We start from the raw sequence: 57,671 nt of genomic DNA on the forward strand, positions 1-57,671 counted from the left end.
CATGCCAATGGCACTGCCCGGTAGCTAAATGCGGAAGAGATAAGTGCTGAAAGCATCTAAGCACGAAACTTGCCCCGAGATGAGTTCTCCCTGAGACTTAGAGTCTCCTGAAGGAACGTTGAAGACGACGACGTTGATAGGCCGGGTGTGTAAGCGCAGCGATGCGTTGAGCTAACCGGTACTAATGAACCGTGAGGCTTAACCTTACAACGCCGAAGATGTTTTGGCGGATGAGAGACGATTTTCAGCACTGATTCAGATTACATCAGAACGTAAAAACGGTCTGATAACAGAATTTGCCTGGCGGCACTAGCGCGGTGGTCCCACCTGACCCCATGCCGAACTCAGAAGTGAAACGCCGTAGCGCCGATGGTAGTGTGGGGTCTCCCCATGCGAGAGTAGGGAACTGCCAGGCATCAAATTTAGTGTGCTGATATGGCTCAGTTGGTAGAGCGCACCCTTGGTAAGGGTGAGGTCCCCAGTTCGACTCTGGGTATCAGCACCACTTAATACGGTTAAAGTTCGGCATTTGAAAAAGAATTTGTCTGGCGGCAGTAGCGCGGTGGTCCCACCTGACCCCATGCCGAACTCAGAAGTGAAACGCCGTAGCGCCGATGGTAGTGTGGGGTCTCCCCATGCGAGAGTAGGGAACTGCCAGACATCAAATAAAACAAAAGGCTCAGTCGAAAGACTGGGCCTTTTGTTTTTGTCTGTAGTCTGTCGGTGAGCGCTCTCCTGAGGAGGAGAAATCCGCCGGGAGCGGATTTGAACGTTGCGCAGCAACGGCACGGAGGGTGGCGGGCAGGACGCCCGCCATAAACTGCCAGACATCAAATAAAGCAAAGGGCCCAATCGAAAGACTGGGCCTTTTTGCATTTATCTCTCTATGGAAAAAGTTATCGGATAATGACGCCGACGCGTTTTAAACATCTTCGTAGAGTGGATAAAAACCGTTTTAGTCAACGTGATTTCCCGCCATATATCCGCCTGAACCATCGAATGTGAACCGTGCTGAAGTAGATGTACAAACGGCTTTTACTTACGCCTCTAATAAGCAATAGAGATATTCGCTGAGGACTAAGAATCTGGCCCATTAGGCTATTTTATTTGCCAGTTTGGCCCTGGGACAGTGCTCAAAATCCTCATGTATTACGTGTATGCTCCGGTTTATATCCAGACTGTCTGTAATAATTACGCCTAATGATCACGCTCTAAGTCTTACTGTATAAAGCCTGTTTGTAATGCGGCTTACGATGCTATCAAGCTACAATTTTGTCTGCATCGGACAAGGAATAGAATAAATACCATCGGGATGGGCGAGTAAGAAAAGAGAGCGTTTTATCGTGTTAACTTTCGGGGGATAGGCTGAATAGATTACGTCGCTGAGTATCCTTACGACCTTTATATTATTACTGAAAGCGCGGCATTGCCGCGCCTGCATGTATCATTTAGAAAGCGCAATGATACCCATCGTCAACCCTGCTACCGCCGCAGCGCCGCCAGCAATAGCGCCTGCTGTCTCCCAGTTATCCTGCGTAGTACCTTTCATACATGTATTGGTATGAACCAGTCGCCCTTGATCGTCATAAACCGGTACGCAGGGAGAATCATGTGCACAACCTGCCAATAAGGTGGTAAGCAATGCAACTGGAATTAGTCTTTTCATGGTGTTACCTCATTAATCAGCGTTTCGCGAAGTACAGCAACGTAAATGCTGGCTCTAACCGCTGCGAAAACGAGAGTTATTTTACCACCACAGAAAAAATGGCCGACATGAGGAATCATCTCAATTCATGTGAATTGTAAAAACTATGGAGAATGCAGAGGTAAGCGGAGAGGGGGAATAGCGGAGATAAAGAAGTACCGTTTAAAAAGGCGTCCGAAGACGCCTCTGTTTACCGGTTAATCATGATGGCGATTAAATCGGCGTTTTACAACAACGAAGAATACTGGCACGAAGAAGATAGCTAATAAGGTTGCGGTTAACATTCCCCCCATAACCCCTGTGCCTACTGCGTTCTGTGCCCCACTACCTGCGCCACGACTGATAACTAACGGCATTACCCCGAGAATAAAGGCCAGCGAGGTCATTAGAATAGGACGTAAACGCATACGGGATGCTTCCAGCGTCGCTTCAATCAATCCACGTCCTTCTTTTTCCATGAGATCTTTGGCGAACTCGACAATCAGGATGGCGTTTTTAGCAGAAAGGCCAATAGTGGTTAACAAGCCAACCTGGAAGTAAACGTCATTGTTCAGACCGCGCAATGACGCTGCAAGCAGAGCGCCAACCACGCCGAGCGGTACGACCAGCATTACCGAGAACGGAATTGACCAGCTTTCATACAGAGCGGCAAGGCAGAGGAAAACGACAATGAGTGAGATTGCGTACAGCGCCGGCGCCTGGTTACCTGACAACCGTTCCTGATACGACATACCTGTCCAGTCATAGCCAATACCGTTTGGCAGCTGTGAAGCCAGGTTTTCCATTAACGACATGGCTTCACCGGTACTTCGTCCGGGTGCTGCTTCGCCGAGCAGTTCCATTGACGGCATCCCGTTATAGCGTTCCAGGCGTGGCGAACCATAAATCCACCGTGCTGAGCTAAAGGTAGAGAAGGGCACCATCTCGCCATTAGCGCTGCGAACATAAAGATTGTTGATATCTCCCGGCAGCATACGGAACTGAGCGTCAGCCTGAACGTATACTTTTTTCACTCGTCCGCGATCGATAAAGTCGTTAACGTAATAGCCGCCCAACGCCGCGGAGATGGTTTCGTTGATATCAGACAGCGAAACACCGAGCGCCTGCGCTTTTTCTTGATCGACATCCAGCTTGAACTGTGGCGTGTCTTCCAGCCCGTTCGGGCGTACGCGCACTAATAGGTCTGGATGCTTCGCGACCATACCCAGCAGTTGATTACGCGCTTTTGTTAACGCATCGTGACCGAGTCCTCCCTGATCAATCAGTTCAAAGTCGAAACCTGTCGCGGTACCTAACTCGACAATTGCCGGCATGTTGAAGGGGAACACCAACCCGTCGCGAATCTGGCTAAAGGCGCGTGTCGCTCTGGCGATAACGGCTTCGACGCTATTTTCTTCACCGTTACGCTCTTCCCAGGGTTTAAGGCTGACAAATGCCATCCCTGAGTTTTGTCCCTGACCGCTAAAGCTAAAGCCGTTTACGGTAAACACGCTTTCGACGTTCGCTTTTTCATTATTCAGGTAGTAATGAGTGACTTGATCCAGCACTTTCTGCGTACGTTCTTGCGTAGCGCCAGAGGGGAGCTGAATCATGGTCAGGAATACCCCCTGATCTTCTTCCGGCAGGAAGGAGGTCGGGAGGCGTAAAAACAGAACCGCCATTCCGACTACAATAAGTAGATAGATAATGAGATAGCGACCCGTATTACGCACGATGCCGCTTACGCTGTTAGTATAGTGGTTAACGCTGTGGTCAAACCTGGTATTGAACCAGCCAAAGAAGCCGCTTTTTTTCTCGTGATGTTCAGCAGATACGGGTTTAAGCAGCGTAGCGCATAGCGCTGGCGTCAGAATCAACGCAACCAGAACGGATAGCGCCATTGCTGAAACAATAGTAATAGAGAACTGGCGATAAATTGCCCCGGTCGAACCGCCAAAAAAGGCCATCGGGATAAATACCGCAGACAGTACCATCGCGATACCAACCAGCGCTCCCTGAATCTGCGACATGGATTTTTCCGTCGCCTCTCGGGGAGAAAGGTTATCCTCCATCATTACACGTTCAACGTTTTCTACGACCACTATCGCATCGTCAACCAACAGTCCTATCGCCAGTACCATGCCGAACATCGTCAGGGTATTGATGGAATAGCCAAAGGCGGCGAGTACCGCAAAAGTGCCTAGCAACACGACAGGAACAGCGATGGTAGGAATCAGGGTTGCCCGGATATTCTGTAAGAACAGATACATTACCAGGAACACCAGAATAATCGCTTCAAACAGAGTTTTTACCACTTCGTGGATAGATATTTTTACGAAGGGCGTTGTGTCATAAGGATAAACCACCTTCATTCCCTGAGGGAAGAAAGGCTGCAGTTCCGCCAGTTTCGCTTTGATTGCGGTTGCGGTATCCAGCGCGTTAGCGCCGGTCGCCAGTTTAATACCGAGACCGGAGGCCGGTTTACCGTTAATGCGCGCTACAACATTATAGTTTTCACCGCCAAGCTCAATACGCGCGACATCTTTGAGATGAACGACAGAACCGTCGGTATTGACACGCAACGTAACTTTGCCGAACTCTTCCGGATCTTTCAGACGCGTTTGGGCGATGATTGAGGCGTTAAGCTGCTGGCCCGGTAATGCTGGCGTGCCGCCCAGTTGGCCTGCCGCAATCTGGTCGTTCTGTACTTTTAACTGGTTGATGACGTCAACTGGCGTGAGCTGGTATTTATTTAGCAGATTCGCATCCAGCCAGATACGCATGGCGTACTGTGCGCCAAATAGCTGAACGTCGCCCACACCATTAAGACGGCTGATAGAATCCTTAATGTTAGAGGCGACATAGTCAGAGATGTCGTCCTGGGTAGTGTTCGGATTATCCGAGACGAACCCGGCGACCATCAAAAAGCTGCTGCTGGACTTTTCAACGCTAATCCCCTGCTGCTGGACTTCTTGCGGCAGTAAAGGCGTGGCGAGCTGCAATTTATTTTGCACCTGAACCTGCGCGATATCCGGATCGGTTCCGGACTGGAAGGTCAGGGTGATGGTCACGCTACCAGCAGAGTCGCTGGTAGAGGACATATACATCAGGTTATCGATACCGTTCATATTTTGTTCGATAACCTGAGTAACCGTATCCTGTACCGTCTGCGCATCCGCGCCAGGATAGGTTGCAGAAATAGAAACCGCTGGCGGCGCAATGGTTGGATACTGCGCAACGGGAAGTTGCATTATTGCCAGTGCGCCAGCCATCATCAGGATAATGGCCAGAACCCAGGCGAAAATAGGACGTCTAATAAAAAAGTTTGCCATGTACGGTTACCTTATTGCGCCGTTTTCGCTGCAGGAGCATCGGTAGTGGCTTTCACCTGGACGTCCGGTCGCGCTTTTTGTAAGCCGCTGACGATGACCTTATCGCCCGGTTTTAACCCTTCGCTGATGAGCCATTTATCGCCAATAGCCTGCGCCGCCACGACATTGCGGGCTTCGACCTGGCTTTTATCGTTAACCACCATCACCATTGCGTCGCCGCGCGGCGTGCGGGTTACGCCCTGCTGGGGGACAAGGATGGCATTGGGCTGGACGCCTTCATCAATGCGAGCGCGAACAAACATACCGGGAAGCAGACTGTGTTGCGGGTTAGGGAAAACTGCCCTGAGCGTGATAGAGCCGGTGCTTTCATCTACGGTAACGTCGGAAAATTGCAGCGTGCCTTTAATCGGGTAGACCTGACCATTTTCCATTACCAGTTGAACCGTGCTACTGGCGCTGTCTTTATGCAGGTTACCTTGTTCGACGGATTGCTTGAGTCGCATAAAGTCGTTGCTTGATTGCGTCACGTCGACATAAATCGGGTCGAGTTGTTGCACGGTAGCCAGTTCAGTTGACTGACCATTAGTCACCAGCGCGCCTTCAGTCACATTAGATTTTCCTATACGCCCGCTGATGGGTGAGGTGACTTTGGTATACGCAAGGTTAATACGCGCGCTTTCAACAGCGGCTTTTGCCGCCACAACGGCGGCATCGGCCTGGCGGGCGTCGGCAATCGCCTGATCATATTCCTGTTGGCTGATATATTTTGTGCCGACCAGTGGAACATAGCGTTTGACCGTCAGGTGCGCGATAGCCGCAGCCGCTTCGCTTTTAGCAAGTTCGCCTTTAGCGCTGTCATAATCGGCCTGATAAGTGGCAGGATCGATCTGATAAAGCGACTGCCCGGCCTCTACATCGCTACCTTCGGTGAAGTTTCTTTTAAGCACGATCCCGCTCACCTGGGGGCGAACCTCCGCAATGCGAAATGCGGACGTACGTCCGGGAAGTTCGGTCGTTACGGCTAGCGGCGCTGTTTCGACCACGTGGACGGTGACTTGCGGCTCGCCGGCATGAGCCTGGGTATCTCCCTGGTCATTACAACCGGCCAGCAGCGCAGCAGAGAATATGATGAATGAGGGCAGGAGTGAAAACCTGGCATGTTTCGTCATTACTGTTCCTTAAAAAACCGAAAGCTCGTTATTCACCGGATAACGGTAAGGCGTTAACGCGCGAAAAATAGAATAGCAGTGGGGTATCCTACAAATTATTAGCTTGTGATGTAAGCAATACTTATTTTGGGATGGGGTTCACGGCACATAAAAGCAAAAAAAAAGAACTATTCCCTGTCGTTTCATAATGTCCCGATTAGTAAAATCATGATGTTGAATAACATAAATAGAAATATATATTTTATATGAATATGTTTTATTAATTTATTTGCTTTTATTATTGATTTGGCGATATTGTGCGAAATAAAAATAGCTGTCTCTCGTCTGACTAAAAAGGACATGGTAAAGTTGTTTTTTGTGCTGAGTATTTTATCAGCGTATTTATCGTTTTTATGGTCCAGGATATCTTAATTATGGCGAAGAAAACGAAGGCGGATGCGCTTAAAACGCGGCAACACTTGATTGAAACCGCTATTGCGCAGTTCGCTTTGCGCGGCGTTGCCAACACGACGCTGAATGATATCGCTGATGCCGCTGATGTCACGCGGGGCGCCATCTACTGGCACTTTGAGAATAAAACGCAGTTGTTTAATGAGGTTTGGTTACAGCAACCACCTTTACGCGAACTTATTCAGGATAGGCTTACGGGATGCTGGAATGATAATCCTTTACAGGATCTACGAGAGAAATTTATTGCAGCCTTACAATATATTGCGGCAGTGCCTCGTCAGCAGGCATTAATGCAGATTTTATATCATAAATGTGAATTCCATAATGGTATGATATCGGAACAGGCCATTCGGGAGAAGATGGGTTTCCATCATCAGTCTCTGCTTGAAGTATTACAGCGATGTATGGATAAAAAGCTGATCTCAGGCAGTCTTGATCTGGATGTCATATTAATTATTCTGCATGGTAGTTTTAGCGGAATAGTAAAGAACTGGTTAATGAATCCCACAAGTTATGATCTTTATAAGCAGGCGCCTGCATTAGTCGATAATGTATTAAAAATGCTAAGCCCGGATGGCAGTGTGAGGCAATTAATGCCAAATGAACAACAGGCGGAAGAAGCCTGAGATTATTTTGAGTTGATATTATATATTTACCTTGTGAATATATTGGCAGGGTCCCGAATATCGCGAGCAATTTCCTCTGCCGTACGCGGCTTGCCAAGCAGGAACCCCTGAAGCGTATGGCATCCTAACTGGGTCAAAAATTGTTGCTGCGTTTCATTTTCTACCCCTTCTGCCACAATTTGCAGATTTAACGCTTTCGCCAGCGCGACAATAGCCGCAACAATGGTCGCGCCGTCGCCTGCCTCGCTGAGTTCATGTACGAAAGCGCGATCAATTTTTAGTTCGCACGCCGGAAGACGTTTCAGATAGAGAAGGCTGGAATAGCCGGTGCCAAAGTCGTCAATAGAGGCCTTAACCCCCATTTCCGTTAATCTGGTGAGTATAGCGACGCTTTGCTCTGGCTTGTTCATCGCCGTGGTTTCGGTGATTTCCAGAATCAATAAATCGGGACGGATATTGTGTCGGGCCAGGCTCCGCGTAATGGTGTCCACAAGCCCGGGCTGCTCAAATTGTAAGGCGGACAGATTTACCGCCACTGACCATAAGGCGTATCCCTGTAAGTGCCACTCGCGGAGCTGTCGACACGCCTCGTCTATCACCCAGCTACCGATAGTGACGATAAGACCAGTTTTTTCCGCCAGCGGTAAAAACTGGTCAGGATTCAGTACGCCTTGTTTTGGATGATACCAGCGCAACAGGGCCTCAAATCCTACAATGGGGCCGGCAGGAGCCTGAAATTTAGGCTGATACACCAGCCTGAGCTCTTGTCTTTCCAGCGCCAGCCACAGGTCATTCATTAGCTGAAGTTGGGTTTGCGCCAGCATATTCATTGATGGCTGAAAGAAATGGTATCCGTTACGCCCCGTATGTTTCGTGTGGTACATTGCGGCATCGGCGTTGAACATCAGTTCCCGTTCGTTTTTTCCGTCCAGCGGATAGAGCGCTATTCCCACGCTAAGGGTGACGACCAGTTCGTACGGATCTATCGTAAAGGGCGCATCTATCGAATGTACCAGCGCGCTGGCAAGGGAAGCCGCTTCGTCAGGCGCGCTGACTTCTGCAAGCAGCACAAATTCGTCGCCGCCAATCCGCGCCAGGGTAAACTGCCCGCTCAGCGGTTGGTTCAGACGATGCGTGACCGCTACCAGTAGCTTATCGCCGATATCATGACCATAAGCGTCATTAACGGCTTTAAAGCCATCCAGATCCATAAACAGTAGCGCGAAAGACGAGCCTTCCCGATTCGCTTTGCTGATGGCCTGTTCCAGACGATCCTCAAGGAGTACCCGGTTTGGTAAACGGGTGAGCGTATCATGCAGCGCCAGCTGCGCCAGTTCCTGGTTCGCCTGCGCCAGCGAAGAGGCAAGTAGTGCGGTGCGGGCCTGAAGCCGGGCGTCAAATAAAGAAACCAGAAGAGTAATGCCCAGGATAGTCAGCGCGACCACGCTGACAAGAACAGCCAGCCAGTTGCTATCGACGCCACGATGCTCCATCGGCCAGTTTTGGGGAAAGTGTGCGGCCTTCATACCGGCGTAATGCATGCCGGCGATAGCTATCCCCATTAATACCGCGGCGCCTGCTCGCCTCAGGGCGACATCTGTTCCCTCATTACGCAGGCGGAACGTGAGCCACAGCGCGCCGCAGGACGCCAGTAGCGCGATAATGATAGAGAGGGCAACCCACGCGCTATTCCAGACGATAATGGAAGCAAATTGCAGCGCCGCCATCCCGGTATAATGCATTGCGCTGATGCCCAGTCCCATCACCAGCGCGCCCGGTAGTAAACGGCGCAGGCGCAGTTTTTCAGCGCTAACCAGCCATAGCGCAAACAGGGAGGAGCCGATCGCGATCAGCATGGAGAGGCCGGTGAGGAACGGATCGAAGCGCATGTTCATCGCGTGATCCATCGCCAGCATCCCGACAAAATGCATCGCCCAAATACCGACGCCCAGCGCGAAGCCGCCGCCCATTAGCCATATTCTGGCGTTTGATCGGGCGCTTCCGGCTACGCGTCCGGCCATATTTAATGCGGTATAGGACGCAAAAATAGCGACAGCAAATGAAACCGCCACAAGGATGTGGTTGTACTCACTAACCGGCATGTATCATTAGCTCATTGGTTATGCAGGAAAAGAACAGGACGAGACAGTATCACCCCTTCTTTTATCCTCAACGTGTTTTAATTCCCTGTTTTTATAAGGGATAAAAGAAATCCGGGTGATAAATAATCATAGGTTAAATCGCCCGATTCGCTACTCCAGATCGGTACAATTGATCAATTTAAGAGGGTTAACCGAATCCATGTTTCGGCACTTATCCTGTTCAGTCGCCATCAATTCGATCCATTGCATCAAAAGCGCATCAAAAAGAAAAACGGAGACGGCAAAAACAACCAGCCACCAATACTTACGTATCATCGTCAAATCCTGTGTATTCATGCCCATGCGTGCTGGGAATATACATGAAATTTTGACGCTGAAAAGCGGACTTACAATGCTTTTACTTCTCTGAAGATAGCGCGTTTATCCCGACATTTCGCTGCTTTTTGGACAGGTTTTGTGTTTTTCTCTTTTTGACTTTTGCAAGTTCATTTTCTGAATAATGCGAAGTGACGCTCAATCTTCTGAGCCCCATTTTTACGTACTCATTATTGAGTTCAATACCGATAAACTTACGACCTGACGCCGCTGCGACAGCGCCTGTGGTGAAACTGCCCGCGAAAGGGTCCAATACGGTATCGCTCGGGTTAGAAGAGGCCAGTATGATCCGTTTTAACAGCGCGCTGGGCTTTTGCGTAGGATGGTTTTCATATTCATCCATCAGATAACGTACGCGAGGAAATGACCAGACGTTGCCCGGCACTTTTTTCTGATTGTATGGTTGGGGCGGGTTTTTTCGATAATCGATTAGCGCGCGCTTAGCGCCCGTAGTGGTTTCGACCAGAATCGCGTCACGATTAAAGGTATAGCTTTTCGGGTTCTTTACCATCATCAGGATCGGTTCATACATAGAACCAAAGTATTTTTTCGCCTGCACCCCGGAACTATCATAGGACCAGACGATACGGCTTTTGATGGTAAAAAGCGTTCGGCATTTGAGATCGATATACGGCATATTTTCTGTGCTATTCATGATGTACATGGTGCCGTGTTTCTTCAGTACGCGGTGGCACTCATCAATGCATTCATACAGCCAGGCCAGAAAAGACGCTTCGTCCCAGGATTCCACCATACCGTCGAAATCTTTTCCGATATTGTAAGGCGGATCGGCAAAAATTAAGTCAATGCTTTCAGAAGGCAGTTTTTTAAGTTCTGTTAGCGCGTCACCGTGAATAATCTTCTTCGATTCATCGCCAAAGTACTGAGGTTCACATTCCGCTTTCATGACCAAATTCCATGTGATGCGTATAAAAAAGGCGCTTCCCCATGCCGAGTAGCGCCTTTTTAAACAAGCAGTTAGCTAATCGAAATTAGTTCATGCCGTATTTTTTTAATTTTTTACGCAGCGTACCACGGTTGATGCCCATCATCAGAGCAGCACGGGTCTGGTTACCACGGGTGTATTGCATCACCATGTCCAACAGGGGCTGTTCTACTTCAGCCAGTACCAGCTCATACAGGTCATTAACGTCCTGACCATTCAGTTGAGCAAAATAGTTCTTCAGTGCCTGTTTAACCGAGTCACGCAGGGGTTTTTGGGTTACCTGATCCTGAGAGTTAACGGTAGAAACGGTCAGTACGTCAGAATTTACGCGTTGTTCGAACATAGTTCTGTCAGCTCTTTATTTCTGTTTACGCAAAATTTTCGAAGTATGCCTCCAACGCCTCCAGCTGTTCGCTGGCGTCCTCAATAGCGTTGAATGTGCGCCGAAACTGGTCGTCTGGAGCGTGTTCCTGGAGATACCAGGAGACGTGTTTACGCGCGATTCGGTACCCTTTTGCCTGACCGTAAAAGTCATGCAGTTCCCGAACATGCGTGCAAAGCAAGCGCTTTACCTCTGCCAGCGGCAGCGGCGGAAGCAGCTCCCCAGTGTCCAGATAATGCTGGATTTCCCGAAAGATCCAGGGTCTTCCCTGAGCTGCGCGGCCTATCATCAGGGCATCCGCCCCTGTATAGTCGAGAACAGCTCTGGCTTTATGCGGGTTAGTAATGTCGCCATTCGCGATAATCGGAATGGAAACTTTCTGCTTAACTGCCCGAATACTGTCGTATTCAGCTTCTCCGTTGAACAAACAGGCGCGGGTGCGGCCATGGATGGTCAGAGCCTGAATACCACAATCTTCAGCCAGTTGGGCAATCTCTACGCAGTTACGGTGTTCCGGCGCCCAGCCGGTGCGAATCTTGAGAGTCACAGGAACGTCCACTGCGTTTACGACCCCGATGAGTATAGACTTCACTAAATCCGGGTACTGCAAGAGGGCTGAACCTGCCAGCTTACGATTCACTTTCTTCGCCGGGCACCCCATATTGATATCAATAATCTGGGCGCCGCTTTCCACGTTAATACGTGCGGCATCGGCCATCTCAACAGGGTCGCTACCGGCAATTTGCACCGTGCGAATTCCTGGCTCATCAACGTGCACCATCCGTAAACGAGATTTATCGCTTTCCCACACTTGCGGGTTAGAAGACATCATCTCGGATACTGTCAATCCTGCTCCCATCTCATAGCACAGCGTCCGGAAAGGTCTGTCAGTAATGCCAGCCATGGGCGCTGCGATCAGGCGATTTCTGAGCTGATATTGTCCGATGCGCATGAGTTAAGAAATGACCATACTGTGACTGCAAGGCGGCGTATATTACGCATTTTTTGCACGAGATGAAAGGCCAAACTTTGAACAATCCACTGTTGTAGATCAATGAATCGTGCTTAAAAACAGCAAAATAAATTTATAATTCAGTAAAATCATAGGGTTATTTATTGTCGGCGGTTTTGTACGCGCTTACAAATTCCCGTAACTTCTCTCTATTTCTTCGACCAGAAACAAGATAAGCGGAATAATCTGCTTTTTTTATAAGCTAATTACCCCAAATGAATGGGATCGCCGTCTCGTTTCAGGACAAGATCACTTCCCGCTGCGCGTGATTTTTCTCCATTGCCAGTCGGAAGGGGCGCACAGATGCGCTTTTGTGTTCATGAACGGCACGCATAAATTTTTCCAGCTGCGCTAAAAAGAGCGTTAGCGGATGCTGCAGAACAACCCGGACAGCATTTACTAAGTACGAGGGCGATGGCTGCGGGCCGTTGAAGCGCCAGTACGTTTGTCCGCTGGTAGCAGCTGTTTATCCAGACGGATAGTGACAAAGAAGTTATTTCAGGCATTCATTTGATGAATTTAATGATGTCTCGGTGCCTGAAAGGCGTTAAGGCAGTTGTGTGGAGAAAAGCGTGGCCGGGCGACCACGCTGACAAGAATTATTTCTTACGGCCAGTAATGCGGCACCATTCTTCTTTTTCGACGACCGGGTCGAGAGTGAAAAGCTCGGCGTAAGCATCGCAGACGCTTTCCGCCTGGCTGGCGAGAATACCTGAAAGCCCCAGCAGACCGCCCTCAACGGGCAGTACGCTGATTAACGGGGCCAGTTCGCGTAATGGGCCTGCCAGGATGTTAGCGACGACCACGTCGGCTTTCATGGCTTCTGGCTGGTCTTTCGGCAGGTACAGCTCCAGCCGGTCAGACACGCCGTTGCGTTCGGCATTATCGCGACTGGCCTGAATAGCTTGCGGATCGATATCAATACCAATCGCCTTTGCCGCTCCCAGCTTCAGCGCGGCAATCGCCAGAATGCCTGAACCGCAGCCAAAGTCGATCACGGTTTTGCCGTTGAGATCGAGCCCGTCCAGCCATTGCAGACATAAAGAGGTGGTGGGGTGCGTACCCGTACCGAACGCCAGTCCCGGGTCGAGCATCACGTTGACGGCATTCTCGTCCGGAATGTCACGCCAGCTGGGACAAATCCACAGACGCTCGCCAAAACGCATCGGATGGAAATTATCCATCCATTCGCGTTCCCAGTCTTTATCTTCCAGTTGTTCGATTTTATGGGCAAATCCGGCACCCAGCAGCGGATGTTGCTCCAGAATCGCGACAACGTCTTTCATGTCGGTTTCGGCGTCGAACAGACCGATCACATCGGTATCGCCCCACAGACGGGTTTCGCCCGGCAACGGCTCAAAAACCGGCGTATCGTGCGTATCCTGAAAGGTAATGGAAACGGCGCCCGCTTCCATCAGCGCATCACTCAGCTCTTCAGCATTCGCGCCGGTGGTATTCAGTTTCAATTGGATCCATGGCATGGCAAAACTCTTTATTTATCAGTAGACAATACGGTGGCTTGCGAAGCGGAAGAGCCGAATCGGTTTCCGATCAGAAAAGCCAATAAACTTAACAGTAACGCGGGCACAATCGGATGAAAGCCCAGGTACTGAATATTAAATGTGGCAAGCAGGGCATATAGCACGCCGCCCACGATCATGGCGCTTAATGCGCCTGCCGCGTTTGCCCGCTCCCAGTAAAGGCCCAGTACCAGCGGCCATAAGAACACCGCTTCCAGGCCGCCAAACGCCAGCAGGTTGAGCCAAATGATCATCTCTGGCGGTTTCCATGCTGCCAGCAGCAACAGCGCGCCTAGCAGTAATGTAATCGCTGCCGACATACGCTTCAGCCGGATCTCATTTTGCATCTGATCGGGGCGCAGGTTGAGATAGAGATCTTTAATGATCGTCGCGGAACTTTGCAGCAGTTGGGCGTTAATTGTTGACATGATCGCCGCCATTGGCGCAGCGAGGAAGATCCCGGCGGCAAACGGCGGCAAAACTTTCACCATTAGCGTTGGGATCACCAGATCCGGCACCGTCAGATCCGGAAGCACCGCGCGACCCAGCGCGCCGGCAAGGTGCATCCCGAACATTAAAATCGCCACGACAATCGTACCGATAATAATGCCCCGGTGTACCGCTTTACTGTCTTTATAGGAGATGCAGCGCACCGCCGTATGCGGCAGGCCAATCACACCAAAACAGACCAGTACCCAAAAAGAGGTCATAAAGGCGGGAGAAAGTATGTCATCGGCGCCCTGCGGCGTTACCAGTTTGGGGTCGAGAGCGTGCAGCGTGTCAACGGCCTGACTTAGACCGCCCGCCGCATGCACCACGCCCACCAGCAGCACTATCGTGCCGACCAGCATCACCAGGCCCTGTAGCGTATCGTTAAGTACGCTGGCGCGAAAGCCGCCAAACGCCGTATAGAGTGCGATACTGACGCCAAATATTAGCAGGCCGGTTTCGTAGGGAATTCCCGCCGCGGTTTCCAGCAGTCGCGCGCCGCCGATAAATTGTACGGTCATTGCGCCAATAAACGCGACCAATAAACTCAGGCTTGCCAACCACACCAGCAGGCGGCTTTGGTAACGAGCGAATAACATATCGTTAAGCGTGACGGCATTATAGCGACGCGCCAGGATAGCGAATTTTTTACCCAGAATACCCAGTGAAAGCCAGACGGCGGGAAGCTGGATCATCGCCAGCAAGACCCAGCCCAGACCGTATTTATAAGCCGCGCCGGGACCGCCGATAAATGAACTGGCGCTAATATAGGTGGCGGTAAGCGTCATCGCGAGCACGATCCCGCCCATCGAACGGCTGCCAAGAAAATATTCGTTTAAAAAAGTGCCGGCGGTACGCTTGCGCATAGCGTAAATCGAGACCCCGAAGACCACGATCAGATAGGCTACCAGCGGTAGAATGACCTCAAGCTGCATCGTCATCCTCCAGCGAAATATCGCGATAAATGAATTTCACCATCGCCCAGCACAGCAAAATAAAGACCAGCGGCGTCAATAAGCAGGCCATCTCGAACCAGTGCGGCAGACCGGTAATTCCCGGCGAGTCTCCAGGTAAGTAAGCAGCCACTAACCATGCTGCCAGATAGCAAAGGGTCAGCCACAGCGCCCAGCGCGCCTCTTTATGGGCCTGAACAAAACGAGCGTCCATTTTTTGTCCCTTATGGGTGAAGAAAGCGGGAATTGTACATGATGGGGCATCGCTATCCCCAGAAATAAAAAAGGCCGGATTCACCGGCCTTTTGAGATTAACGTGCGATTACTTTTCCTGAAGACCGAGTTTTTTCTCCAGATAGTGGATGTTGGTTCCACCGTGCTGGAAGTGCTCGTCATTCATGATGCGGGTCTGCAGATCGATATTGGTTTTGATACCATCGATAATCAGTTCCTGCAGGGCATTTTTCATACGGGCAATCGCCACGTCGCGGTTTTCACCGTAGCAGATGAGTTTGCCGATCATGGAATCATAGTACGGCGGCACCGTGTAGCCCGCGTAGATATGAGATTCCCAGCGAACGCCAAAGCCGCCAGGCGCATGGAAGCGCGTGATTTTGCCAGGGCTTGGCAGGAAGGTGTTCGGATCTTCGGCATTGATACGGCATTCTACCGCATGGCCTCGAACGACAACTTCGTCCTGTGTGATCGACAGCGGCTGACCCGCCGCGATGCGCAACTGCTCTTTGATCAAATCGACGCCGGTAATCATTTCAGTCACCGGGTGTTCAACCTGAATACGGGTGTTCATTTCGATGAAATAGAACTCGCCGTTTTCGAACAGGAATTCGAACGTCCCTGCGCCGCGATAGCCGATGTCTACGCACGCTTTCGCGCAGCGTTCGCCGATATAGCGACGCAGTTCCGGCGTAATGCCTGGCGCCGGGGCTTCTTCAACCACTTTCTGGTGGCGACGCTGCATGGAACAGTCGCGTTCCGCCAGATAGATAGCGTTGCCCTGGCCGTCCGCCAGCACCTGAATTTCGATGTGGCGTGGATTTTCCAGGTATTTTTCCATGTATACCATGTCGTTGCTGAAAGCCGCTTTCGCTTCCGCTTTAGTCATGGAGATGGACTGCGCCAGTTCAGCATCGCTACGAACCACGCGCATACCGCGGCCGCCGCCGCCACCGGACGCTTTGATGATCACCGGATAGCCAATACGTTTGGCATGAGCGCGGTTCGCATTCATATCGTCGCCCAGCGGGCCGTCAGATCCTGGTACGGTCGGCACGCCCGCTTTTTTCATCGCGGTAATCGCGGACACTTTATCGCCCATCAGGCGGATGGTGTCCGCTTTCGGGCCGATAAAGATAAAGCCGGAGCGTTCAACCTGCTCGGCAAAATTGGCGTTCTCAGAAAGGAAGCCGTAACCCGGGTGGATTGCCACCGCGCCGGTGATTTCAGCGGCGCTAATGATAGCCGGGATGTTCAGATAACTTTTTACGGACGGTGCCGGGCCAATACAGACCGTCTCATCCGCCAGCAATACGTGTTTTAAATCGCGATCCGCGCTTGAGTGCACAGCGACGGTCTTGATGCCGAGTTCTTTACAGGCTCGAAGAATACGTAGTGCGATCTCGCCGCGGTTGGCGATGACAATTTTATCCAACATGTTCGCCTCGTTACTCGATGACGACCAGTGGCTCGTCAAATTCTACCGGTTGACCACTTTCGACCAGAATCGCTTTCACAGTACCTGCTTTGTCAGCTTCGATCTGGTTCATCATTTTCATGGCTTCAACGATGCACAGGGTATCGCCCACGTTCACTTTCTGGCCCACTTCGATGAACGCTTTCGCGTCCGGGCTTGGGGTGCGGTAGAAAGTACCAACCATTGGGGAGCGTACGATGTGACCACTGATTTCCGCTGCGGCAGGCGCTTCCATTGCTGGAGTAGCCGCTGGCGCGACAGCGTTAGACAGAGCGGGTTGCTGCATCATCGGCGCCGCATAAGCCTGCTGCATCACCGGAAAACCGGCGTTTGCCGTTGTGCGGCTGATGCGAACAGATTCTTCGCCTTCAGAAATTTCCAGTTCGGAGATACCTGATTCTTCAACCAGCTCGATCAGTTTTTTAATCTTACGAATATCCATGAGTGGGTTCCGTACTCTTTGTTTAGTGTGATTGTGACAGGCGTTTTAGCGCCGTCTGTAAAGCATGTGAATGACTGCCGCGGGTAAAATACCGCGCATCTTTGATTTGCCTGTTATGCCGTAGCACCCGAAGGTGAAATTCATGATTTGCCAGTCATTGTGTGGCTATCTTCTGCCATTTTCGGGCAAAAAACAAAATATACCTTCATTGCTCGATTGTCACCCTTTCTGCGAACGAAAATCGCCGTTGGGCAATGTAAAGTCGCACATTATAACTATTTCGTCGCAATTGGCAGCTAAATACTGGTCTTATCAGGGAAGATAATCAACCCGAAACATAAAAAGGACATTACCTGTTTTGCGTTTTGCAATCGACCGCACAGTTCACCAAACTAGCGCCACCACTGGCGAAACTTCCGATAACGCAACGCTAAAAGGGCTAACGCTAATGCCGCGTAGATGACCGGTTGTGGTGATAAAATCTTTACCGACCACAGGTAATGTATGGGAGCCAGGATCGCGACAAGATAGACGACGTTATGCAGTGTTTGCCAGCGTTTGCCCAATTTACGCTGCGCAAATTGCGTTGAGGTCAACGTCAGCGCCAATAACACCAGCCAGCTAATGATCCCAAGCGTCAAATAAGGGCGTGAAATCAACTCGCTTCCTAACAACGCCAGGTTATGTATCCCCAGTTCCAGTAAGGCATAGCTGGTTAAATGCAGCGTAGCCCAAACGAAACACCATAATCCTAACAGGCGGCGTGTGCGTATCAATAATGGCTGTTTAGCGTAGCGCGCCAGCGGTGAAACCAGCAAGGTGGCGAGCAAAAATTTGAGCGCGGTTCTGCCGGTAAAGTGTTGGATATCCTTTACCGGGTCTGCGCTGAGTCCACCGTGATTTATCGCCCAAAAGAGCCACAGAAGCGGCAAAAAACCGGCAAGATGCAGACAAACTTTTAGCCAGGTTATCTGTTTTGCTGTCAGACGCACTTAAAAATTCTCCCGCAAATTGAGACCGCGATACAGCGAAGCGACTTCATTGGCGTAGCCGTTAAACAGCAGCGTCGGCTGTCTTTGTACATCGAGGATACCGCCTGAACCAATAAAGCGTTCGGTAGCCTGAGACCAGCGTGGATGATCCACATGCGGGTTCACATTGGCATAAAAACCATATTCGTTGGGAGCCGACAAATTCCAGGTGGTTGGCGGACGTTCGCGGGTGAGTTTAATGCTGACAATAGATTTAATACCTTTAAAACCATACTTCCATGGAACGATGAGTCGAATAGGCGCGCCGTTTTGCGGGGGTAACGCCTTACCATAGACGCCAACGGTCATCAGAGTCAGCGGATGCATGGCTTCGTCCAGACGTAGCCCTTCGACATAAGGGTATTTCAGTCCGCCGCCAATAAAGCGATCTTTCTGTCCTGGCATATCATCCGGCGCGTATAGCGTTTCGAATGCCACATATTTAGCGTGGCTGGTGGGCTGTGCCTGCGCGAGTAGCTTATATAAAGGGAAACCAATCCACGGCACGACCATGGACCACGCTTCGACGCAGCGCATTCGATAGATACGCTCTTCTAATGGGAAACGATGTGTTAAATCGTCGTAATCCAGCGTAAATGGCTTCGCGACTTCCCCGCTGATTTTCAACGTCCACGGTTCGGTTTTCAGACTTCCGGCATTGGCCGCCGGGTCGGCTTTATCAAGGCCAAACTCATAGAAATTGTTGTAGCCCGTCACCTTATCTTCCGGCGTTAACGCTAAATCGCTTCGCCAGGCGGCAGGCTGACTAAACTCAAGCGGTTTACCGGCAGGCGCTTTCGGACGATCGTTGCCTTTAAACCAACTGAAGAGATCGGCCTGCGCCGTTGAGGGTAAGGATAAGGCGGCCGCGCTGATGCCTAATGCTTTTAGCACCTGTCGGCGCTGCATAAAAAAAGCCGATTCCGCAGTCACATCGGCTTCTGTTAATGGACGTATCTTTTTCATCACAGACTCCCGGTCTACCCACCACAACATGGCGTGTAGTGAATATGACAGGGAGTGTGTCAATGTGTAAAAATAAATAGTTAATTAAGTGTAAATTTTTTTATACGTGACGTTATTTTATCTTCACCAGCGTACGGCCCTGAACCTGATTATTGATGATGGCATCGGCGAACTTCGGCGCATCCGCCAGCGTAATCTCTGTGGCGGCCTGAGCATAGAATGATTCCGGCAGATCCTTAACCAAACGCGCCCAGGCTTCTGCGCGACGTGCCGGTGGGGTCATCACCGAGTCCACCCCTTGCAAACGCACATTACGCAGAATGAATGGCATAACGGTGGTCGGCAGCGCGAAGCCGCCCGCCAGGCCGCAGGCGGCCACACAACCGCCATAGTTCATCTGTGCCAGGACTTTCGCCAGCACTTTATCGCCAACGGTATCAATTGCACCGGCCCACAGCTGTTTTTCCAACGGGCGAGATTCAGCAAACTCATCGCGGCTGAGAATACGGTTAGCTCCCAGGCTCTTAAGATAGCCGTGGGTGCTTTCACGTCCTGATACTGCTGCAACCTGATAGCCCAGCTTATGCAGTAATGCAACGGCAGTGCTGCCCACGCCGCCGCTGGCGCCGGTGACGACAACCTCACCGTCTTGCGGGCGAATACCTGCATCTTCAAGCGCCATGACGCACAGCATGGCGGTAAAACCGGCGGTGCCGATGATCATGGCGTTACGGCTGCTCAGTCCCGCAGGCAGCGCGACCAGCCAGTCGCCTTTAACGCGTGTGCGTTCGGCCAGGCCGCCCCAGTGGTTTTCGCCCACGCCCCAGCCAGTCAGTAGTACTTCCTGGCCTGCATGAAAGCGAGGATCTTCGCTTGCGTGAACGGTGCCGGCGAAATCAATACCAGGAATCATCGGAAAATGACGGATAATTTTCCCTTTTCCGGTGATAGCCAGAGCATCTTTATAATTCAGGCTGGACCAGTGGACATCCACCGTCACATCACCTGCCGGCAGTTGACTCTCTTCGAGATGTTGCACGGATGCGAGGGTTTTACCGTCCTGCTGTTCTAAGATCAACGCCTGCATAACCTGTCCTCACTTTACATGGTAGATTGGAAAAATAGCTACGAAGACTATACTCGCTAATTAAAACGTGATGCCGATGCAACGCAATAAATTGCCAGATAGATCCATTTTGGTAGTATGCCTGCTTCATTGCGCGCCGTGGCGAATTCCGCCTTCAGATTCGCTTTTTCATACTGTTTATAACCGTCGGAGTTAACTCAAGGATGCGATTAACGACGAAATTCTCAGCTTTTATCACGCTGCTCACGGGGTTAACGATCTTCGTGACTCTGATAGGTTGCTCGCTAAGCTTTTATAACGCCGTACAGTATAAGTATGTCAGCCGTGTGCAGGCGACGGCGACAGCCATTGATACGCACCTGGTGACCCATGATATTGTCTCGCTGACGCCGCAAATTGACGAACTCATGATCGCTTCCGATATTGTGCGTGTCGATCTGTTGCAGGGGGAGCGCAGCGTCTACAGCCATTCTCGTGCCAGAGGTTATCGGCCAGCCGGCACCAGCGACATGTATCGCGAGCTGGTCGTACCGCTGATAAAACATCCAGGAATGTCGCTACGTCTGGTTTATCAGGACCCGATGGGTAACTATTTTCACTCACTGATCACCACGGCGCCGCTGACGCTGGCGATCGGTTTTATCGTTCTGATTTTGTTTTTATCGGTGCGCTGGCTGCAGCGGCAGCTTTCCGGGCAAGAGCTTCTGGAAATTCGCTCCACGCGTATTCTGAACGGCGAACGTGGGGCGAATGTCCGCGGTTCTGTTTACGAATGGCCAGCGCGCACCAGTAGCGCGCTTGATGTATTGCTTTCCGAAATTCAGTTTGCTCACGAACAGCGTAGTCGCCTGGACACCCTCATTCGCTCCTACGCCGCGCAGGACACCAAAACCGGACTCGGTAACCGTCTGTTCTTTGATAACCAACTGGCGACGCTGCTGGAAGATCAGGAAAAAGTGGGAGTGCATGGCGTGGTGATGATGATCCGCTTGCCAGACTTCAATCTTCTGCGCGACAGCCTGGGAGGCAATCAGGCGGAAGAGCAGATGTTTATGCTTATCAATCTGCTATCGACATTTATTATGCGTTACCCAGGTTCGCTGCTGGCGCGTTATCACCGCAGCGACTTTGCCGTGCTGCTACCGCATAGAACGCTGAAAGAAGCGGAAAGTATTGCCGGACAACTTTTAAAAGCTGTCGATGCGCTACCGGCTAACAAAATGCTCGATCGTGACGATATGGTACATATCGGCATTTGCGCCTGGCGCAGCGGACAGTCCACCGAGCAGGTGATGGAACATGCTGAAGCCGCGGCGCGGAATGCCGCCCTGCAGGGGGGAAATAGCTGGGCTATCTACGACGACACTCTGCCGGAAAAAGGGCGCGGCAATGTGCGCTGGCGCACATTGATTGAGCAGATGCTGAACCGGGGCGGACCGCGACTTTATCAAAAACCGGCGGTCACGCGAGAAGGTCGCGTACATCATCGGGAATTGATGTGTCGCATCTATGACGGTAAAGAAGAGGTGAGCTCGGCGGAGTATATGCCGATGGTGTTGCAATTTGGTTTATCGGAAGAGTATGACAGATTACAAATTAGCCGCCTGATTACGTTGCTGGGCTACTGGCCGGATGAAAATCTGGCAATGCAGTTGACGGTTGAGTCGCTGATTCGTCCGCGTTTTCAGCGCTGGTTGCGCGATACGTTAATGCAGTGTGAAAAATCACAGCGAAATCGCATAATTATTGAACTTGCGGAGGCAGATGTTTGTCAACACATCAGCCGGTTACAACCCATCCTTCGCTTAGTCAATGCGCTTGGCGTTCGGGTGGCGGTGACACAGGCGGGTTTGACGCTGGTTAGCACGAGCTGGATTAAAGCGCTCAATGTGGAATTACTCAAGCTGCATCCGAGTCTGGTCAGAAACATTGAGAAGCGAACGGAAAACCAGCTTCTGGTTCAAAGTCTGGTAGAGGCCTGCGCGGGTACGCCTACGCAGGTTTACGCGACGGGCGTCCGTTCGCGCGGCGAGTGGCAGACGCTGACAAAACGCGGCGTGGCTGGCGGGCAGGGTGATTTTTTTGCCTCCTCCCAACTACTTGACACAAACGTGAAAAAATATTCGCAAAGATACTCGGTTTAACCTGCCGTTTAATTTGTTTTCACGTAGAATAACGCGCGCTGCGCCTCATGGGGGTGTGCTTGTCTGCTCGCCAGATTGTTGCAGCAAATATGCAGGTGAATGACCTTTGACAGGTTGCAAACGAAGGCGAGGATTGCTGCTGATTTTTTCAGCCCTGAGGGACTCAGGCCGAGATTTGTAACAAAGGAAACGAACTGCACTAATTTTCACCGTAGCAGATGATTTTTGCGCCTTGTCGCTGCTGCGTGTGGTTGGTAAAGTAAGCGGATTTTGTTTTCCGCCCCAGCTTTCAGGATTATCCCTTAGTATGTTGAAAAAATTTCGTGGCATGTTTTCCAATGACCTGTCCATTGACCTGGGTACCGCGAATACCCTCATTTATGTAAAAGGACAAGGCATCGTATTGAATGAGCCTTCCGTTGTGGCCATTCGTCAGGATCGTGCCGGTTCGCCGAAAAGCGTGGCTGCAGTCGGTCATGATGCGAAGCAGATGCTGGGCCGTACGCCGGGCAATATCGCTGCGATCCGTCCGATGAAAGACGGCGTTATCGCTGACTTCTTTGTGACCGAAAAAATGCTCCAGCACTTTATTAAACAAGTGCACAGCAACAGCTTTATGCGCCCAAGCCCGCGCGTACTGGTATGCGTGCCGGTCGGCGCGACGCAGGTAGAACGCCGCGCGATTCGTGAATCCGCTCAGGGCGCAGGCGCCCGTGAAGTCTTTTTGATCGAAGAGCCGATGGCGGCCGCGATCGGCGCAGGTCTGCCAGTTTCTGAAGCAACCGGTTCAATGGTTGTGGATATCGGTGGTGGTACCACTGAAGTTGCCGTTATCTCCCTGAACGGCGTGGTTTACTCTTCTTCTGTCCGTATTGGTGGTGACCGCTTCGACGAAGCCATCATTAATTACGTTCGTCGTAACTACGGTTCTCTGATTGGTGAAGCCACCGCAGAACGTATTAAACACGAAATCGGTTCCGCTTATCCGGGCGACGAAGTCCGCGAGATCGAAGTGCGTGGCCGTAACCTGGCGGAAGGCGTTCCACGCGGCTTTACCCTGAACTCAAACGAGATTCTGGAAGCGTTGCAGGAACCGTTGACCGGTATCGTCAGCGCGGTAATGGTGGCGCTGGAACAGTGTCCGCCGGAGCTGGCGTCAGACATCTCCGAGCGCGGTATGGTGCTCACCGGCGGCGGCGCGCTGCTGCGTAACCTTGACCGTCTGTTAATGGAAGAGACGGGCATTCCTGTCGTGGTTGCTGAAGATCCGCTGACCTGTGTGGCGCGCGGCGGCGGCAAGGCGCTGGAAATGATCGATATGCACGGCGGCGACCTGTTCAGCGAAGAGTAGTTGGATACGGGCAGGATTATCCCTGGATTGTCCTGCCTCTCCGACGCGAGAATACGCATAGCCTATGAAGCCAATTTTTAGCCGTGGCCCGTCGCTACAGATTCGCCTTATTCTGGCGGTGCTGGTGGCGCTCGGCGTTATCATTGCCGACAGCCGCCTGGGGACGTTCAGTCAAATCCGAACGTACATGGACACTGCCGTCAGTCCTTTCTATTTTATTTCAAACGGCCCTCGTGAACTGCTCGACAGCGTGTCGCAAACGCTGGCTTCTCGCGACCAGCTTGAGCTGGAAAACCGGGCGCTGCGCCAGGAATTACTGCTAAAAAACAGCGACCTGCTGATGCTGGGGCAGTACAAACAGGAGAACGCGCGGTTGCGCGAGCTGCTGGGGTCGCCGCTGCGTCAGGACGAGCAGAAAATGGTGACGCAGGTTATTTCAACGGTTAACGATCCTTACAGCGATCAGGTCGTTATCGATAAAGGCAGCGTTAATGGCGTATATGAAGGTCAACCGGTCATTAGCGACAAAGGTGTCGTAGGGCAGGTTGTCGCCGTGGCGAAACTGACCAGCCGCGTGTTGCTGATTTGCGATGCGACTCATGCGCTGCCGATTCAGGTACTGCGCAATGACATCCGCGTGATTGCCGCCGGTAACGGCTGTACTGACGATCTTCAGCTTGAACATCTGCCCGCCAATACCGATATTCGCGTTGGCGATGTGCTGGTAACGTCCGGACTTGGCGGGCGTTTCCCGGAAGGGTATCCGGTGGCGGTGGTCTCCTCCGTCAAGCTGGACACTCAGCGCGCCTATACCGTCATTCAGGCACGTCCAACCGCGGGTTTGCAGCGTTTACGCTATCTGCTGCTGTTGTGGGGAGCCGATCGTAACGGCGCCAATCCGATGACGCCGGAAGAGGTTCACCGCGTCGCCAATGAGCGCCTGATGCAGATGATGCCGCAGGTGTTGCCTTCTCCGGATGCGATGGGGCCGCCGGCGCCAGTGCCGGACCCGGCGACGGGGATTACTCAGCCATCTGCGGGCCAGACTGCGCCGGTATCAACGCAACCATCGCCTTCGGGCGCGACCACGCCGCCTGCGCGTGCGCCGGGAGGGTAATAGTGGCGAGCTATCGTAGCCAGGGGCGCTGGGTTATCTGGCTCTCGTTTCTTATTGCGCTGTTGTTGCAAATCATGCCCTGGCCGGACGACATCATTGTTTTCCGGCCAAACTGGGTTTTGCTCATCTTACTGTACTGGATTCTGGCCCTGCCGCACCGCGTAAATGTGGGGACGGGATTTGTGATGGGTGCCATACTTGATCTCATCAGCGGTTCCACACTTGGCGTGCGCGCTCTGTCGATGAGTATTGTCGCCTACCTGGTCGCTCTGAAATTCCAGCTCTTCCGTAACCTGGCGCTCTGGCAGCAGGCGCTGGTGGTAATGTTGCTTTCACTGGCCGTGGACATTATTGTTTTCTGGGCCGAGTTTTTAGTGATCAACGTCTCTTTCAGACCGGAAGTGTTCTGGAGTAGTGTAGTCAATGGCGTGCTGTGGCCCTGGCTCTTTTTGCTGATGCGTAAAGTACGCCAGCAGTTTGCTGTGCAATAAAGGTCGATATGACAACTCTGTATCTTGCTTCCGGTTCCCCGCGTCGCCAGGAATTATTGACTCAACTTGGATTTTCATTCGAGCAGGTCGTGCCTGGTATTGAAGAGCAACGGCGTGCTCAGGAAAGCGCGCAGCAGTATGTTGTTCGGCTGGCGCGCGAAAAGGCGCAGGCTGGCGTGGCGCTGGTTCCCCGTGATCTGCCGGTGTTGGGCGCGGATACGATAGTCGTGTTAAACGGCGAGGTGCTGGAAAAGCCGCGCGACGCCGCTCATGCCGCAGAAATGCTGCGTTTGCTTTCCGGAAATACGCATCAGGTGATGACTGCTGTTGCGCTTGCGGACTCGCAGCAGACGCTGGATTGTCTGGTGGTAACGGAGGTGACTTTCCGCACGCTTTCTGCGCAGGATATTACTGGCTATGTCGCCAGCGGCGAGCCTTTAGATAAAGCAGGTGCATACGGTATTCAGGGGCGGGGTGGCTGTTTTGTCAGGAAGATAAATGGCAGCTATCACGCCGTGGTCGGCTTACCGCTGGTTGAAACGTATGAGTTGTTGAGTCATTTTAACGCACTGCGTGATAAAAGGGATAAACATGACGGCTGAATTGTTGGTAAACGTAACGCCATCGGAAACGCGCGTGGCGTACATTGATGGCGGTATTCTTCAGGAAATCCATATTGAGCGCGAAGCGCGACGCGGAATCGTAGGCAATATCTACAAAGGTCGTGTAAGTCGTGTACTTCCAGGTATGCAGGCGGCTTTTGTAGATATTGGGCTGGATAAAGCCGCATTTCTTCATGCTTCCGACATTATGCCGCATACCGAATGCGTGGCGGGCGACGAGCAAAAACAGTTTACCGTGCGCGATATCTCCGAACTGGTGCGTCAGGGACAGGATCTGATGGTGCAGGTAGTGAAAGATCCGCTCGGCACGAAAGGCGCGCGTTTGACCACGGACATCACGTTGCCCTCCCGTTACCTTGTTTTTATGCCCGGCGCGTCACACGTTGGCGTTTCCCAGCGCATCGAAAGCGAAAGTGAACGCGAGCGCCTGAAAAAGGTGGTGGCGGAATACTGCGACGAACAGGGCGGGTTTATTATCCGTACCGCGGCGGAAGGCGTGTGTGAAGAGGATCTCGCGTCTGACGCCGCCTATCTCAAGCGCGTCTGGACGAAAGTCATGGAGCGCAAAAAGCGTCCGCAAACGCGCTACCAGATGTATGGCGAACTGGCGCTGGCGCAGCGCGTGCTGCGCGATTTCGCCGATGCGCAGTTGGACCGAATTCGCGTCGACTCACGTCTGACCTATGAGTCGCTGCTGGAGTTTACCGCAGAATACATCCCGGAAATGACCAGTAAGCTGGAGCATTACAGTGGCCATCAGCCGATCTTCGATCTTTATGACGTGGAAAATGAGATCCAGCGCGCGCTGGAGCGTAAGGTTGAACTCAAGTCCGGCGGTTATCTGATTATCGACCAAACCGAAGCGATGACGACGGTAGATATCAATACCGGCGCGTTTGTCGGACACCGTAATCTCGACGACACCATTTTTAATACCAATATTGAAGCGACTCAGGCCATTGCCCGCCAGCTACGCCTGCGTAATCTGGGCGGCATTATCATTATCGATTTTATCGACATGAATAATGAAGATCATCGCCGCCGGGTGCTGCATTCGCTGGAACAGGCGTTAAGTAAGGATCGCGTGAAAACCAGTATTAACGGTTTTTCGCCGCTGGGACTGGTGGAAATGACCCGTAAACGGACTCGTGAAAGCGTGGAACATGTGCTTTGTAACGAATGTCCAACCTGTCATGGCCGCGGGACGGTAAAAACGGTGGAAACCGTCTGCTATGAGGTCATGCGTGAAATTGTACGTGTTCATCACGCTTATGACTCCGATCGCTTCCTGGTTTATGCTTCTCCTGCGGTGGCGGAAGCGCTGAAAGGCGAAGAATCACACGCGCTGGCGGAAGTCGAAATCTTTGTCGGCAAACAGGTTAAAGTTCAGGTCGAACCGCTTTATAACCAGGAGCAGTTTGACGTCGTAATGATGTAATTGAGTAGTAGCACCAGCGCATGTAGGCCGGATAAGGCGCAAGCGCCGCCATCCGGCAATATACCTTCAAGGGGTGTGAGTCGTATTTTTTGGCAGACAAGGAGAGACGCGTGAGGCGATTGCCGGGGATTTTATTGCTCACTGGAGCCGCGCTCATCGTCATTGCAGCGCTGCTGGTTAGCGGGTTGCGCCTGGCGTTGCCTCATCTTGACGCCTGGCGTCCAGCTATCCTGAATAAAATTGAGTCTGTGACCGGCGTGCCGGTGGCCGCTAGCCAACTCTCCGCAAGCTGGCAAAATTTTGGCCCTACGCTGGAAGCGCATAATATTCATGCCGCCCTGAAAGATGGCGGCGAACTGTCGATAAAACGCGTTACGTTGGCGCTGGACGTCTGGCAAAGCCTGTTGCATATGCGCTGGCAGTTTCGCGACCTGACCTTCTGGCAACTCAATTTCCGCACCAACACGCCTCTTCAAAGCAGCGACGGCGAAGGCATCGAAACCAGCCGTTTAAGCGATCTTTTCCTGCGGCAGTTCGATCATTTCGATCTGCGCGATAGCCAAATCAGTTTTCTGACGCTTTCCGGACAACGCGCGGAGCTGGCGATCCCACAGCTTACCTGGCTAAACGGCAAAGAGCGGCACCGCGCCGAAGGCGAGGTCAGCCTCTCCAGCCTGACCGGGCAGCACGGCGTGATGCAGGTGCGGATGGATTTACGCGATGACGACGGTTTGCTAAATAACGGCAGAGTCTGGTTACAGGCCGACGATATTGACGTCAAGCCGTGGCTGGGCAAATGGATGCAGGATAATGTGGCGCTCCAGACGGCGCGTTTCAGTCTGGAAGGCTGGATGACGCTCAGTAAAGGCGAAATCGCCGGAGGGGACGTCTGGCTGAAACAGGGCGGCGCAAGCTGGCTGGGCGATAACACGACGCACACGCTGTCTGTCGATAACCTGACGGCGCAGATTAGCCGCGAGCAGCCGGGCTGGCAGTTTTATATTCCGGACACACGGATTACGCTTGATGGTAAACCTTGGCCGAGCGGAGCCTTAACCGTGGCCTGGCTCCCGCAGCAGGACGTCGGCGGCGAGAATCACACACGTAGCGATGAACTACGCATTCGCGCCAGTAATCTTGAACTGGCGGGGCTGGAAGCATTACGTCCGCTGGCGGCTAAACTGTCGCCTGTGCTGGGCGAAATATGGCAGGCTACGCAGCCGAGCGGAAAGATCGCCACACTGGCGCTGGATATTCCGCTACAGGCGACCGAAAAAACGCGTTTTCAGGCATCGTGGGAAAATCTTGCCTGGAAACAGTGGAAGCTGTTGCCCGGCGCGGAACATTTTTCCGGTACGCTGGCGGGAAGCGTAGAAGACGGGCAGATGAAGGTTGCGATGCAGCAGGCTAAAATGCCCTATGAAACCGTTTTTCGCGCGCCGCTGGAAATTGAAAACGGCGTCGCGACGCTTAGTTGGTTGAAGAATGAGAACGGCTTTCAGCTTGATGGCCGCGACATTGACGTCAAAGCAAAGGCGGTACATGCGCGCGGCGGGTTCCGCTATCTGCAACCGACGGGCGACGAACCGTGGCTGGGTATTCTGGCCGGAATCAGTACCGACGATGGATCTCAGGCGTGGCGCTATTTTCCGGAAAACCTGATGGGCAAAGCGCTGGTCGATTACCTTAGCGGCGCGATTCAGGGCGGCGAGGCGGATAACGCCACGTTGGTTTACGGTGGTAACCCGCACCTCTTTCCCTATAAGCATAACGAAGGTCAGTTTGAAGTGCTGGTGCCGCTACGCAATGCGACGTTTGCTTTTCAACCCGACTGGCCGGCGCTAAAAAATCTCAACATTGAACTGGATTTCCTGAACGACGGTCTGTGGATGCGTTCGGATAGCGTCGATTTGGGCGGGGTGAAGGCCAGCAAACTCGCGGCGGCGATTCCGGATTATTCCAAAGAGAAACTGCTCATTGATGCCGATATTAACGGGCCGGGAAAAGCCGTTGGGCCTTATTTTGACGAGACGCCGCTAAAAGACTCGCTTGGCTCGACGCTGGCGGAGCTCCAGTTAGATGGCGATGTGAATGCTCGCTTACATCTTGATATTCCGCTGGACGGAGAACAGGTTACCGCTGAGGGTGATGTCTCGTTGCGTAATAACAGTCTGTTTATTAAGCCGCTAAACAGCACGCTCAAAAATCTGAACGGTAAATTCAGCTTTGTGAATGGCGCGCTAAAAAGCGGGCCGCTGACGGCAAACTGGTTTAATCAGCCGCTGAACCTGGATTTCAGTACGACGGAAGGGGCAAAAGCCTATCAGGTCGCCGTCAACCTGAACGGTAACTGGCAGCCAACGCGTATGGGCGTCTTACCGCCGCAACTGAATGACGCCCTGAGCGGCAGCGTGACGTGGAATGGTAAAGTCGGCATCGATCTTCCATATCACGCTGACACCACTTATCACATCGAGCTGAACGGCGATCTGAGAAATGTGAGTAGTCACTTACCTTCTCCGCTAAATAAACCCGCAGGCGAAGCCATTCCGGTGAACATTCAGGCTGACGGCAACCTGAAAAGTTTTGCGCTAACGGGGAGCGCAGGGAGTAAAAATCACTTTAACAGCCGCTGGTTATTAAATCAGAAGCTGACGTTGGATCGGGCTATCTGGACGACGGACAGCCGGACGATTCCGCCATTACCTGCTCAACAAGGCGTTGAGCTCAATCTGCCGGCGCTGGATGGCGCGCAGTGGCTGGCGTTATTCCAGAAAGGCGCGGCGGATAACGTGAGCAGTTCGGCCGAGTTTCCTCAACGCGTCACGTTGCGTACTCCCGCGCTATCGCTGGGTGGCCAGCAGTGGAACAATTTGAGCGTTGTTTCAGCCCCCTCGCTGAACGGAACAAAAATTGAAGCGCAGGGCCGTGAGGTGAACGCCACGCTGCTCATGCGCAACCATGCGCCGTGGCTGGCGAACATTAAGTACCTGTATTACAACCCTGGCGTCGCAAAAACGCACGCCTCGTCACCAACGCCGACATCGCCGTTGGCTTCGGCGAACACGATTAGCTTCCGCGGCTGGCCGGACTTACAGCTTCGCTGCGAAGAGTGCTGGCTGTGGGGACAAAAATATGGGCGTATTGATGGCGATTTCGCCATCAAAGGCAATACGCTGACTCTGGCGAATGGCCTGATCGATACCGGATTCGCCCGTTTGAAAGCGAACGGCGAGTGGGTGAATGCGCCGGGTAATGAACGAACCTCGCTGAAAGGTAGTCTGCATGGTAGTAACCTCGACACGGCTGCCGGGTTCTTCGGTATCTCGACGCCAATCCAGAACGCGTCTTTTAACGTAGATTACGATCTGCACTGGCGAAACCCGCCCTGGCAACCTGATGAAGCCACGCTCAACGGGATTTTACGCACGCGTCTGGGTAAAGGCGAGTTTACTGATCTCAGTAGCGGCCATGCCGGACAGCTACTGCGGCTGCTCAGTTTTGATGCGTTGCTGCGTAAGCTGCGGTTTGACTTCAGAGATACCTTTAGCGAGGGCTTCTATTTCGACTCTATTCATAGTACCGCGTGGATTAAAGATGGCGTCCTGCATACTGACGATACGCTGGTGGATGGGCTGGAAGCGGATATTGCAATGAAAGGTTCTGTTGATCTGGTGCGTCGTCGTCTTGATATGGAGGCCGTTGTCGCGCCGGAAATTTCCGCCACCGTGGGCGTAGCTGCCGCGTTTGCCGTTAACCCGATTGTCGGCGCGGCGGTATTTGCCGCCAGTAAAGTGTTGGGGCCGCTATGGAGCAAGGTCTCCATTTTGCGATATCGCATTACCGGTCCGGTCGATGCGCCGCAGATCAACGAAGTTCTGCGCCAACCGATAAAAGAAAGCCAGCAATGATTTGACGGGGGCGAGGAATTGCCCCACTCTCAGTAAATAGTCATGCCGGACGGCGCTGCGTTTATCCGGTTTGTACAATCTAACAACGTAGTCCGGATAAGGCGTGAACCGCCATCCGGCAGAAATCAACGAGTAGCAAAAACGATGAGTCTGAACCTGGTAAGTGAACAATTGCTAGCGGCGAATGGCCTGAACCATCAGGATCTGTTCGCTATTTTGGGCCAACTGGCCGAACGCCGTCTTGATTATGGCGACCTCTATTTTCAGTCGAGCTATCACGAATCCTGGGTTTTAGAAGACCGCATCATTAAAGATGGTTCATATAATATCGACCAGGGCGTTGGCGTTCGCGCCATTAGCGGCGAAAAAACCGGTTTTGCTTATGCTGACCAGATAAGCCTCCTGGCGCTGGAGCAGAGTGCGCAGGCAGCGCGAACCATTGTACGCGATAACGGCGAAGGCAAGGTAAAAACGCTCGCCGCCGTAGCGCATCAGCCGCTCTACACCACCCTTGATCCACTGCAAAGTATGAGCCGCGAAGAGAAGCTGGATATCCTCAGACGCGTTGACAAAGTGGCGCGAGAAGCCGATAAACGCGTACAGGAAGTTAACGCCAGCCTGACCGGCGTATATGAATTAATCCTCGTGGCGGCGACCGACGGGACTCTGGCGGCGGATGTCCGTCCACTGGTGCGGTTGTCCGTTAGCGTGCAGGTGGAAGAAGACGGTAAACGCGAGCGCGGCGCCAGCGGCGGCGGCGGTCGCTTTGGTTATGAGTATTTTCTTGCCGATCTCGACGGCGAGGTTCGCGCCGACGCGTGGGCGAAAGAAGCGGTACGCATGGCGCTGGTTAATCTCTCCGCGGTCGCTGCGCCAGCGGGGACGTTACCGGTGGTTCTGGGCGCCGGGTGGCCGGGCGTATTGCTGCACGAAGCGGTCGGTCACGGGCTGGAAGGTGATTTTAACCGTCGTGGGACATCTGTGTTTAGCGGTCAGATCGGCGAGCAGGTTGCCTCCGCGCTTTGCACCGTAGTGGATGACGGCACAATGATGAACCGTCGTGGCTCCGTTGCTATCGATGATGAAGGTACGCCAGGCCAGTACAACGTATTGATTGAAAATGGCGTGCTGAAAGGATACATGCAGGACAAGCTGAACGCGCGCCTGATGGGCGCTGCGCCGACCGGTAACGGGCGTCGCGAATCTTATGCGCATCTGCCGATGCCGCGTATGACGAATACCTATATGTTGGCGGGGCAGTCAACGCCGCAGGAAATTATCGAATCCGTTGAGTACGGCATCTATGCGCCTAACTTTGGCGGCGGTCAGGTGGATATCACCTCCGGCAAGTTTGTGTTCTCTACCTCGGAAGCGTATCTGATTGAAAACGGCAAAGTCACGACGCCGGTGAAGGGCGCGACGTTAATTGGATCAGGCATTGAAACGATGCAACAGATCTCCATGGTCGGCAATGACCTTAAGCTGGATAACGGGGTGGGGGTTTGCGGTAAAGAGGGGCAAAGTCTGCCGGTAGGCGTAGGCCAGCCGACGCTGAAAGTCGATAACCTGACGGTTGGCGGCACCGCATAACTGTCCGCCTTATCAGGCCTGTGGTGTGTGCCGCCCAGGCCTGATAAGCGCAGCGCCACCAGGCAATGTCTGCGTCGGGTGGCATCTGACCTACAATCGTCTTCAGCAATTACCCGGTGTTTTTATTTTTCTTTCCCTCGCCCGTGCATTCCCTGAAACAGGTGTGCGACATCGACAAAATAGTCAGTTAACGCGTTAATCACTACCTGCACTTTAAGCGGCAGCTTATCTTTTTCGGTGTACAGCGCGTACACCGGACGAGGATCGGACTGATAGCGAGGCAGCAGGATCTCCAGATCGCCACGATTGATCTCATCGATCACCCACATCAGCGGCACATAGGCGATTCCGGTTCCGGCGGTCAGCCAGCGTACCAGCGTCATCGGATCGTTAGTGACGAACCGCCCCTGTGGAATCAGTCGGGTAGAAATTCCTTCCGGCGCGATAAGTTCAAACTCATTATCCGGGCGCACGCTATATTCCAGCCAGGAATGGCTACTGAGATCGGCGGGTTTTTCCGGGACGCCGTACTGAGCGAGGTAGGGCTTGGCGGCGCACACAACCATCGGCATCGCACCGAGTCGACGGGAAAACAGGCTGGAGTCTTGCAGCGCGCCCACGCGGATCACCACGTCCAGCCCGTCGGCAATTAAATCCGGGGCCGGAATTCCTGTCACCAGATTGACCGCCAGACCGGGATACTCTTTTAATAATTTTGCGGTAAGCCCGGCCAGCACATTTTGCGCCATGGTTGAAGAACAGCCGATACGCAATGTACCGATAGGCGTGTTATTAAAAGCGTAAAGCTGCTCGTGAACATCCTGCACTTCATGCAGCATACGACGACAGCCCTGATAATAGATTTTTCCAGCCTCGGTGAGCCCAATGCTGCGTGTGCTGCGGTTGAGCAATTTAACCTGAAGCTCATCTTCCAGTTTCGCCACAGTCTGGCTGATGGACGATACGCTCATTTGCAGCTGTCTGGCTGCGGCGGTAAAAGAGCCAAACTCGACAACTTTGGCGAATACCGACATTCGTTTTAATCGTTCCATTATTCACTCTGGCTTAAAAGTGATTTAGATCACATAATATAGATAACAGCATAACAATTACGTTAATATACTATTATTCGAATAAGAGCTATGTCGCTCTCGCCTGGCGTCTCTTGCCCTTCTCTGCGGCGATGTAGCTTAACAATCTATCGCCTGCTCTCTCTCAGAAATCAAGGTCAACATGAGTCTGTTTCCCGTTATCGTGGTGTTTGGTCTTTCCTTCCCACCGATATTTTTCGAATTGCTTTTGTCACTGGCTATTTTTTGGCTGGTGCGTCGGATGCTTGTGCCGACGGGCATCTATGATTTTGTCTGGCATCCGGCTCTGTTCAATACCGCGCTGTATTGTTGTCTGTTTTATTTAATATCGCGCCTGTTCGTTTGAGGTTGAAGTGAAAACACTAACAAGAAAACTCTCCCGTACGGCCATTACCCTCGTACTGGTTATTCTGGCCTTTATCGCCATTTTCCGCGCCTGGGTGTATTACACCGAATCTCCCTGGACGCGCGATGCGCGTTTTAGCGCCGATGTCGTCGCTATTGCCCCGGATGTCGCGGGCCTGATTACCCATGTAAACGTGCATGATAACCAACTGGTGAAAAAGGATCAGGTTCTGTTTACCATCGATCAGCCACGCTATCAAAAAGCGCTGGCGGAAGCGGAAGCTGATGTAGCCTATTATCAGGTCCTGGCGCAGGAAAAACGCCAGGAAGCCAGTCGCCGTAATCGCCTCGGCGTACAGGCGATGTCCCGGGAAGAGATCGATCAGGCGAACAATGTCTTGCAGACTGTACTGCATCAACTGGCTAAAGCCCAGGCGACGCGCGATCTGGCTAAACTCGATCTGGAACGCACCGTCATTCGCGCGCCTGCCGACGGCTGGGTGACTAACCTCAATGTTTATGCCGGTGAATTTATTACCCGCGGTTCCACAGCCGTCGCCCTGGTGAAAAAGAACTCTTTTTACGTGCAGGCCTATATGGAAGAGACCAAGCTGGAAGGCGTGCGTCCGGGATATCGTGCCGAAATCACGCCGCTTGGCAGCAACCGGGTATTAAAAGGTACCGTCGATAGCGTGGCGGCAGGGGTAACGAATGCCAGCAGTACCAGCGATGCGAAAGGGATGGCGACGATAGACTCTAACCTCGAATGGGTGCGTCTGGCCCAGCGTGTCCCGGTGCGCATCCGGCTCGACGAGCAACAGGGGAATTTGTGGCCTGCCGGTACGACGGCAACCGTCGTGATCACCGGTAAGCAGGATCGTGACGCAAGCCAGGACTCCTTCTTCCGTAAACTGGCGCACCGGCTGCGCGAATTCGGTTAATCGTCATGGGCATTTTCTCCATTGCCAACCAGCACATTCGTTTTGCGGTAAAGCTGGCGTGCGCCATTGTGCTGGCATTATTTATCGGCTTCCATTTTCAACTGGAGACGCCGCGTTGGGCGGTGCTGACCGCCGCGATCGTGGCGGCAGGCCCGGCATTTGCCGCCGGCGGGGAACCCTATTCCGGCGCTATCCGTTATCGCGGAATGTTGCGTATTATCGGGACGTTTATTGGCTGTATCGCCGCGCTTATCATTATTATCTCTATGATCCGCGCGCCGCTATTGATGATTCTGGTGTGCTGTGTCTGGGCCGGTTTTTGTACCTGGATCTCCTCTTTAGTACGGATCGAAAACTCTTATGCGTGGGGACTGTCAGGTTATACTGCGCTGATTATTGTGATTACCATTCAGACGGAGCCGCTGCTCACGCCGCAATTTGCGCTTGAGCGCTGTAGCGAAATCGTCATCGGCATTGGCTGCGCTATTTTAGCGGATCTGCTTTTCTCGCCGCGATCGATAAAGCAGGAGGTTGATCGCGAACTGGACAGTTTACTGGTAGCGCAATATCAGCTAATGCAACTTTGTATTAAGCATGGCGACAGCGAAGAAGTCGACAACGCCTGGGGCGATCTGGTGCGACGCACGGCGGCGCTGGAGGGAATGCGAAGTAATCTGAATATGGAATCTTCGCGCTGGGTACGCGCTAACCGCCGCCTGAAAGCGTTGAATACGCTTTCGCTCACGCTGATTACGCAATCCTGTGAAACTTATCTCATTCAAAACACGCGGCCGGAACTGATTACCGATACATTCCGGGAGCTGTTCGAGACGCCGGTTGAAACGGTACAGGACGTCCACAGGCAGTTAAAACGGATGCGGCGTGTCATTGTCTGGACCGGTGAGCGCGAAACGCCCGTCACGCTTTATAGCTGGGTAGGCGCTGCGACGCGCTATCTGCTGCTTAAACGCGGCGTGATCAGCAACACCAAAATCAGCGCGACGGAAGAAGAGATCCTGCAAGGCGAGCCCGTAGTTAAAGTGGAATCCGCTGAACGTCACCATGCGATGGTGAACTTCTGGCGCACCACGCTTTCCTGCATTCTGGGGACATTATTCTGGCTATGGACCGGCTGGACATCGGGTAATGGCGCGATGGTGATGATTGCTGTGGTGACCTCGCTGGCGATGCGTTTACCCAATCCGCGCATGGTCTGCATTGATTTTATTTATGGCACTCTGGCGGCGTTGCCGCTGGGATTGCTCTATTTCCTGGTGATTATTCCCAATACGCAGCAAAGTATGCTGTTGTTATGTTTGAGCCTGGCGGTATTGGGGTTCTTTATCGGCATTGAGGTCCAGAAACGGCGTCTGGGGTCGATGGGGGCGCTGGCCAGTACGATTAACATTATTGTGTTGGATAATCCGATGACGTTCCATTTCAGCCAGTTCCTCGACAGCGCGTTGGGGCAAATTGTCGGCTGTATGCTGGCGTTTATCGTCATCCTGCTGGTGCGTGATAAATCTAAAGATCGAACCGGTCGCGTGCTGCTTAATCAGTTTGTTTCCGCTGCGGTCTCGGCAATGACGACCAACGTGGTACGTCGTAAAGAAAACCGCCTGCCTGCGTTATATCAGCAACTCTTTTTGCTGATGAATAAATTCCCTGGCGATTTGCCGAAGTTTCGCCTGGCGCTAACGATGATCATTGCTCATCAACGTCTGCGCGACGCGCCGATACCGGTTAATGAAGATCTGTCAGTGTTCCACCGTCAGCTTCGTCGTACCGCAGACCATGTTATTTCCGCCGGAAGCGATGATAAACGGCGACGCTACTTTGGTCAGTTGCTGGATGAGCTGGATATCTATCAGGAGAAATTACGTATCTGGGAGGCGCCGCCGCAGGTGACGGAACCGGTTAAACGCCTGACGGGCATGTTACATAAATACCAGAACGCGCTTACCGATAGCTAACCCACAAGAACCGATGCCAAAAGCGTCGGTTTTTTTATGACTATACTTATTTGAGATACAAAAACAGCGCAAGAGTGCTCCGGGGCTAAAAGCGTTTCTGGAAGTGAAACCTCTGCATAATGATGCTTAGTAGTAAAACAGACAATTGTCTGTCGGGGATGGTGGCTGGCTATGAATGTCTATACTTTTGATTTTAATGATATTAAAAACCAAAGCGATTTTTATCGCGAGTTTACGCAGACGTTTGGTCTTGCCAGTGAGAAAGTAAGCGATCTTGATACATTATGGGATGCGGTAATGAGCGATATCTTACCCCTACCGCTAGAGATTGAGTTCGTTCACCTGCCTGATAAACTGCGCAGGCGCTACGGGGCGCTGATTTTACTCTTTGATGAAGCGGAAGAAGAGCTGGAGGGGCGGCTACGGTTTAATGTCCGGCATTGAAAAAGCATAAAAAAGCCCCCGACAGGCGGGGGCAAGTCGTCGGGTTAGACGACGAGGGTTTACTTATACAACTCGGCGGTGGCGTGCCAGTTATCACCTTCTTTTAATTCGATGATGCGATAGCTATTAGCGCCTGCTTTTTCGGCTTTAGCGACGATCTCCTGGCGCATATCCATTGGCGTACTGCCAATCTGCGAGACGGAAATGGTGCCCATCGGTTGCAGATTCTGCGCCTGTTCCGCGTTGACCTGGTGTACTGCGGCATTTGCGCCGAAAGAGAGCAGAGTGGCCAGGCCGAGTGATGCGATAATGTATTTCGTTTTCATGGTCTTTTATTCCTTTACAGGGTCAACCTCGCGGATTAATGGGCTTTTCTTATGCGATATCTCCGCGAAGTAACGACACGTTATATGCGATGGCAGGTGAATTTTATTTGTACAGTTCGGCAGTGGCGTGCCAGTTGCTGCCGCTACGCGCTTCGGTAATGTGGTAGGCCGTAGCGCCTTGTTCATCCGCTTTTTTGCTCAGCATGGCGTTCATATCCATAGGCGATGAGCCGATAGCGCTGACTGAAACCGATCCGATTGCTTCACGGTTTTGCGCTTGCTCTGCGCTGATAGGTTCTGCGGCGAAAGCGCCAAAAGAGAGAACGGACAGAATACTTAATGTTGCAACAGTGGTTTTGATTTTCATGATTTTTACCTCGTCGAATTCCTTTACTGGGGTCTTTGTTTCGTGACCCTCATCACAAAATTAAGTATACACTAATCACGCTATTAATTAATACCACACTAATTGTTTCTGCTTTTTAAAGACATTAAAAATTTTATTTTTTATAACGTTATGGAATTAAAATTGCTGTTTTTCGCCGCTGTCATTTAAAAAATAAAAGAAAATCAATCGGTTAAAAAATTTGACATTTTGTGCGTTTTTTTGATTTGTCATTCATATGGTGAATGTTTAAGGGCATGATTTGCCAAATGATAGCCGTACAGGAAAGCGGCGAGGGGAGAGGACAAAAAGGTGCCTCCGCCGTACGACGACGGAGGAAGTGGGACTAAAGCTCTTGTTCAAAAAGTTCCAGAATGGCTTCGTACAGATCTCTTACGGAAAATCCGCTGGCAGGCGTAGTGAAGATAGTATCGTCGCCGGCAATCGTGCCGAGAATACCTTCTGCTTTCCCCAGTGAATCCAGCAGGCGTGCAATGAGTTGTGCCGCGCCGGGGCTGGTATGAATCACCACGACAGCGTCGTTATAGTCGATATCCAGCACCAGATTTTTCAACGGACTGGATGTTGTTGGGACGCCCAGTTCAGCCGGAAGACAGTACACCATTTCCATTTTTGCGTTACGTGTACGCACTGCGCCGAACTTAGTCAACATGCGCGAGACCTTGGACTGATTGATATTTTCAAAGCCCTGATCCTGCAACGCGAGGACGATTTCGCCCTGTGAGCTGAATTTTTCTTCTTTGAGGAGCGCTTTAAACGCTCTTACTAGTTCTTCTTGTTTAGCCGAGCTTCGCATAAGTCACCCGTAATATGGCGGTAGAAACAACATTATTGTGCATACAGATGAATTTTTATGCAAACAGTCTGCCTTGTTTAAGGCTGAAATAATGTTATGAAAGAGCGGAATTTTATCAAATTTCGTTATCAAGAAACATGCCTGTGTCACGCCTCGCAAATAAGATTAAAAGTAAATTAATTGTTATCAAAATGATGTTGTTTTGAGAGGATAGTAGGGTATATTGTCACCACCTGTAGGAACGTTGCTCTCTGGTTGCAGTCGATCCGGATTACGCAAATTAAATGCATAAAAGCCAAAATTGCGCGACTCCGCATTCTTGATGAGTGAGGATTGTAATCATTGAATTTGTGAATTAAGGTCGCCGCCGCGGAGCAATAGACACTTAGCTAATCATATAATAAGGAGTTTAGGATGAAAGTCGCAGTCCTCGGCGCTGCTGGTGGTATCGGTCAGGCGCTGGCATTACTTTTAAAAAACCAACTGCCTTCAGGTTCAGAACTCTCCCTGTACGACATCGCTCCAGTGACTCCCGGTGTGGCCGTTGATTTGAGCCACATCCCCACCGCTGTAAAAATCAAAGGTTTCTCCGGTGAAGACGCAACCCCGGCGCTTGAAGGCGCTGACGTAGTACTGATTTCTGCGGGTGTGGCGCGTAAGCCGGGTATGGACCGTTCCGACCTGTTTAACGTTAACGCTGGCATCGTGAAAAACCTGGTGCAGCAGATCGCTAAAACCTGCCCGAAAGCGTGCGTGGGCATTATCACCAACCCGGTGAACACCACCGTTGCGATTGCGGCGGAAGTGCTGAAAAAAGCAGGCGTATACGACAAAAACAAACTGTTTGGCGTTACCACGCTGGATATCATCCGCTCTAATACCTTTGTCGCAGAGCTGAAAGGTAAGCTGCCAACGGAAGTTGAAGTTCCGGTGATTGGCGGACACTCCGGCGTGACGATTCTGCCGCTGCTGTCGCAGATTCCAGGCGTAAGTTTTACCGAACAAGAAGCGGCCGAGCTGACTAAACGTATTCAGAACGCCGGTACTGAAGTCGTCGAGGCGAAAGCCGGCGGCGGATCGGCAACCCTCTCTATGGGCCAGGCTGCCGCGCGTTTCGGTCTTTCTCTGGTTCGCGCTCTGCAGGGCGAAAAAGGCGTGGTGGAATGCGCCTATGTGGAAGGCGACGGTCAGTATGCCCGTTTCTTCTCTCAGCCGCTGCTGCTGGGTAAAAACGGTGTAGAAGAGCGTAAATCCATCGGCACACTGAGCGCTTTCGAGCAACATTCGCTGGACGCTATGCTGGATACGCTGAAAAAAGATATTCAGTTGGGTGAAGATTTTATTAATAAATAAGCTGTTCCTGCCCGATGCCGGGGCTTTTGCTCCGGCTTCTTTGACTGTAAACAAGCCACGAAATCAAGTACTAAATCTGTTAAACTCCTCACGTCTTATCGGTTATTAACGAGAACGTCGTGAAAAAGATCCAAAGAACGCAAACCCGCGATCACATTACGCAAATGCTTCGCTATGAAATTCTTTCCGGCAATATAAAAGCGGGAGAAGAACTCGCGCAGGAAAGTATTGCGGAGCAGCTTGGTCTTTCACGAATGCCGGTTCGAGAAGCGCTACAGTCACTCGAACAGGAAGGTTTTTTAATCCGACTGCCCAACAGGCACATGCAGGTCGCGCATCTTGAGGCCGATCGCGTGAGTCATATTTTTCGCGTAATTGCCGCGATGGCCGCCGAAATGTTTTCGCTGATACCCAGCGAAGTAGGCGATGCCCTCCTGATACGTGCGCAAGCGCTGGCTGTCGCAGAAGACAAATCCTGCGAACTGGAGTGTCATGCGATGCTGATTTCTTATGTGAATAACCGCTATCTGGAAAAGGTGTATCAGCAGTTCCTGGACGGTTATGTCTCTTATGTTATTTTGCATCTGAAAAAAGATAATCAGGAGTCGGCGCAGCTTTTCGCTGAACTGGCTGACGTCATACGCCAGGGGCGGCGTGATGAGATTGGGCAAGTTATGCAGCGTTATTTCCTCTCTTTAGCAGAAATAATGCGTCAACATATGAAGGATTGGGAAAGTGCAGAAGCCTAAGTTAGGGAAGATTAAGCTTCTTTCAGCGAAAGAACAGGTCGCGGCAGTGCTGCGTAAAGCGATTCTTTCGAGGGAGTTAGTGGAAGGGCAGGAGATTACGTTAGAAGGCATTGCCAGAATGGTCGGCGTGTCCAGTATGCCAGTGCGCGAGGCGTTTCAGATTCTGGCGGCGGATGGGCTGATAAAAGTGCGCCCTAATAAAGGGGCGGTGGTGTTGGGCATCAATGAACAAACGATCCGTGAACACTATGAAATTCGCGCGCTGTTAGAAAGTGAGGCGGTGGCTAAAGCTTCTCGTCCTGGCACCGATATCTCGCGGATAGCCCAGGTGCATTATGCCGCTGAAAAGGCTCTCGCGGAAAATAACTCGGCGGAATACTCCGACCTGAATCAGGCATTTCATATGGAAATATGGAATGTTGCTGGCAACGAAAAAATGAAAATGTTGCTCTGTAATATGTGGAACGGCCTGTCGATGGGCCATAAGGTCACCGAAGAAGAGTATGCCGTGATTTCCATTCAGGAACATAAAAGTATTCTGCAAGCTCTTGAACTTCATGATGAAACATTGGCACGCCAGCGCATGCGCGAACACATTATTCGCTCAATGGAGAATATGCTGACCCGCTATGTTGGTGACCCTTCTGCCTGATCTTTTCGCCTGCGTGAGCATCGCAGGCGCTTCAACCAATTCTTCAATTCTATTAATCACGTCCAGTAACGATCTAACCACGATCTTGATGTAGATCCCACTCCTGCATCTTTCCTGAGAAACGATTTGACTTAGTTTTTGTATGGGAATAATTTCTCCCTGTCAACATTGGATACAATATCATATATCATTGATTGAATAATTATAAATATGGAACCCATTACCCTTACCTTATGTTTATTGGTGTTCGCTATCGTCATGTTTGTATGGGAAAAAGTGCCACTGGCCGTCACTTCCATGATTGTCTGCGTGGCCTTAGTTATCACCGGCGTTCTGAATATCAAACAGGCCTTTGCTGGCTTTATCGACACTAACGTCATCCTCTTTGTCGCGATGTTCATCGTGGGCGGTGCGTTGTTCGAGACCGGTATGGCAAACAAAGTGGGCGGCGTCATCACGCGCTTCGCGAAAACAGAAAAACAGCTGATCTTCACCATTATGGTGGTGGTGGGTTTGATGTCTGGCGTCCTCTCTAACACCGGTACCGCTGCGGTTTTGATTCCGGTGGTGATCGGCGTGGCGGCAAAATCGGGCTTCTCGCGTTCTCGTCTACTGATGCCGCTGGTTTTCGCCGCTGCGTTGGGCGGTAACCTGTCGTTAATTGGCGCGCCGGGAAATCTTATCGCGCAGTCTGCGCTACAGAATATTGGCGGCGGCTTTGGCTTTTTTGAATACGCAAAAATCGGTCTCCCGATGCTCATCTGCGGCATTCTCTACTTCCTGACTATTGGCTATCGCTTTCTGCCGAATAATGCGACCGGCGGTGAGGTGGGGAGCGTCGGGGAGCAACGTGACTACAGCCATGTTCCACAGTGGAAACAACGGCTCTCACTCGTGGTGTTGATCGCAACGATCCTCGGCATGATCTTTGAGAAGAAGATCGGTGTCAGCCTGGCCGTGACCGGTTGTATTGGCGCTCTTGTGCTGGTCGTAAGCGGCGTACTCACGGAAAAACAGGCCTATAAAGCCATTGATTCACAGACTATTTTTATCTTTGGCGGCACCCTGGCGCTGGCAAAAGCGCTGGAAATGACCGGGGCAGGCAAGCTGGTTGCGGACTATGTAATCGGCATGCTGGGGCAAAACTCCTCACCGTTCATGTTGCTGATCGCCGTTTTCGCCTTATCCGTTGTGATGACCAACTTTATGTCCAATACCGCAACGACAGCGCTGTTGGTGCCGGTGAGTTTGTCCATTGCCGCAGGTATGGGGGCCGACCCACGTGCGGTTCTGATGGCGACGGTCATTGGCGGTTCCTGCGCCTACGCAACCCCTATCGGTATGCCTGCCAACATGATGGTGCTCTCCGCGGGTGGCTATAAATTTGTCGACTACGCTAAGGCCGGTATCCCCCTGATTATCGTTTCAACCATTGTCAGCTTGATCCTGCTGCCAATCCTTTTCCCTTTTCATCCGTAATTAACGGAAGCTGTTCTGACTAAGGAGCATTTATGAGCAAAAGTGAACAGATATCCCATATGACCGACGTTATGGCCAAGTTTGTGGGATATACCGGCAAAGTTTTGCCTGATGATGTCACTGCAAAACTGGAAGATTTGCATAAGAAAGAGACCAGTAAACTGGCCGACGTCATCTTTACTACCATGATTGAGAACCAGCGTCTGGCGAAAGAGCTGGATCGACCTTCCTGCCAGGACACCGGTGTCATTCAGTTTCTGGTGGAGTGCGGGACGAACTTTCCGCTGATTGGCGAGCTGGAAGCGTTGTTGCGTGAGGCGGTGATCAAAGCAACTGTAGATTCTCCGCTGCGCCACAACAGCGTAGAAACTTTTGATGAATACAACACCGGTAAAAACGTTGGTAAAGGTACGCCGACGGTCTTCTGGGAGATCGTTCCCAATTCCGATCAGTGCAGCATTTATACCTATATGGCGGGCGGCGGTTGTTCTCTGCCGGGGAAAGCGATGGTGCTGATGCCGGGTGCAGGCTATGAAGGTGTGACCCGCTTTGTACTGGATGTGATGACCAGCTACGGCCTCAACGCGTGTCCGCCGCTGCTGGTTGGCGTGGGCGTAGCGACCTCTGTTGAAACGGCGGCACTGCTATCGAAAAAAGCGCTGATGCGTCCGATCGGTTCGCATAACGAGAATGAGCGTGCAGCCTCGCTGGAAAAAATGCTGGAAGACGGCATTAACAAAATTGGCCTGGGGCCGCAGGGGATGTCCGGTAATACCTCCGTTATGGGCGTTAACATTGAAAACACCGCGCGTCATCCTTCTACCATCGGCGTGGCGGTAAACGTCGGCTGCTGGTCGCACCGTAAAGGGCACATCGTTTTCGATAAAGATTTGAATTACACCATTACGTCTCACAGCGGAGTGAATTTCTGATGACTAAAAAAATCCTGACTACGCCAATTAAAGATGAAGATTTAGCGGATATTAAGGCTGGCGATATTATTTATCTCAACGGTCATATTGTTACCTGCCGTGACGTAGCACATCGCCGTTTAATTGAAGGTGGTCGCGAACTTCCGGTAGATGTTCGCGGCGGCGCTATTTTACACGCTGGCCCAATTGTCCGCCCAATTAAAGGCGAAGACGATAAGTTTGAAATGGTCTCCGTGGGACCAACCACCAGCATGCGTATGGAAAAATTCGAAAAAGAATTTATTGCGCAGACCGGCGTGAAATTAATTGTGGGTAAAGGCGGTATGGGTAAAGGTACCGAAGAGGGCTGTGCTGAACACAAAGCGCTGCACTGCGTATTCCCTGCCGGTTGTGCGGTTGTAGCCGCCGTGTGCGTGGAAGAAATTGAAGATGCCCAATGGCGCGATCTGGGGATGCCGGAAACTCTGTGGGTCTGCCGGGTTAAAGAGTTTGGCCCGCTGATTGTTTCTATTGATACCCATGGAAATAATCTGTTTGAACAGAACAAAATTATTTTTAATCAGCGTAAAGAGATCGTCGCTGATGAAATATGCCAGAACGTAAGTTTCATTAAATAAACCTGATTACGTAAATTGCACGATAATGGTGGTAATACGTTATGACGATAATAATAACCAAGGGCTCTGGCCGGGGGCGGCTCAGGGAAATCCACCCTTATTATTTCATCGTCATAAATAGCCCCATTATCGTGCCTCCTGCCTGAAGGCTATTTTATGACTAATGCAGCTCTGCTATTAGGTGAAGGCTTCACCCTGATGTTCCTCGGCATGGGGTTCGTGCTGGCGTTTCTGTTCCTGCTGATTTTCGCCATCCGCGGCATGTCCGCCGTGATTACTCGCTTCTTCCCGGAACCCGTCGCCGCGCCCGCACCGCGCGCCGTTCCCGTCGTGGACGACTTCACCCGCTTAAAGCCGGTGATTGCCGCCGCCATTCACCATCACCGCCACCACGTTTAATTTCCCGGAGGGATCCATGACCATTGCCATTACCGACGTCGTCCTGCGTGACGCCCACCAGTCCCTTTTCGCTACCCGCCTGCGTCTTGACGATATGCTGCCGATTGCCGCTCAGCTCGACGACGTGGGCTACGGGTCGCTGGAGTGCTGGGGCGGTGCCACCTTTGACGCCTGCATCCGCTTCCTCGGCGAAGACCCGTGGGTTCGCCTGCGTGAACTCAAAAAAGCCATGCCCAAAACCCCGCTGCAGATGCTGCTGCGCGGCCAGAACCTGCTCGGCTATCGCCACTACGCCGATGACGTGGTGGAGCGTTTTGTCGAACGCGCGGTGAAAAACGGCATGGACGTGTTCCGCGTCTTCGATGCCATGAACGACCCGCGCAATATGAAAGCCGCCCTGCAGGCGGTGCGCAGCCACGGCGCACACGCCCAGGGCACGCTCTCTTACACCACCAGCCCGGCACACACGCTGCAGACCTGGCTGGACCTGACCGAACAGCTGCTGGAAACCGGCGTTGATTCCATCGCGATTAAGGACATGTCCGGCATTCTCACGCCGATGGCGGCGTATGAGCTGGTCAGCGAAATCAAAAAACGTTTTGAGGTGCGCCTGCACCTGCACTGTCATGCCACCACCGGCATGGCGGAGATGGCGCTGCTGAAGGCTATCGAGGCGGGTGTTGACGGCGTGGACACGGCGATTTCCTCCATGAGCGCCACCTACGGCCACCCGGCCACCGAAGCGCTGGTGGCGACGTTGGCAGGTACTGAGCATGACACCGGTCTGGATATCCTGAAGCTGGAGAGCATCGCCGCGTACTTCCGCGAGGTGCGCAAAAAGTATCACGCCTTTGAAGGCCAGCTGAAAGGCTACGACAGCCGTATTCTGGTGGCGCAGGTGCCGGGCGGAATGCTCACTAACCTCGAAAGCCAGCTGAAGCAGCAGAACGCGGCGGACAAACTCGACCAGGTGCTGGCGGAAATCCCCCGCGTGCGCGAGGACCTCGGCTTTATCCCGCTGGTGACCCCCACCTCGCAGATTGTCGGCACCCAGGCGGTGCTCAACGTCCTGACCGGCGAACGCTACAAAACCATTGCCAAAGAAACGGCGGGCATTCTGAAAGGCGAATACGGCCACACGCCGGTGCCGGTGAACGCGGCGCTACAGGCCCGCGTGCTGGAAGGTGCTGCCCCGGTGACCTGCCGCCCGGCGGATTTACTCAAACCGGAACTGGCTGAACTGGAAGCGGACGTCAGGCGCCAGGCGCAGGAGAAGGGCATTACTCTGGCGGGAAACGCCATCGACGACGTGCTCACCGTGGCGCTGTTCCCGCAAATCGGCCTGAAGTTCCTTGAGAACCGCCACAACCCGGCGGCGTTTGAGCCGGTGCCGCAGGCGGAAGCCGCGCAGCCGGTGGCAAAAGCAGAGAAGCCTGCCGCTTCCGGTATCTACACCGTGGAAGTGGAAGGCAAAGCCTTTGTGGTCAAAGTCAGCGACGGCGGCGATATCAGCCAGCTCACTACGGCTGTTCCGGCGGCCTCTTCCGCACCGGTTCAGGCTGCCGCTCCGGCAGGCGCAGGCACACCGGTCACCGCGCCGCTGGCGGGCAACATCTGGAAGGTGATTGCCACTGAAGGCCAGAGCGTGGCCGAAGGCGATGTGCTGCTGATTCTGGAAGCCATGAAGATGGAAACCGAAATCCGCGCCGCGCAGGCCGGCACCGTCCGCGGTATCGCGGTGAAGTCCGGGGACGCCGTCTCCGTCGGCGACACCCTGATGACGCTGGCGTAACGGAGAACTGAAATGGAAAGTCTGAACGCCCTGCTTCAGGGCATGGGGCTGATGCACCTTGGCGCAGGCCAGGCCATCATGCTGCTGGTGAGCCTGCTGCTGCTGTGGCTGGCGATAGCGAAGAAGTTCGAGCCGTTGTTGCTGCTGCCGATTGGCTTCGGCGGGCTGCTCTCCAACATCCCGGAAGCGGGTATGGCGCTGACCGCGCTGGAAAGCCTGCTGGCGCATCACGACGCCGGGCAGCTGGCGGTGATTGCCGCGAAGCTTAACTGCGCGCCGGACGTGCACGCCATTAAAGAGGCATTAGCGCTGGCGCTGCCGTCGGTGCAGGGACAGATGGAGAACCTGGCGGTGGACATGGGCTACACGCCGGGGGTGCTGGCGCTGTTCTATAAAGTGGCGATTGGCTCCGGTGTCGCGCCGCTGGTCATCTTTATGGGCGTGGGCGCGATGACCGACTTCGGCCCGCTGCTGGCCAACCCGCGCACCCTGCTGCTGGGGGCGGCGGCGCAGTTCGGCATCTTCGCCACGGTGCTGGGGGCGCTGACGCTGAACTACTTCGGCCTGATTGCCTTCACCCTGCCGCAGGCGGCGGCCATCGGCATCATCGGCGGCGCGGACGGCCCGACGGCGATTTATCTGTCGGGCAAGCTGGCGCCGGAGCTGCTGGGGGCCATCGCGGTGGCGGCGTACTCGTATATGGCGCTGGTGCCGTTAATCCAGCCGCCGATTATGCGCGCGCTGACCAGCGAGAAAGAGCGCAAAATCCGCATGGTGCAGCTGCGCACGGTGAGCAAGCGGGAAAAAATCCTCTTTCCGGTGGTGCTGTTACTGCTGGTGGCGCTGCTGCTGCCGGACGCCGCGCCGCTGCTGGGGATGTTCTGCTTTGGCAATTTGATGCGTGAAAGCGGCGTGGTGGAGCGTCTGAGCGACACGGTACAGAACGGGCTGATTAATATCGTCACCATCTTCCTCGGGCTGTCGGTGGGGGCCAAGCTGGTGGCGGATAAGTTCCTGCAGCCGCAGACGCTGGGCATTCTGCTGCTGGGTGTGATTGCGTTCGGGATTGGGACGGCGGCCGGGGTGCTGATGGCGAAGCTGCTGAACCTGTGCAGTAAGAACAAAATCAACCCGCTTATCGGTTCGGCGGGGGTGTCGGCGGTACCGATGGCGGCCAGGGTATCGAACAAAGTGGGGCTGGAATCGGACCCGCAGAACTTCCTGCTGATGCACGCGATGGGCCCGAACGTGGCGGGGGTTATCGGTTCGGCCATTGCGGCGGGCGTGATGCTCAAGTACGTGCTGGCAATGTAATCCAATCTAATCGGGAGCAGTGATTCTGCTCCCGCAAAATGAGGACACAGTAATGAGTGAAATGGTTGCGTTTCGGCAAGGTACATCCATGCCATCCAGAGAAACCATCTTGCATTATGTTGTTGAGACGGTGAATCAGATAACTGAGCTTGAGCCAGCGCTGCATTTACTGCCGTGGTCTGGCGTCAACTCAGCAATATATGAGCAACGTTTTGCACAGTGTTACGACGAGGGGCTTTGTGCCGCACAGACGTCGGCACCGAATGTTCCGCAGGGGATTCTGCCATCAACCGATTGGGCTCAGGGTATCGGGTTACTCTGTTTTGCCGCAGGGTATATGAGCGCAGGCGAGCGGCCATTAACACACAATCAGTTATGCAATTTCGTCAAACAGGCGGCTGTTGGTTTATCGCCGATTGAGGAGGAAGCGGCGAGCGGTTTCTCGACGGTACGTAGTATTGCATTACCCGTATTCAGGCGATTACAACGCGATGGTCACGCGTCTCGGATCCTGCTGTTACAAACGTTGCTGCATCTGGTCGCCTGGAAAAGCGCATCGCAGTATGCGCGTCAACAGGCGCAACGACTGCTCTGGATGGGCGGCATTCTGGGGGAAGGGGGGGAGCATAGCCTGCTTGCACTGGATAAGGCGCTGCGTGAAGAGGCCGTTGGGGAAAAGAGTTTCCCCGCTCTGCTGATCTTCACGAGTTTCCTGGCGCATTTTCCTGCAGGGCCAGTCTTCATTGACTAGCCGTCGAACGACGCGGGCAAAAGCCGCGTCGTTTTAGTTCGACGCCGGGTATTCCTGCACCGTCACCTGGAACGTGAGCTGCTTATCATCCCGCATTACCACGACCGGAATGACGGAGCCCGGGCGAATTTCCGCCACCTGATCCATCGTCTCCAGCGCGGACACGGCGGGTTTATTATTGACCGAAATAATCAAATCATTAACCTGAATACCGGCAAGCGCGGCGGGGCCGTTTGGCGTCACTTCATTAACGACAATGCCCTGAATCGGGTCCATGCCGCTACCCTGCTGCGCGTGCAGCGGCGCGATTTCTCGTCCGCCAATACCGATATAGCCGCGAATCACGCGACCGTCGCGGATAAGCTTATCCATAATTTTCGTGGCTAGCTGGAAAGGAATCGCAAAACCAAGGCCTTCCGGCGTTTCACCATCGTTACTCTTATCAAAAGAGAGGGTGTTGATCCCCATCAGTTCGCCTAACGAGTTGACCAGCGCGCCGCCGGAGTTACCGTGGTTAATCGAGGCGTCGGTCTGGAGAAAATTCTGTCGCCCCGTCGGGTTCAGGCCGATACGACCCGTTGCGCTGATGATTCCCTGGGTGATGGTCTGTCCCAGATTATATGGGTTGCCGATAGCCAGTACGACGTCGCCAATATGCGGTGTACGCTTTGTATTAATCGGGATGGTAGGCAGCCCGCCAGTGGCGTTGATCTTCAGCACCGCCAGGTCGGTAAGCGAATCGGAGCCAACCAGTAGCGCTTCAAAGACGCGGCCATCCTGTAGCGCGACGATAATCTGATCGGCATCGTTAATCACGTGCTTGTTGGTAATAATATAACCGCGTTGATCCATGATCACGCCGGAACCCAGCGTGCGGATCTCCAGTTGATTATGCGCGGTACTGTTCATACTGCGGTTATAGACGTTGACGACGGCAGGCGCGGCGCGGCGAACCGCAAAATTATAACTGGCTGGCGTCTCATCGGTACTGTCGAATTGCGGGACGGTGATAGGATTAATTTTGCGCAAAGAAGGCATGACGGCCAACAGAATAGCGCCGACAATTAAACCTATTGCGACCGAACGTAAGAGCTTCACAAACATGATGGAGGCGTCGTTAAAAAAGGGAACGGCAGCAGCATACCATGAGTTAACCGGACATCACATCGCAGGCTGATGCCCGGTTTAAGACAGGATTAGCGCAGCAATAGATAAATGTTCTCGTTGCCGCGTACTACCTGAAGAGCAATGATGGACGGTTTTGCCGCCATCACTTTGCGCATTTCGGCGATAGAACTGATGCGATCGCGGTTAACGCCGATGATAACATCATCTTTTTGCAAACCGGCCTGCGCGGCAGGACTGCTTTTTTCGACGCTATCAACCTTAACGCCTTTCGTCCCGTCTTTCAGCTGGCCGTCGCTCAACGTCGCGCCTTGCAACGCCGGGGCGATCATTTCGGCGCTGGCGGAAGAAGAGGTATTGGAATCCAGCGTGACTTCCACCTCCAGCGGCTTACCATCGCGCAGCAGGCCCAGCTTCACTTTCGTGCCCGGTTCGGTGGTGGCGATACGCGAACGCAGTTCGGCAAAGCTATTCAGCGGCTTACCGTTAAGACTGATAATCACGTCTCCGGATTTCACCCCGGCCTTCGCCGAACCTGAATTGGGTAAAACCTCGCTGACAAAAGCGCCACGCTGAACGTTCAGTTTGAATGCCTTAGCGATATCAGCGGTCATTTCAGTGCCTTTAATTCCCAGCAATCCGCGTTTGATTTCGCCGAACTGAATCAACTGCTGCGCCAGCGTCTGCGCCATATTGGAAGGAATAGCAAAGCCAATGCCGATGCTCCCGCCCCCTGGCGCGAGGATCGCGGTATTAATCCCGATCAGCTCGCCGTTCAGGTTAAGCAGCGCGCCGCCGGAGTTGCCGCGGTTAATAGAGGCATCGGTTTGAATAAAGTTCTCAAGCCCTTCCAGATTAAGCCCGCTGCGTCCCAGCGCTGAAATAATCCCGGAGGTGGCGGTTTGCCCAAGGCCAAACGGATTACCGACCGCCACGGCGAAATCGCCGACGCGGAGTTTGTCGGAATCGGCGATGGCAATTTGCGTTAACTTGCTGGGATTCTGAATTTGTAACAGAGCGATATCGCTCTGGTCGTCGCCGCCGATCAGCTTCGCGTCGAATTCGCGTCCGTCATTCAGTTGAATGCTGATCTTCTGTGCCTGATTAATCACATGATTATTGGTTAATACATAGCCTTTCGCGGCATCGATAATCACCCCCGAACCGAGTCCTTCAAACGGCTGGGACGGCTGGTCTGGCAGATCCTCGCCAAAGAATTTTTTAAACTCCTCCGGCACTTTTTGGCTCTGGGCGGCGGTTCCCTCGACTTTTACGCTGACGACAGCAGGCAGCACTTTCTCCAGCATAGGGGCAAGGCTTGGCAGCGTCGCCTGGCCTGGCACCTGGCCTGGTATCGATGCAAGGGCTGGAAACGGCGCCGAAAGAGTTAACCCGACACTTAACGCTAATGCACTTAACAGCTGGGTGTGTTTTTTCATGGATGCTGCTCTCGTACCTTGAATGAACGGATAGACAATTCAAAACAGATTGATGTTATTGAATTTTCAGCCTGGTAACAATGATAATAGCTGGGACAGGAAAGATAGAGAGAGGGCGCAAGCGATGCGCCCGATAAATTTCTTAACGGCGTGCGATTAATCGCGCTTTGCGCCGCTACGTAACAGGCCAGACGCGCCTTCAGAATAATCACGTGGCATTTGTACTGGCGCCTGATCGTTGCTCGCCTCAGACTCCGCCAGACGGTTACGGAACGGATTCGACTCCGCAGACATTTCCGGCAGCAGGCTGCTGGAGCTTTTCGCCATATGCTGATACAGCTGGCGGTAATCATGCGCCATGGTATCCAGCAGTTCCGCGCTGCGGGCAAAGTGGCTAACCAGCTCTTCACGGTACTCTTCCAGCTCAGCTTTGTTTTTTTCCAGTTCGTACTGCAATGCCTGCTGTTGACGTAACTTACGATTACCAAAACGCATGGCCACGGCACCAATGATGATACCGACGACTAATCCAATTAGCGCATATTCCCAGGTCATGAACATCTCCCGTTGTCTTATGTTTCCGTAGGGTGTTGGCTCCAGGCTCCATGCCCGCGCCTGATTATGCCACTATAACCGCTAATTCCGTAGAAGTGGAATCCCGGCAGCATATCGCGTAGTGTAGAACGGCCTTTTTTTCGTCAGCCGTGAACGACGGCACATCGATTTTCAAGGAATAACAATAACATTATGCAAAGCCTTTCCCCTACATCGCGTTATCTCCAGGCACTCAACGAAGGCACCCATCAGCCTGACGACGTACAGAAAGAGGCGGTCGACCGTCTGGAAACCCTTTATCAGGCGCTCACCGCGAAAAAATCGTCGGCTACGCCACCCGGCGGTCTGATAGCGCGACTGGGGAAATTATTAGGCAAAAACGAACCGGACGCGCAAATACCGGTTCGCGGGCTGTATATGTGGGGGGGCGTGGGGCGCGGCAAAACCTGGCTCATGGATCTCTTCTACCACAGCCTGCCGGGCGAGCGAAAACTACGTCTGCATTTTCATCGGTTTATGCTGCGCGTGCATGAAGAACTTACCGCGTTACAGGGACAGATCGATCCGTTAGACATTATTGCCGATCGGTTTAAAACCGAGACGGACGTACTGTGTTTCGATGAGTTTTTCGTCACCGATATTACCGACGCCATGCTGCTGGGTGGTTTAATGAAAGCGCTGTTTGCACGCGGCATTACGCTGGTCGCGACCTCCAATATTCCGCCGGATGAACTCTACCGCAACGGTTTGCAACGCGCCCGCTTCCTGCCAGCTATCGATGCCATTAAACAGCACTGCGACATTATGAATGTGGACGCCGGCGTCGATTACCGGCTACGGACGCTGACGCAGGCCCATTTATGGCTAACGCCGCTTAATGATGAAACCCGGCGGCAAATGGATAAACTGTGGCTGGCGTTAGCGGGGGCCGCGCGCGCGCACGCTCCGACGCTGGAAATCAATCATCGCTCTTTATCCACCCTGGGCGTTGAAAACCAAACGCTAGCGGTCTCTTTCGCTACGCTGTGCGTCGAGGCCCGCAGCCAGCATGATTACATTGCGCTCTCAAGGTTATTTCACACGGTTCTGCTGTTTGACGTGCCGGTCATGACGCCGCTGATGGAGAACGAAGCGCGCCGCTTTATTGCGCTGGTGGATGAGTTTTACGAGCGCCACGTTAAGCTGGTGGTCAGCGCCGCCGCACCGTTATATGAGATTTATCAGGGGGAGCGGCTCAAGTTTGAATTTCAGCGCTGTCTGTCGCGCCTGCAAGAGATGCAGAGTGCGGAGTACCTCAAGCGGGAGCATATGCCGTAAGCCGGACAAGCGCAGCGCCCCGGCATTGTGCGGTATCATATCTGTGCAACCTCCCCTACCGGAGGGGGAACCAGGCCTGAACAAAACCCGCGGCAAATCGCAAAAAGGGGTCGATCTTTGACCTGGACTTCTCTATAATCCTGCGACCCCACGTTACAAGAGAGTTTTTTCCCAAACTTTCTCTGTGCCGGCCAAACATATCCGAGGGGGTAGGTTTACCGGACTTTGTCGTGTGAACCTCAACTATTTAAAACGTTTGGGTGTTCACCAACGTGTAACTTATTTATTTGGGTAAGCTTTTAATGAAAACTTTTACAGCTAAACCAGAAACCGTAAAACGCGACTGGTATGTTGTTGACGCGACCGGTAAAACTCTGGGCCGTCTGGCTACTGAACTGGCTCGTCGCCTGCGCGGTAAGCACAAAGCGGAATACACTCCGCACGTAGATACCGGTGATTACATCATCGTTCTGAACGCTGACAAAGTTGCTGTAACCGGCAACAAGCGTACTGACAAAGTGTACTATCACCACACCGGCCACATCGGTGGTATCAAACAAGCGACCTTTGAAGAGATGATTGCCCGCCGTCCTGAGCGTGTGATTGAAATCGCGGTTAAAGGCATGCTGCCAAAAGGCCCGCTGGGTCGTGCTATGTTCCGTAAACTGAAAGTTTACGCGGGCAACGAGCACAACCACGCGGCACAGCAACCGCAAGTTCTTGACATCTAATCGGGATTATAGGCAATGGCTGAAAATCAATACTACGGCACTGGTCGCCGCAAAAGTTCCGCAGCTCGCGTTTTCATCAAACCGGGCAACGGTAAAATCGTTATCAACCAACGTTCTCTGGAACAGTACTTCGGTCGTGAAACTGCCCGCATGGTAGTTCGTCAGCCGCTGGAACTGGTCGACATGGTTGAGAAACTGGATCTGTACATCACTGTTAAAGGTGGTGGTATCTCTGGTCAGGCTGGTGCGATCCGTCACGGTATCACCCGCGCTCTGATGGAGTACGACGAGTCCCTGCGTGGCGAACTGCGTAAAGCTGGCTTCGTTACTCGTGACGCTCGTCAGGTTGAACGTAAGAAAGTCGGCCTGCGTAAAGCACGTCGTCGTCCGCAGTTCTCCAAACGTTAATGGGTTTCTGCTTCGGCAGACAACTGTTAGCGAAAAAACCCGCTTCGGCGGGTTTTTTTATGGCTAAAGTCCGAATCCAGTCTCTTTTCCTCCCTATCTTTAGCATTATTCTCATCTTATTCATCTTTCATGCACGCTCAGAGAAAAGGAAGTCACAGTGGGATTTTTTAACGCATTGTTTACTAAGAAAGAGTCGTTAATGCTGTCGAATAAATGGGAATTCTTTATAACAACGGTGGATGACCATGTTACGGGGATACGTGTGGATATCGGCGCCATTCAGGATGAAAAATTTGATCGCCTTATCCATACCGGGTTCTTACGTGTTCATTACACCAACTGTTATGAAAATGGTTTGCCGCAGCCCGATGAAACACAGCGTTTAAATCGTATAGAGGACTGGCTTGATGAAAAGGGGAAGACGTTTCCGATCTGGCTGGTGGGTGTGGTTACCCAACAAGGCTGGCGCGATTTTGTGTTCATGTCGGAAGAGGGTCTTAACTGGGAAAAGACGCTGGATAAATTGCTCGCTGGTGGCCCGGAAATCTCTTTTAGTTATAGAGAGAGTCACAATGATAAAGGAAACTTTTACCGCCAGTTCTTGTATCCAACCCGATACGACTGGAACTGGATACACGATTCCCGCGTGTGCCGGGGATTACAGGAACAAGGTGATGATCTGACGCTTCCGCGCGCTATTGATTATTATGCGACATTGCCTACAGAAGTCGCCGCGCGCGACCTGGCGCAAAATATTGCTGCATTACCGTATGGCATAACGCTGGTCAGTATTCGAATGAATGACCCGCAACAGGGGTTTATGGCGTCTTTTATCAGCACCGATGCTCCGCAACAATGGCATATGACAGAAATCACTTGCCAGCTTACCGATCTGGCTGAAAAACATGGCGGCAGTTTTGATGGCTGGGGCGCACCGGTAGTACAGGCATAACAGGCGAAAGACAATATCTCAGGTGGGGCGAGCATTTCAGACCAGGAATATCTCTTTTTCCTCATTTCCAGAATCGACTCACCACAAAGGTCACAAAATCTGGTAAACTATCATCCAATTTTCTGCCCAAATAGCGGGGAATGTTCATTTTTTGTCTCGTTTCTGAGCAATGATGGCTTTTTTCGCCCTGGGTGACATAACATCTGGCTGGTCACATTGTGGCTGGTAGCAGTAAAAATTCTGAATATACCTGGAGGTTTTCATGGCTGTCGCTGCCAACAAACGTTCGGTAATGACGCTGTTTTCTGGTCCTACTGACATCTATAGCCATCAGGTCCGCATTGTGTTGGCTGAAAAGGGTGTTAGTTTTGAGATCGAACATGTGGAAAAGGACAATCCACCTCAGGATCTGATTGACCTCAACCCGAATCAAAGCGTTCCGACACTGGTGGATCGTGAGCTGACCCTGTGGGAATCTCGCATCATTATGGAATATCTGGATGAGCGTTTCCCTCATCCGCCGCTGATGCCGGTTTATCCGGTCGCGCGCGGTGAAAGCCGTCTGTACATGCACCGTATTGAAAAAGACTGGTATACGCTGATGAACGTCATCGTAAACGGGTCTGCTTCCGAGGCCGACTCTGCGCGTAAACAACTGCGTGAAGAGCTGCTGGCGATTGCGCCGGTATTTGGTCAGAAACCGTATTTCCTGAGCGACGAATTCAGCCTGGTTGATTGCTACCTGGCGCCTCTCCTGTGGCGTTTACCGCAGTTGGGTATTGAATTCAGCGGTGCAGGGGCGAAAGAGCTGAAAGGCTATATGACCCGCGTCTTTGAGCGTGATTCTTTCCTGGCTTCTTTAACCGAAGCTGAACGTGAAATGCGCCTCGGTCGGGGTTAACCTGTATGGATTTGTCACAGTTGACGCCGCGTCGTCCCTATCTGTTGCGTGCTTTCTACGAGTGGTTGCTGGATAACCAGTTGACCCCGCATCTGGTGGTGGATGTGATGCTGCCTGGCGTGCATGTCCCTATGGAATATGCGCGCGATGGGCAAATCGTCCTCAATATTGCGCCGCGGGCGGTAGGTAATCTGGAGCTGTCTAATGATGAAGTGCGTTTTAATGCGCGCTTCGGCGGCGTTCCCCGTCAGGTTTCTGTGCCTTTGGCTGCGGTGCTGGCGATTTACGCCCGTGAAAACGGCGCAGGCACCATGTTTGAGCCTGAAGCCGCCTATGATGAAGACGTTGTCAGCTTAAATGATGATGACAATACCGCAGGCGCGGAAAGCGAGACCGTGATGTCCGTCATTGATGGCGATAAGCCCGACCACGATGACGACAGTAGCCCTGATGACGAGCCGCCTCCGCCGCGTGGCGGACGTCCGGCGCTACGCGTAGTAAAATAATCAACAGGCCCTGAAGGGCCTGTTTTGTTTGGTCTCCTCGCGGGTTCACCCTGCTTTTGAAGCTGTGTTACGATAAGCTTGCTATTATTTGCCACCGACCACTCATGAATGGACGTTATGAACGCATTTGATTCGCAAGCAGAAGATTCACCGACATCCCTCGGGCGTAGTTTGCGCCGCCGTCCGCTGGCGCGTAAAAAACTGTCTGAAATGGTTGAGGAAGAGCTGGAGCAGATGATCCGCCGTCATGAGTTTGGCGAGGGAGAACAGCTACCGTCTGAACGTGAATTAATGGCCTTCTTCAATGTGGGGCGTCCCTCCGTGCGTGAAGCGTTAGCTGCGCTGAAGCGTAAAGGTCTGGTGCAAATCAATAACGGCGAACGCGCCCGCGTCTCGCGCCCCTCTGCTGATACCATCATCAGTGAACTGTCGGGT

The 57,671-nt window shown here is 52.6% G+C and carries 53 protein-coding genes, 1 tRNA gene and 3 rRNA genes (1 of these 57 running past the window's edge); 34 read left to right on the forward strand and 23 right to left on the reverse strand.

Features of this window, described 5'->3' with window-relative positions:
• The 4 genes from ACLJR2_RS04985 to rrf (ACLJR2_RS05000) form a co-directional block, all read left to right on the forward strand.
• Positions 1-206, forward strand: a 23S ribosomal RNA gene (locus ACLJR2_RS04985); the annotation flags it as partial.
• A gap of 93 nt (positions 207-299) precedes the next feature.
• Positions 300-415 (forward strand): 5S ribosomal RNA (rrf, locus tag ACLJR2_RS04990).
• 14 nt (positions 416-429) lie between these two features.
• Positions 430-505, forward strand: a tRNA-Thr gene (locus ACLJR2_RS04995).
• A 39-nt stretch (positions 506-544) separates the two neighbouring features.
• A 5S ribosomal RNA gene (gene rrf / locus ACLJR2_RS05000) occupies positions 545-660 on the forward strand.
• 784 nt (positions 661-1,444) lie between these two features.
• Here the strand turns inward: rrf (ACLJR2_RS05000) and ACLJR2_RS05005 are convergent.
• The 3 genes from ACLJR2_RS05005 to ACLJR2_RS05015 form a co-directional block, all read right to left on the reverse strand.
• Positions 1,445-1,666 carry a membrane protein gene (locus ACLJR2_RS05005; RefSeq protein WP_000825645.1) on the reverse strand — a complete coding sequence of 74 codons (222 nt, stop codon included), beginning with the start codon at positions 1,664-1,666 and terminating at the stop codon, positions 1,445-1,447.
• A 236-nt stretch (positions 1,667-1,902) separates the two neighbouring features.
• A complete protein-coding gene (locus ACLJR2_RS05010) occupies positions 1,903-5,016 on the reverse strand; it encodes an efflux RND transporter permease subunit (protein WP_001273283.1) in 3,114 nt (1,037 codons plus the stop codon).
• Between the two features lie 11 nt (positions 5,017-5,027).
• Complete coding sequence (locus tag ACLJR2_RS05015) at positions 5,028-6,185, reverse strand: efflux RND transporter periplasmic adaptor subunit (protein ID WP_000160382.1); 1,158 nt, start codon at positions 6,183-6,185, stop codon at positions 5,028-5,030.
• Between the two features lie 413 nt (positions 6,186-6,598).
• Between ACLJR2_RS05015 and envR the strand changes: the two genes are divergently transcribed.
• A complete protein-coding gene (gene envR, locus ACLJR2_RS05020; RefSeq protein WP_001085725.1) occupies positions 6,599-7,261 on the forward strand; it encodes an acrEF/envCD operon transcriptional regulator in 663 nt (220 codons plus the stop codon).
• A 26-nt stretch (positions 7,262-7,287) separates the two neighbouring features.
• Here envR and ACLJR2_RS05025 read toward each other — a convergent pair whose 3' ends face one another.
• The 13 genes from ACLJR2_RS05025 to ACLJR2_RS05085 all read right to left on the reverse strand — a co-directional run bounded on the left by ACLJR2_RS05025 (position 7,288) and on the right by ACLJR2_RS05085 (position 20,277).
• Positions 7,288-9,363 (reverse strand): putative bifunctional diguanylate cyclase/phosphodiesterase, encoded by a 2,076-nt coding sequence (locus tag ACLJR2_RS05025; protein ID WP_001534931.1) that lies wholly within the window; start codon positions 9,361-9,363, stop codon positions 7,288-7,290.
• Positions 9,364-9,513: 150 nt separating this feature from the next.
• Positions 9,514-9,678 carry a DUF2556 family protein gene (locus ACLJR2_RS05030; RefSeq protein ID WP_000620015.1) on the reverse strand — a complete coding sequence of 55 codons (165 nt, stop codon included), beginning with the start codon at positions 9,676-9,678 and terminating at the stop codon, positions 9,514-9,516.
• An 82-nt stretch (positions 9,679-9,760) separates the two neighbouring features.
• Complete coding sequence (gene yhdJ / locus ACLJR2_RS05035; RefSeq protein ID WP_000642611.1) at positions 9,761-10,645, reverse strand: adenine-specific DNA-methyltransferase; 885 nt, start codon at positions 10,643-10,645, stop codon at positions 9,761-9,763.
• An 85-nt stretch (positions 10,646-10,730) separates the two neighbouring features.
• Entirely contained in the window at positions 10,731-11,027 is a 297-nt protein-coding gene (gene fis / locus ACLJR2_RS05040; RefSeq protein ID WP_000462905.1) for a DNA-binding transcriptional regulator Fis, read from the reverse strand.
• 25 nt (positions 11,028-11,052) lie between these two features.
• Positions 11,053-12,018 carry a tRNA dihydrouridine synthase DusB gene (gene dusB, locus ACLJR2_RS05045; RefSeq protein ID WP_001219664.1) on the reverse strand — a complete coding sequence of 322 codons (966 nt, stop codon included), beginning with the start codon at positions 12,016-12,018 and terminating at the stop codon, positions 11,053-11,055.
• Positions 12,019-12,677: 659 nt separating this feature from the next.
• Positions 12,678-13,559, reverse strand: coding sequence for a 50S ribosomal protein L11 methyltransferase (gene prmA / locus ACLJR2_RS05050; protein WP_001145849.1), 882 nt, complete (start codon positions 13,557-13,559; stop codon positions 12,678-12,680).
• 11 nt (positions 13,560-13,570) lie between these two features.
• Complete coding sequence (gene panF / locus ACLJR2_RS05055) at positions 13,571-15,022, reverse strand: sodium/pantothenate symporter (protein WP_001175684.1); 1,452 nt, start codon at positions 15,020-15,022, stop codon at positions 13,571-13,573.
• A complete protein-coding gene (locus ACLJR2_RS05060) occupies positions 15,012-15,254 on the reverse strand; it encodes a YhdT family protein (RefSeq protein WP_000340018.1) in 243 nt (80 codons plus the stop codon). The genes panF and ACLJR2_RS05060 overlap by 11 nt, the downstream gene beginning before the upstream one ends.
• 108 nt (positions 15,255-15,362) lie before the next feature.
• The gene (accC, locus tag ACLJR2_RS05065; protein WP_000884627.1) at positions 15,363-16,712 is read right to left on the reverse strand and encodes an acetyl-CoA carboxylase biotin carboxylase subunit; all 1,350 of its coding nucleotides are present in this window, start codon (positions 16,710-16,712) and stop codon (positions 15,363-15,365) included.
• A gap of 10 nt (positions 16,713-16,722) precedes the next feature.
• Positions 16,723-17,193 (reverse strand): acetyl-CoA carboxylase biotin carboxyl carrier protein, encoded by a 471-nt coding sequence (gene accB, locus ACLJR2_RS05070; protein WP_000354626.1) that lies wholly within the window; start codon positions 17,191-17,193, stop codon positions 16,723-16,725.
• A 392-nt stretch (positions 17,194-17,585) separates the two neighbouring features.
• Positions 17,586-18,185: a protein-methionine-sulfoxide reductase heme-binding subunit MsrQ gene (msrQ, locus tag ACLJR2_RS05075; RefSeq protein ID WP_001240053.1), complete on the reverse strand. Its 600-nt coding sequence runs from the start codon at positions 18,183-18,185 to the stop codon at positions 17,586-17,588.
• A complete protein-coding gene (msrP, locus tag ACLJR2_RS05080; RefSeq protein ID WP_000723876.1) occupies positions 18,186-19,190 on the reverse strand; it encodes a protein-methionine-sulfoxide reductase catalytic subunit MsrP in 1,005 nt (334 codons plus the stop codon). It lies immediately after the preceding gene.
• A gap of 112 nt (positions 19,191-19,302) precedes the next feature.
• Entirely contained in the window at positions 19,303-20,277 is a 975-nt protein-coding gene (locus tag ACLJR2_RS05085) for an MDR family oxidoreductase (RefSeq protein ID WP_001148250.1), read from the reverse strand.
• A 203-nt stretch (positions 20,278-20,480) separates the two neighbouring features.
• On the opposite strand from ACLJR2_RS05085, the gene csrD reads away from it, so the two are divergent.
• The 8 genes from csrD (at position 20,481) to tldD (ending at position 32,942) form a co-directional block, all read left to right on the forward strand.
• On the forward strand, positions 20,481-22,421 hold the full coding sequence (gene csrD, locus ACLJR2_RS05090) for an RNase E specificity factor CsrD (protein ID WP_001241381.1): 1,941 nt from the start codon (positions 20,481-20,483) through the stop codon (positions 22,419-22,421).
• Positions 22,422-22,728: 307 nt separating this feature from the next.
• Entirely contained in the window at positions 22,729-23,772 is a 1,044-nt protein-coding gene (gene mreB, locus ACLJR2_RS05095; RefSeq protein WP_000913396.1) for a rod shape-determining protein MreB, read from the forward strand.
• Between the two features lie 64 nt (positions 23,773-23,836).
• Positions 23,837-24,889 (forward strand): rod shape-determining protein MreC, encoded by a 1,053-nt coding sequence (gene mreC, locus ACLJR2_RS05100; protein ID WP_000802538.1) that lies wholly within the window; start codon positions 23,837-23,839, stop codon positions 24,887-24,889.
• 2 nt (positions 24,890-24,891) lie between these two features.
• On the forward strand, positions 24,892-25,380 hold the full coding sequence (mreD, locus tag ACLJR2_RS05105) for a rod shape-determining protein MreD (protein WP_000179403.1): 489 nt from the start codon (positions 24,892-24,894) through the stop codon (positions 25,378-25,380).
• An 8-nt stretch (positions 25,381-25,388) separates the two neighbouring features.
• The gene (locus ACLJR2_RS05110) at positions 25,389-25,982 is read left to right on the forward strand and encodes a Maf family protein (RefSeq protein ID WP_000210306.1); all 594 of its coding nucleotides are present in this window, start codon (positions 25,389-25,391) and stop codon (positions 25,980-25,982) included.
• Positions 25,972-27,441 (forward strand): ribonuclease G, encoded by a 1,470-nt coding sequence (gene rng / locus ACLJR2_RS05115; RefSeq protein WP_000123189.1) that lies wholly within the window; start codon positions 25,972-25,974, stop codon positions 27,439-27,441. Before ACLJR2_RS05110 ends, rng begins: the two co-directional genes overlap by 11 nt.
• A 110-nt stretch (positions 27,442-27,551) precedes the next feature.
• Positions 27,552-31,352 carry an AsmA2 domain-containing protein YhdP gene (gene yhdP, locus ACLJR2_RS05120; protein ID WP_001253499.1) on the forward strand — a complete coding sequence of 1,267 codons (3,801 nt, stop codon included), beginning with the start codon at positions 27,552-27,554 and terminating at the stop codon, positions 31,350-31,352.
• Positions 31,353-31,496: 144 nt separating this feature from the next.
• A complete protein-coding gene (tldD, locus tag ACLJR2_RS05125) occupies positions 31,497-32,942 on the forward strand; it encodes a metalloprotease TldD (protein ID WP_000055932.1) in 1,446 nt (481 codons plus the stop codon).
• Between the two features lie 122 nt (positions 32,943-33,064).
• Here the strand turns inward: tldD and aaeR are convergent, their stop codons facing one another.
• Entirely contained in the window at positions 33,065-33,994 is a 930-nt protein-coding gene (gene aaeR, locus ACLJR2_RS05130) for an HTH-type transcriptional activator AaeR (RefSeq protein WP_000440300.1), read from the reverse strand.
• Between the two features lie 181 nt (positions 33,995-34,175).
• Between aaeR and aaeX the strand changes: the two genes are divergently transcribed.
• The 4 genes from aaeX to ACLJR2_RS05150 all read left to right on the forward strand — a co-directional run bounded on the left by aaeX (position 34,176) and on the right by ACLJR2_RS05150 (position 37,736).
• Positions 34,176-34,379 carry a p-hydroxybenzoic acid efflux pump operon protein AaeX gene (gene aaeX, locus ACLJR2_RS05135; RefSeq protein WP_000051840.1) on the forward strand — a complete coding sequence of 68 codons (204 nt, stop codon included), beginning with the start codon at positions 34,176-34,178 and terminating at the stop codon, positions 34,377-34,379.
• Between the two features lie 7 nt (positions 34,380-34,386).
• Complete coding sequence (gene aaeA / locus ACLJR2_RS05140) at positions 34,387-35,319, forward strand: p-hydroxybenzoic acid efflux pump subunit AaeA (RefSeq protein ID WP_000855138.1); 933 nt, start codon at positions 34,387-34,389, stop codon at positions 35,317-35,319.
• 5 nt (positions 35,320-35,324) lie between these two features.
• On the forward strand, positions 35,325-37,292 hold the full coding sequence (gene aaeB, locus ACLJR2_RS05145) for a p-hydroxybenzoic acid efflux pump subunit AaeB (RefSeq protein ID WP_000510913.1): 1,968 nt from the start codon (positions 35,325-35,327) through the stop codon (positions 37,290-37,292).
• Between the two features lie 171 nt (positions 37,293-37,463).
• A complete protein-coding gene (locus tag ACLJR2_RS05150; RefSeq protein ID WP_001103887.1) occupies positions 37,464-37,736 on the forward strand; it encodes a hypothetical protein in 273 nt (90 codons plus the stop codon).
• 59 nt (positions 37,737-37,795) lie between these two features.
• Here ACLJR2_RS05150 and yhcN-B read toward each other — a convergent pair whose 3' ends face one another.
• From yhcN-B to argR, 3 genes are all read right to left on the reverse strand, one after another.
• The gene (yhcN-B, locus tag ACLJR2_RS05155) at positions 37,796-38,062 is read right to left on the reverse strand and encodes a DUF1471 family stress response protein YhcN-B (protein ID WP_000853277.1); all 267 of its coding nucleotides are present in this window, start codon (positions 38,060-38,062) and stop codon (positions 37,796-37,798) included.
• A 103-nt stretch (positions 38,063-38,165) separates the two neighbouring features.
• Complete coding sequence (gene yhcN / locus ACLJR2_RS05160) at positions 38,166-38,429, reverse strand: peroxide/acid stress response protein YhcN (RefSeq protein ID WP_000695693.1); 264 nt, start codon at positions 38,427-38,429, stop codon at positions 38,166-38,168.
• A gap of 364 nt (positions 38,430-38,793) precedes the next feature.
• Positions 38,794-39,264, reverse strand: a complete 471-nt coding sequence (gene argR / locus ACLJR2_RS05165) for a transcriptional regulator ArgR (RefSeq protein WP_001257852.1) — start codon at positions 39,262-39,264, stop codon at positions 38,794-38,796.
• A 414-nt stretch (positions 39,265-39,678) separates the two neighbouring features.
• Here argR and mdh point away from each other — a divergent pair, with 414 nt between their 5' ends.
• From mdh to ACLJR2_RS05215, 10 genes are all read left to right on the forward strand, one after another.
• A complete protein-coding gene (gene mdh / locus ACLJR2_RS05170; protein ID WP_000861586.1) occupies positions 39,679-40,617 on the forward strand; it encodes a malate dehydrogenase in 939 nt (312 codons plus the stop codon).
• A gap of 119 nt (positions 40,618-40,736) precedes the next feature.
• Positions 40,737-41,366 (forward strand): GntR family transcriptional regulator, encoded by a 630-nt coding sequence (locus ACLJR2_RS05175; RefSeq protein ID WP_000723776.1) that lies wholly within the window; start codon positions 40,737-40,739, stop codon positions 41,364-41,366.
• A complete protein-coding gene (locus ACLJR2_RS05180) occupies positions 41,353-42,018 on the forward strand; it encodes a GntR family transcriptional regulator (RefSeq protein WP_001171585.1) in 666 nt (221 codons plus the stop codon). Before ACLJR2_RS05175 ends, ACLJR2_RS05180 begins: the two co-directional genes overlap by 14 nt.
• 210 nt (positions 42,019-42,228) lie before the next feature.
• On the forward strand, positions 42,229-43,497 hold the full coding sequence (locus ACLJR2_RS05185) for an SLC13 family permease (protein ID WP_000433390.1): 1,269 nt from the start codon (positions 42,229-42,231) through the stop codon (positions 43,495-43,497).
• 32 nt (positions 43,498-43,529) lie between these two features.
• Entirely contained in the window at positions 43,530-44,429 is a 900-nt protein-coding gene (gene ttdA, locus ACLJR2_RS05190) for a L(+)-tartrate dehydratase subunit alpha (protein ID WP_000045349.1), read from the forward strand.
• Complete coding sequence (ttdB, locus tag ACLJR2_RS05195; protein WP_000162405.1) at positions 44,429-45,046, forward strand: L(+)-tartrate dehydratase subunit beta; 618 nt, start codon at positions 44,429-44,431, stop codon at positions 45,044-45,046. Before ttdA ends, ttdB begins: the two co-directional genes overlap by 1 nt.
• 156 nt (positions 45,047-45,202) lie before the next feature.
• Positions 45,203-45,445: an oxaloacetate decarboxylase subunit gamma gene (locus ACLJR2_RS05200; RefSeq protein WP_000180122.1), complete on the forward strand. Its 243-nt coding sequence runs from the start codon at positions 45,203-45,205 to the stop codon at positions 45,443-45,445.
• Between the two features lie 16 nt (positions 45,446-45,461).
• Entirely contained in the window at positions 45,462-47,237 is a 1,776-nt protein-coding gene (gene oadA / locus ACLJR2_RS05205) for a sodium-extruding oxaloacetate decarboxylase subunit alpha (RefSeq protein WP_001534935.1), read from the forward strand.
• A 12-nt stretch (positions 47,238-47,249) separates the two neighbouring features.
• Positions 47,250-48,551: an oxalacetate decarboxylase subunit beta gene (locus tag ACLJR2_RS05210; protein WP_000444826.1), complete on the forward strand. Its 1,302-nt coding sequence runs from the start codon at positions 47,250-47,252 to the stop codon at positions 48,549-48,551.
• A 19-nt stretch (positions 48,552-48,570) separates the two neighbouring features.
• Positions 48,571-49,302 carry a triphosphoribosyl-dephospho-CoA synthase gene (locus ACLJR2_RS05215; RefSeq protein WP_000602027.1) on the forward strand — a complete coding sequence of 244 codons (732 nt, stop codon included), beginning with the start codon at positions 48,571-48,573 and terminating at the stop codon, positions 49,300-49,302.
• Between the two features lie 33 nt (positions 49,303-49,335).
• Here ACLJR2_RS05215 and degS read toward each other — a convergent pair whose 3' ends face one another.
• The 3 genes from degS to zapG all read right to left on the reverse strand — a co-directional run bounded on the left by degS (position 49,336) and on the right by zapG (position 52,421).
• Positions 49,336-50,406 (reverse strand): outer membrane-stress sensor serine endopeptidase DegS, encoded by a 1,071-nt coding sequence (gene degS / locus ACLJR2_RS05220; RefSeq protein WP_000497707.1) that lies wholly within the window; start codon positions 50,404-50,406, stop codon positions 49,336-49,338.
• Between the two features lie 92 nt (positions 50,407-50,498).
• Complete coding sequence (gene degQ / locus ACLJR2_RS05225; protein WP_000716690.1) at positions 50,499-51,866, reverse strand: serine endoprotease DegQ; 1,368 nt, start codon at positions 51,864-51,866, stop codon at positions 50,499-50,501.
• 156 nt (positions 51,867-52,022) lie between these two features.
• Positions 52,023-52,421, reverse strand: a complete 399-nt coding sequence (zapG, locus tag ACLJR2_RS05230) for a Z-ring associated protein ZapG (protein ID WP_001519074.1) — start codon at positions 52,419-52,421, stop codon at positions 52,023-52,025.
• A 192-nt stretch (positions 52,422-52,613) separates the two neighbouring features.
• On the opposite strand from zapG, the gene zapE reads away from it, so the two are divergent.
• From zapE to nanR, 7 genes are all read left to right on the forward strand, one after another.
• Entirely contained in the window at positions 52,614-53,738 is a 1,125-nt protein-coding gene (zapE, locus tag ACLJR2_RS05235) for a cell division protein ZapE (RefSeq protein WP_001191218.1), read from the forward strand.
• 302 nt (positions 53,739-54,040) lie between these two features.
• A complete protein-coding gene (rplM, locus tag ACLJR2_RS05240; RefSeq protein WP_000847559.1) occupies positions 54,041-54,469 on the forward strand; it encodes a 50S ribosomal protein L13 in 429 nt (142 codons plus the stop codon).
• Positions 54,470-54,484: 15 nt separating this feature from the next.
• Positions 54,485-54,877 carry a 30S ribosomal protein S9 gene (rpsI, locus tag ACLJR2_RS05245; protein WP_000829815.1) on the forward strand — a complete coding sequence of 131 codons (393 nt, stop codon included), beginning with the start codon at positions 54,485-54,487 and terminating at the stop codon, positions 54,875-54,877.
• 199 nt (positions 54,878-55,076) lie between these two features.
• Positions 55,077-55,829, forward strand: a complete 753-nt coding sequence (locus ACLJR2_RS05250; RefSeq protein ID WP_077905103.1) for a DUF695 domain-containing protein — start codon at positions 55,077-55,079, stop codon at positions 55,827-55,829.
• 262 nt (positions 55,830-56,091) lie between these two features.
• Complete coding sequence (gene sspA / locus ACLJR2_RS05255) at positions 56,092-56,730, forward strand: stringent starvation protein SspA (protein WP_000257298.1); 639 nt, start codon at positions 56,092-56,094, stop codon at positions 56,728-56,730.
• Positions 56,731-56,735: 5 nt separating this feature from the next.
• Complete coding sequence (sspB, locus tag ACLJR2_RS05260; RefSeq protein WP_000366112.1) at positions 56,736-57,236, forward strand: ClpXP protease specificity-enhancing factor; 501 nt, start codon at positions 56,736-56,738, stop codon at positions 57,234-57,236.
• 108 nt (positions 57,237-57,344) lie between these two features.
• Positions 57,345-57,671: the start of a transcriptional regulator NanR gene (nanR, locus tag ACLJR2_RS05265; RefSeq protein WP_000382926.1), read on the forward strand. It continues 465 nt past the right edge of the window; only the first 327 of its 792 coding nucleotides appear in the window; its start codon is at positions 57,345-57,347; its stop codon lies beyond the right edge, outside the window.

The sequence above is a fragment of the Salmonella sp. SAL03688 genome (assembly GCF_046551895.1).
In the GTDB taxonomy this organism is placed as follows: domain Bacteria; phylum Pseudomonadota; class Gammaproteobacteria; order Enterobacterales; family Enterobacteriaceae; genus Salmonella; species Salmonella enterica.

Excerpts from the sequence above, each read along its gene's own strand:
- ACLJR2_RS05005 (WP_000825645.1), bottom strand. The coding sequence starts at position 1,666 with ATGAAAAGACTAATTCCAGTTGCATTGCTTACCACCTTATTGGCAGGT.
- ACLJR2_RS05010 (WP_001273283.1), bottom strand. The coding sequence starts at position 5,016 with ATGGCAAACTTTTTTATTAGACGTCCTATTTTCGCCTGGGTTCTGGCC.
- ACLJR2_RS05015 (WP_000160382.1), bottom strand. The coding sequence starts at position 6,185 with ATGACGAAACATGCCAGGTTTTCACTCCTGCCCTCATTCATCATATTC.
- envR (WP_001085725.1), top strand. The coding sequence starts at position 6,599 with ATGGCGAAGAAAACGAAGGCGGATGCGCTTAAAACGCGGCAACACTTG.
- ACLJR2_RS05025 (WP_001534931.1), bottom strand. The coding sequence starts at position 9,363 with ATGCCGGTTAGTGAGTACAACCACATCCTTGTGGCGGTTTCATTTGCT.
- ACLJR2_RS05030 (WP_000620015.1), bottom strand. The coding sequence starts at position 9,678 with ATGATACGTAAGTATTGGTGGCTGGTTGTTTTTGCCGTCTCCGTTTTT.
- yhdJ (WP_000642611.1), bottom strand. The coding sequence starts at position 10,645 with ATGAAAGCGGAATGTGAACCTCAGTACTTTGGCGATGAATCGAAGAAG.
- fis (WP_000462905.1), bottom strand. The coding sequence starts at position 11,027 with ATGTTCGAACAACGCGTAAATTCTGACGTACTGACCGTTTCTACCGTT.
- dusB (WP_001219664.1), bottom strand. The coding sequence starts at position 12,018 with ATGCGCATCGGACAATATCAGCTCAGAAATCGCCTGATCGCAGCGCCC.
- prmA (WP_001145849.1), bottom strand. The coding sequence starts at position 13,559 with ATGCCATGGATCCAATTGAAACTGAATACCACCGGCGCGAATGCTGAA.
- panF (WP_001175684.1), bottom strand. The coding sequence starts at position 15,022 with ATGCAGCTTGAGGTCATTCTACCGCTGGTAGCCTATCTGATCGTGGTC.
- ACLJR2_RS05060 (WP_000340018.1), bottom strand. The coding sequence starts at position 15,254 with ATGGACGCTCGTTTTGTTCAGGCCCATAAAGAGGCGCGCTGGGCGCTG.
- accC (WP_000884627.1), bottom strand. The coding sequence starts at position 16,712 with ATGTTGGATAAAATTGTCATCGCCAACCGCGGCGAGATCGCACTACGT.
- accB (WP_000354626.1), bottom strand. The coding sequence starts at position 17,193 with ATGGATATTCGTAAGATTAAAAAACTGATCGAGCTGGTTGAAGAATCA.
- msrP (WP_000723876.1), bottom strand. The coding sequence starts at position 19,190 with ATGAAAAAGATACGTCCATTAACAGAAGCCGATGTGACTGCGGAATCG.
- ACLJR2_RS05085 (WP_001148250.1), bottom strand. The coding sequence starts at position 20,277 with ATGCAGGCGTTGATCTTAGAACAGCAGGACGGTAAAACCCTCGCATCC.
- csrD (WP_001241381.1), top strand. The coding sequence starts at position 20,481 with ATGCGATTAACGACGAAATTCTCAGCTTTTATCACGCTGCTCACGGGG.
- mreB (WP_000913396.1), top strand. The coding sequence starts at position 22,729 with ATGTTGAAAAAATTTCGTGGCATGTTTTCCAATGACCTGTCCATTGAC.
- mreC (WP_000802538.1), top strand. The coding sequence starts at position 23,837 with ATGAAGCCAATTTTTAGCCGTGGCCCGTCGCTACAGATTCGCCTTATT.
- ACLJR2_RS05110 (WP_000210306.1), top strand. The coding sequence starts at position 25,389 with ATGACAACTCTGTATCTTGCTTCCGGTTCCCCGCGTCGCCAGGAATTA.
- rng (WP_000123189.1), top strand. The coding sequence starts at position 25,972 with ATGACGGCTGAATTGTTGGTAAACGTAACGCCATCGGAAACGCGCGTG.
- tldD (WP_000055932.1), top strand. The coding sequence starts at position 31,497 with ATGAGTCTGAACCTGGTAAGTGAACAATTGCTAGCGGCGAATGGCCTG.
- aaeR (WP_000440300.1), bottom strand. The coding sequence starts at position 33,994 with ATGGAACGATTAAAACGAATGTCGGTATTCGCCAAAGTTGTCGAGTTT.
- aaeX (WP_000051840.1), top strand. The coding sequence starts at position 34,176 with ATGAGTCTGTTTCCCGTTATCGTGGTGTTTGGTCTTTCCTTCCCACCG.
- aaeB (WP_000510913.1), top strand. The coding sequence starts at position 35,325 with ATGGGCATTTTCTCCATTGCCAACCAGCACATTCGTTTTGCGGTAAAG.
- ACLJR2_RS05150 (WP_001103887.1), top strand. The coding sequence starts at position 37,464 with ATGAATGTCTATACTTTTGATTTTAATGATATTAAAAACCAAAGCGAT.
- yhcN-B (WP_000853277.1), bottom strand. The coding sequence starts at position 38,062 with ATGAAAACGAAATACATTATCGCATCACTCGGCCTGGCCACTCTGCTC.
- yhcN (WP_000695693.1), bottom strand. The coding sequence starts at position 38,429 with ATGAAAATCAAAACCACTGTTGCAACATTAAGTATTCTGTCCGTTCTC.
- argR (WP_001257852.1), bottom strand. The coding sequence starts at position 39,264 with ATGCGAAGCTCGGCTAAACAAGAAGAACTAGTAAGAGCGTTTAAAGCG.
- mdh (WP_000861586.1), top strand. The coding sequence starts at position 39,679 with ATGAAAGTCGCAGTCCTCGGCGCTGCTGGTGGTATCGGTCAGGCGCTG.
- ACLJR2_RS05185 (WP_000433390.1), top strand. The coding sequence starts at position 42,229 with ATGGAACCCATTACCCTTACCTTATGTTTATTGGTGTTCGCTATCGTC.
- ttdA (WP_000045349.1), top strand. The coding sequence starts at position 43,530 with ATGAGCAAAAGTGAACAGATATCCCATATGACCGACGTTATGGCCAAG.
- ttdB (WP_000162405.1), top strand. The coding sequence starts at position 44,429 with ATGACTAAAAAAATCCTGACTACGCCAATTAAAGATGAAGATTTAGCG.
- ACLJR2_RS05200 (WP_000180122.1), top strand. The coding sequence starts at position 45,203 with ATGACTAATGCAGCTCTGCTATTAGGTGAAGGCTTCACCCTGATGTTC.
- oadA (WP_001534935.1), top strand. The coding sequence starts at position 45,462 with ATGACCATTGCCATTACCGACGTCGTCCTGCGTGACGCCCACCAGTCC.
- ACLJR2_RS05210 (WP_000444826.1), top strand. The coding sequence starts at position 47,250 with ATGGAAAGTCTGAACGCCCTGCTTCAGGGCATGGGGCTGATGCACCTT.
- degS (WP_000497707.1), bottom strand. The coding sequence starts at position 50,406 with ATGTTTGTGAAGCTCTTACGTTCGGTCGCAATAGGTTTAATTGTCGGC.
- degQ (WP_000716690.1), bottom strand. The coding sequence starts at position 51,866 with ATGAAAAAACACACCCAGCTGTTAAGTGCATTAGCGTTAAGTGTCGGG.
- zapG (WP_001519074.1), bottom strand. The coding sequence starts at position 52,421 with ATGACCTGGGAATATGCGCTAATTGGATTAGTCGTCGGTATCATCATT.
- zapE (WP_001191218.1), top strand. The coding sequence starts at position 52,614 with ATGCAAAGCCTTTCCCCTACATCGCGTTATCTCCAGGCACTCAACGAA.
- rplM (WP_000847559.1), top strand. The coding sequence starts at position 54,041 with ATGAAAACTTTTACAGCTAAACCAGAAACCGTAAAACGCGACTGGTAT.
- rpsI (WP_000829815.1), top strand. The coding sequence starts at position 54,485 with ATGGCTGAAAATCAATACTACGGCACTGGTCGCCGCAAAAGTTCCGCA.
- ACLJR2_RS05250 (WP_077905103.1), top strand. The coding sequence starts at position 55,077 with ATGCTGTCGAATAAATGGGAATTCTTTATAACAACGGTGGATGACCAT.
- sspA (WP_000257298.1), top strand. The coding sequence starts at position 56,092 with ATGGCTGTCGCTGCCAACAAACGTTCGGTAATGACGCTGTTTTCTGGT.
- sspB (WP_000366112.1), top strand. The coding sequence starts at position 56,736 with ATGGATTTGTCACAGTTGACGCCGCGTCGTCCCTATCTGTTGCGTGCT.